Genomic DNA, 57,671 nt, shown 5'->3' on the forward strand with positions numbered 1-57,671 from the left:
ATGCGCTTGGCATCTCGTGGACACTCACGTACGAGATGCTCTTCTACTTCTTCGTCAGCAGCCTCTTCACGGTCGCCTGGCACCGGCGCACCACGCCGATCGCGGTCGGATCGGCGGGAGTCGCGCTCGTTCTGGGCGTCGCGATCCCGTCCTACAGCCTGACCCACACCCTTTCGGAGCTCAAGCACCTCGTGGCTGCCGCCGTGCTCATCGTGGTCATGGGCGTGCTCTGCATGATCAGCGGCAATGCGTCGCTGGCCCGCATCGGCGGTCTGCTGCTGGGCGGGTTCGGCCTGCTGCTGGTGTTCACCAACGGCCGGACGCCCGCGTACGAGACCTTCACCATCCTCGCGACGATGTTCGCGGGCACGGTGATCTACCGGGCGCAGCACGGGCAGATCCAGCGCATCGAGGCCTGGATGTCCGTCGGCTTCGTGGTGGCGGCGGGCGCCATGGTGGGGTGGATGTACAACCGGGACGAGATGGGGCGCGCGACCGCGACCTTCACCTGGGAGGCGTGGACCAACGCCTACCTGGCGGCGTGGGCGTCGTTCGGGCTCTTCCTCCTGCTGCGGAATCGGCGGCTGCCGCGCCTGCTGACCTGGCTGGGCGCGGTGAGCTTCTCGGTCTACCTGCTGCACTGGCCGGTGAAGAAGTTCCTGCTGTGGCAGCTCGGCTGGGACAGCAACCACTACTACAACAAGCTGGCCGCGATGCCGTTCGTCGAACGGTGGTCGTGGGTGGCTGGGTACGTCGCGGTGCTGCTGGTGGTCTGCTGGGTGGTGTACCGGCTGGTGGAGGTGCCGTTCCAGAAGCTGGGCCGCAAGCTGACCAGGGCAATGAACCGCCGCTGGCCGCCGCAGTCCCTGGAGCAGTCGGTGCAGGTCGCGACGGGCGCCGTCGCCCCGGCGCACGCCTCCGCGGCGGCGGAACCGGTTCTGGCGGGCACAGGCGCGGGCCCGGGCTCGGGTGGTCAGGGCAAAGCGGTCTGACTGAGCGGCGCCGGACGCCGGTAATTCACAGCGCCCACCAGCAAAACAACCGCTGACCGGAGGCCCGAGCGCGCTGATCTCGGGCATGGGGGCGGGGTTCTCGGTGGCGACGTCGAGGTCCTGGCTGAGGCGGTCGTCCAGGCCGTGGGCCTGGACGGCGTGCCCGCGGTAATGACCAGGGGGTAGGGGGTGCCGATGTCGATGACGGCGCTCAGGAGCCGACGGTGCAGGTCGGTGAGGTTCACGCGGCGGTGGATCCGGCAGCGGTGAGCTCGGGGAAGGCGTCCTCCCAGGCCTGCCGCAGGTGCCGGGGAACCAGCATGCGCAGGGTGGGCCACTGGGCGAGGAGGAGGTCACGGTTGAGGAGGTTCACGAGGTCCTCGTGCTGGCCTTCCGCCAGGACGGTCCGGTACATGCCCATCCGCAGACGCGCGCGGTCCAGGTCATAGGCACGCAGGCCGGACCAGGCAACGTGCAGCGGGAGGCGGACCACGCCGTGGGCGGGGCCTTCGAGCTTCTCGAGTGAAGCAGGCAGCCGGCTCGAGTACCTGGCATGCAGTACCTCAGCCGCGGAGGGCTCAGGGCCGGTGGAGGAGAGCGTGACCATGGACCTGATTATCCCGTGTCCCGTCCGTCTCGGGTAGCGCAGATGCGATACGCCACCATCCGGCTACGTCACCGTGGCCCTACGCCAGCGCCCGGTGCAGCCTGCCTACCACCGTGCTCCCTCCTGAGGAAGCCATCGCCCAGGCAAGTCACAGTGAGGCCGCAACAATCCGCTACCTCACTGCCCCGGCAAGGCTGGCGCACCGCCGTTGAACAGACCCAGCTCCTTCACCGAGGCCATCCCACGACCAGCGTCTGATCTTCGGTCCCTGCCAGCCGGGACAGCGACCGTGGTGACGTTGCAGCGCTCCTGTCAGTCACTGATGAGAAGCCCAGGTCAGAGCGATCCTTCCTACCGAAAAGCGACTGAAGTGACTCAACTTCAGATATACGAAGACATTGCTATGTGCGCGTGCGCGTCCTATCTGATGCGTCGACCTCGGCCTCGTTGGTGCTCCTGGTACTGACACTCCGGGCCGGACACAGTGGGCTGGACCGCTCTAGTCGTCTGTGTGTGCTGCTCCTGCTGATGCTCGTGTGCGGTGGAGGGACCTCTGTGCGTCGCTCTCTGCCAGGGACTGATGAGATCTGGTTTCTGGATGGCCCAGCGAGTGGGCTGGAGATGCTGTTGTGCCTACGGTCTTGAGTCCCTCACTTCTTCAGTCCCTGAGCAAAGGTGCAGGTCAGCTCTGTTTTCTCCTTCAGAGCAGGGACTGAAGGGACTCTTTTGGCTAGTTCCCGTCTTCGTGTGCGCGTATGTATGTGCGAGCGCGAGAGTGACCTTCTCCTTCCTCTGGTCATAACTGAGAAATTGGGTCCCTTCGGTCCCTGTTCACGCCCGGCAGAGGCCCTGACCAGCAGGTTTCTAAGTGACTGAAGGTAGAGGGGCCGAAAGGGGTGATCTGGCCGTTGGGACCCTGGTTCGGGTGGAGAGGGGAAGCGGGGAGAGGGAGGGTGGTGCGCCTCCTCCGTCGGCGCCCCGGCAGCTCGGTGGTCAGACCGGTGTCCGGTCCCTTTGGGTTCGGCGACACGCCCGGGATGTGAGGGCGGGGCAAATCGTGATCTTCTACGCAGAATGCCAACTGGTATGTCACCAGCAGGGACTCAAGGGACTGGGAAGCGCAAACAAGCTGAGGAACTTGCAGGGTTGGACACGCGCACTGCGCTAGGCTCACCGATAGCGAAACTTCAGTCCCTTTGGTCCCTGGCGAGAGGGTCTGAAGGGACTCCCAGTCAGAACCAACTCAAGCGACACCGCAGGAAACTGTCGAGGAAGATACGTGCCAGCCCACTCCGGCAACCAGGTCCACGCTGAGCAGCCCGTGGCAGCAGCGCGCTGGTTCGCGGCACAGGGATATCCCGTACACCCGCTGGCGCCTGGCATGAAGACCCCGCCCTCGAACTGCCCTAGGTGCCGAGTCGAGCCCCACGAACCGTCGACCTGCCCGTGCCCTGCACGTGGCCGCTGGTGTCACGGCTTCCACGCGGCCACCACCGACCTCACCGTCATCGAGCAGTGGTGGCGACAGGAACCAGAGTTCGGCACAGCCGTCGCCTGCGGTCCTGCTGGCCTCCTCGTAGTCGATATCGACACCCACCCGTCAGCCCTGCCCAACCGGCAGCGGCTGCTGCCCGGCATCCGCATCGATGACCGTGTGGACCTGGCCGGCCTCACCTCCGGCTTCGAGACCCTCGCGCTTCTCGCTGCTTACCGCTCGCAGCCGAACCCGGCGGACGACACCAAGACCCTGCGTGTGCGGACCCCGTCCGGAGGCCTGCACGTCTGGTACCGGGTCCCGTTCGGAGAGCCGCGCTACCGCTCCTCGAGCGGCTCCAGCCCCCGCGTCGCGCTGGCCTGGCAGGTCGACATCCGGGCCGTCGGCGGATACATCGTTGCGCCCGGCACCCGCACCAACACGGGGATCTACCAGGCGCTGCCCGGCGCCCGCATCCCCGCCCCCCTGCCCCTGTGGCTCAGCGCCGAACTCATCCGCACCGGGCACACGGGCATGCCGCCCACGCCAGCACAGACCCCCGCCCGGCCCGCACCTCGCGCCGCCCGGACGGGCGGACCGGACGCCCACCGGATTCTCCGCCCTCTTCTCAACGAGGTGAGCGACTGCGCAGCCACTCCCTCGGGCGCAGCGTTCACCGAGAAACTCAACCGTGCTGCCTTCACCGCCGGCGGTCTGGCCGCCGGCGGACACATCACGCCAGCCGAGTGCGCCAGCCTGCTGATCGAAGCCGCCGACGCCGCGCGGCCTCACCAGAGCCGCAGGAACAGCCTTGTCATCGACTCCGCACTCCGCGCCGGCAGCAATCGCCCGATCCATCCCAAGGGACGTTCATGAGCAGCGCAGGCAGCACCGGGTTCGACGCGCACGCTGCCGCCGAGCAGCTTGCCGTCTTCAACGCCGAACCCAGCTCCCCAGCGGCGGCGCAGCTGCCCGCCCAACAGGGGACCGCCGCAACCTTCCGTCCTGGTGACTTCGTCCAGTCAGGGCTCCTGGGCAACCTCACCGACCGGGGTAACGCCAAGCTCTTCGCTCACCTCCACCACCACCGCTTCCGGCACGTCGAGGGACTGGGCTGGTATGTCTGGGACGACTACCGCTGGAAGCGAACCGGGGGAGAGAAGGCGGCGATCTGGGCAGCCGGGGACATGGCCGAGGACATGCCCCTGCATGACCCCCGCGGCGTGTTCAGCGACCGGGAGCTGAACCAGCACCGCAAGCGGGCCATGTCCACTTCGGGAGTCAAAGCCATGCTCGCGCAGGCGAAGGCCTCACCCGAGCTGGCCCTAGACCCCGACACCCTCGACGGCGACAAGTACGCGCTGTGCACGCCCGCCGGCGTCGTCGACCTGCGTACCGGCGAGCTCCGCAAGCCCGACCCCCGCCGCGACCTGCACTCCCGTGCCACCTATGTGGCGCCCGAAGCCATGCCCACGCCCCGCTTCGAGCGGTTCCTGACCGAGACGTTCGGCGGCGACGACAAGGGCAGGGAGATGGTCAACTTCCTGCACCTTCTCCTCGGCTACTCCATCACGGGTGACGTCGGGGGGCAGGTCCTGCCGTTCCTCTACGGCATCGGAGCCAACGGCAAGTCCGCCCTCATGGACGTGGTCATCAAGATCCTCGGGGACTACGCCGACGTCGCCCCGCCGGGCTTCCTCATGGAGCGCGGAAAGTTCAACGAGCACTCCACCGAGCTGACCGAGCTCCACGGCCGCCGGCTGTTCGTCTGCAGCGAGCTGAAGCCCCATGACAAGTTCGACGAAGCCCGGGTGAAACTCCTCACCGGCGGCGACCGCCTCAAGGCCCGTCGGATGCGGCAGGACTTCTTCAGCTTCGAGCCCACCCACAAACTGTGGCTCCTGGGCAACCACCGGCCCGAGGTCGGCACCGGCGGCCACGCCTTCTGGCGGAGAATCCGCCTGATCCCCTTTGACCGAGTCGTCCCCGACCATCGCAAGATCGACAACCTGGCCGAGGAACTGGTCGCGGACGAAGGCCCCGGCATCCTCCAATGGATGATCCACGGCGCCATGGCGTATCTCGCCACGAAACCCTCCCTCGGCGGCCCGACCGTAGTCCGCACCGCCACCCAGGCCTACGCCACAACGGAAGACCACATCGGCCGCTTCCTCGCCGAGTGCTGCACCGGCGTCGCGGACCTCGACGAGCCCCGAGACCTCCGAGTCGAGCAGGGCGCCCTCTACCGCGCCTACAGCACCTGGTGCCAGGAAGGCGAAGGCCTACGCCCGGCCACCACCCGGGCCTTCGCCACCCGGATCCGCGCCGAGGTCGGCATCTCCTCGCCCAGCGAGATGCTCCGCTCCAACGGCCAGAAGTTCTACCCAGGCCTGGCTCTCCTTGCCGAGGAAAGCGCGCCGGGCGAGGCGAACGGAGCAGCCCGGGCGTGAACCGTTCCCGGCGTACTGTCCGCAGCAATCCCAGCCCCCTACGATGGGTGGAGGAAACGATGACCACAGCCCGGCACGCCATAGCCGATTCACGACTACCTACCGCGTACAGAACCGAATGCCCGACCGGGCACTCGCGCAACACCGAGGAGGGCCGAAGGCCATGAGCTCGCTACTCGAACCGAGCGATCTCGCCCACGAGGACAAAGTGGTGTGGCTGGAGGACCCCGAGGAACTCGACTACGTACGCCAGGCCCTCGACAAGACGCCCCGCCGCCGAGGCAGGCCCCGCTACTACAGGGACGGGCGCATGATCGGCTTCACCGAGCTCGGCGACACCGCAGAAGCGGACCCCGACAGCGGCCTGCAGAAGCGCCGGGTCTTCTACCTCCTCCCGCACGACCGGGACGCCGAACCCAACGGCCTCTACCGTGAAGGCGCACCCGGCGAGGCAGTGGATCCACGCACCATCGAGCCTCGCAGGGTCGGCCTCAAAACCCCTCGCTCACAGCGCGGTCTCGCAGCCACAGAGACAGTTTCCTGATTCAGTCCCTTCAGTCCCTGTCACATCACAGAGCTGCCCCTGACCTGCGCCTTCTTCAGGGACGGAACACGCCCAATGACTGAACCCAGGAGAACCTTGATCTCCTGAACACCCACGCCTCCACGGGCACACGCGAAACACCTGAACGTCCCGGACGCCGGATACCCACCGCACCCGCATCTCACAATCCTGCCCCCCAAGGCGGCATCAGAGCCGACGGACACTCCTCCATCGCACGATCGACGCGCTCAGTGTGGCGTCGCCGCAGCTCCTTGCCGCTCTCCCGGCATGGCTCGCCGCTGTCGGCCTCGCATGACGGGCAGTCCGTCGCCAAGACAGCCTCCTCCCGGGGTGAGGAGTTGAGCCACCACTGCCGCTTGGCCCGCTGGGCCCGCGCAGCCGCCTTGGCGGCCTCCCGCACGACCTGCTGCTCCGACTCCAGCTCAGTCCGGTCGACCAGCAGGTCGCCGAGTACTTGGCGGGGGTCGTCATAAAGGGAGGGTTCGCCCTTGTCCGGACGGTAATAGCTGCCGTTGAGCACGTACTCCTTCGGCCCGTCGAGATCGACGAGGTTACGGCGCGCGGCATGGATGGCGCGGACAGCAGCACCCTTGGGACCCCGGCACAGCTGCGCCGCAGGGGCCGCGCAATGCGGGCACGTGACCGAAAGGATCGCAATGAGGTTCTGCCGACGTTCGGCTACCTCCCTCTGGTGACGCTGTTGCCTCTCGAGCTCCGTCCTTGCCTTCCGCTCCTCCAGCAGCTTCTGCTCCTCAAGCTGCGCAGGAGTCAGGTGGTTCGGACAAGGGGACTCAGTCAGCCGCCAGCGGCAGGGTTGCCCATCCGAGCTTTTCGGGTGCCCACACAACCCGGCCGGCCACCACCCAACGGGTTTCCCGACCTGCCACGCGCCGTTGTAGGGGGAGGAGCATCCAGTGCATGACGGCAGTGCGCCTGCCTGCAGGGGGATCCCCGCGTACTTCACACCATCCACTTCGATGATCAGCTTCGGTGTCGCGCACGCGCACGAAGCAGACCCGCTCTCTCTCGTCACATGTCATCAACGAGCGAGGCCCAGAAACCGTCTCTTCGGCGCCTGCAGAAACCACTCGCTCAGCCCCTAGATGGAGCCACGCTGCGCCAGCGGCAGGACGCCTCCGCGACCAGGCTGGTCGCGGAGGCGCACGAACGAGCAGCCGGTCCTCAGGCTGTGGTGCGCCTGCGGTGCCGACCCGTCCCCGCGACCAGGGCGGCGCCCATGGCGAGGGTCAGGCCCGCACCGGCCAGCGCCCATGGCGCGGCGGGATCCGTGCCTGTGTCCGCGAGGCGGCCGCCCGCGGTTTGCGATTCTGGCGTCGGCGCGTGGTCACCGCTTGCCTGGACCGGCTGGGATCCGCCGCTGGGCAGGGGGTGGTTGGTTCCAGTGGCGGTGCTGATCTTCGCTTGGTACAGGGGGGAGTCGATGTCGAAATACTCGTTCGGCTTCGGATCGGCCGCCCTGATGAGACCGGCGGTGAAGAAGGCGAAGTCTCCGGGCGGCGTGTCAGCGGCGAAGCGGAGGCGGAACTGGACCTCGTACACCTCGTCTGCGGCCACGGCGCGGGTCCCGAGTCGGATGCCGAACAAGGTTTCCCCGCCGTCCCAGGTCTTCTCCGGCTTCCAGCTCCAGTTGCCGTCCGCGTCCTGGGTGCGGACCTCGAGCATCACCTGGGAGGGAGTCCACCTGGCTCCGTCGGGGCGGTAGGCTTCGAGGCCAAGTTCAACCCGGCTGAATGCCTGCTTGCCGGTGTTGTCGACGCGGGCGGTCAGGACCTGCCATTCTCCGCCGGCCTGGAAGCCGTTCTGAGGGATTCCGCCGATGGTGACCTTGGGCCCTGTGAGGTAGACGGGGTCAGCGTACGGAGCCGACGTGATCTTCGAGTCGTGTGTGACCGAAGGCGAATGAACGGTTCCGTTGCCCCAGCCGTTCTGCCCCGCGAGCCGCAGGGAGATCGCGTGACCGGCGGTTTCCGGGACGAACTTCATGCGGAGCTTCAGGTCGAAGCTCTCGTTCTGGACGATGTCGATGACGGCGAGTTCGTGGACCCAGGTGTCCTCGGAGCCGTCGGACACGACGCGGTGCCATCCCCAGGTACCCGAGGCATCGGGAGCGAAGACCTCCAGCATGATGTCGCCGTTGCCGAACGAGGCCCCAGGGGCCTGGAGGATCATGTCCAGCTGGAAGTCGTCGACCGCGTCGCGTCCGGAGTTGTCGACGTGCAGGGCGAACTCGCGCCAGTCGGTACCGGCCTGGAAGCCGTCCTGCGGAAGGCTCTGGAGGCCGAGCAGCGGTCCCTCGATCTCGACCGGGTTCTCGCTGCCGCCGCCTTCGTCGGCCTTGGTGACGCGAGAGGCGTGGTAGACGGGCTGTGAGACGACGGGGATGCTCGGGCCGCCCTGCGGGGGGCGGACCATCGCGGAGCCCCCGGCCTGGACCACGACCTCCCCCGCGGGGGTGTCGGCAGCGAAGCTGACGCGCAGATCGACGGTGTGGATCTGGTCCGCGGCGAGGTTGGCCGAGCCGAGGCTGAAGTAGGCAATATGGACATTGGGGTTGTTGACGGGGTCGGCCGTGAGCTGGCGCCATTCGCCCCCGCCGGGACCCGTCACCCACCTCTCGACCTTGACCTGCGAGGTCTTCAGATCCTTGGAGCCGGGCTTGACGGAGAAGGCGTAACTGTAGCCCGGCAGGGCTGCTTGGCCGCTGTTGTCGATCCGCAGCGTGACCTTCGTCGGCGAGCCGCCCGGTTTGAACCCGTTCTCCGGGATTCCGTCGACGCTGATTCGGGGGGCGGCGATAGCGTTTGCCTCTGCTGCTGCCTTCGTACCCGGCGCCCCCGCCGTCAGTGCTCCGCCGACGGCACCCTCATTCCCAGGTACCACGTCCGGGACGCTGACGGCCGCCCTGTCTTCTGCCATCGCGGGCGTGGCCGTCAGCACCGTCGGGCCGACCACCGCGGCGGCGGCCACCACGGCCATTCGTCTGAACTTCATGCGTTCCCCCTCATGTTCCCGGGCAACGTGGCCCGGCCCACCCCACACATCCTTTTGAACGTGATCAGCCTATGCGGATGGTGATCGAGTCCGTATGGGATACGGTCACGAGTTGACATCGCCTGTCGCGGTCCGGGGGCCGGAGAGCGATGACACTCGACGTCCGACGGGCAACGCACGGGTGCTGCCCGGGATCAGCCAGTAGTGCCGGTGGCTCAGCGCTTCAGTTCACCTGGCAGCACGTGATGGCGACACCGAGGTCCCGGCTGAAGCCGGGGGCCTGGACCGCGTACCCGCCGGTAATCACCAAGGAGGAGGTACCGATCTCGATGACGCGCTCAGGAGCCGACGGTTCATGTGGCGGCTCATCCCGCAGCAGTGAGCTCGGGGAACGCGTCCTCCCAGGCCTGCCGCAGGTGCCGGGAAGGTAACCCGCGCAGAGTGGGCCACCGGGCGAGTAGCAGGTCGCGGTTGAGGAAGTTCACGAGGTCCTTCTGCTGGCCTTCCGCCAGGGCAGTGCGGTACATGCCCATCCGCAGACGTGGGCGGTCCAGGTGACAGACGCGCAGACCGGACCGGGCAACGTGTAGTGGGAAGTGGACCACGCCGTGGGCGGGGCCGGCGAACTTCTCGAGTGAAACGGGCAGCCGACGCGAGTACCTGGCACGCAGTACCTCGGGACAGAAGGCGACAGGTGCCGCCCGTTCGGCAGCGCCCGCCGGGCCCCGGCCCTCGCCTGCCGGTCATGCTGGCGGAGCCACGCCCTAACGGACTGACTCGCGATTACCGAGGGGTTAGCGCATGACGCCGCTCGGAACTGACAGTGAGGGAGGGGGCTGCCCGGCACTGCTCCACGGCGTGGGGGAACCCTGTGGCGGATCTGGCACGGATCGCCGATGCTCTTGAGCATGTCCAGCAACGTTGATACACACCTTGACCACGGCCCACGAACCGAAGGCTCGGAGCGGACCGCCCGGCACTTTGGGTGGTCGAACATGTTCGTCGACCATGATGAGGACCCACGGACGGATGGGGGGTTCGAGGGTGAGCGGGCCGTCCTCACGGGGTACCTGCGCGACCAGCGACTGACGCTTGAATTGAAGTGCTCTGGTCTCGATGCCGCCGCACTGGCTCGTCGTTCGGTGGAGCCGTCCAATCTGTCGCTGCTGGGGCTCGTGCGTCACATGGCCGGGGTGGAACAGAAATGGTTCCGGCAGGTGATGGCCGGGCAGGACGTGCCGCGGCACTACCGCTCCGATGGCGACCCCGACGGAGACTTCAACGGTGCGGTGCCCGACCCGGAGGTCGTCGCGGAGGCTTGGGCTACCTGGCGGGCAGAGGCCGCGTTCGCCGAACGGTTCACGGCCGAGGCATTCGATCTCAGCGTCACCGGCATGAGCGGCCAGGAGCCGATGCAGCTTCGGGAGGTGCTGGTGCACATGATCGAGGAGTACGCGCGGCACAACGGTCACGCCGACTTCCTGCGTGAGCGGATCGACGGCCGAGTGGGGCAGTAGGCGTCGCAGCGGGACACCGTGCCGGCGGACTTCGCCCGTCCTCGCAACCGTGCAGGGCGCGTGACGCGGCGATGACCGCGGGGGTTCTTGTGGTGTGAACACCGAGCAGGCCCGCGCGGCCATGTCGCATCCTGCCTTCTGCGGCGTCTCACCTCAGCATCTTGGCGAGTTGACCGAAGAAATCGCTCCACGCTGGGAAGCGCGCTGCGAGTCCGGCCGCCATGAGCGGCGCCGGGGTGCTCGCCGACGGCAGGCCGGAGCCGGGCCGAAGTACGAACTGGTCTTTACCGACCGGCTGCTGGTAACCCTGGTCCACCTGCGGACCGGTCTCACGCACGAGGCCCTGGCCGTGATCTACGAGGTGGGCTCCTCCACCATCGGCCGCGCGATCAGCGAAATCCGCCTGCTACTGGCCGAGCGCGGGTTCGCTGTGCCCGACCGGCCCGGCCTACGGCTGCACACACTGGAGGACGTATTCGCCTACGCCGCAGCCGAGAAGGTGACGCTCAGGATCGACGGTACGGAGACCCAGGTCCGGCGCCCCAAGGCGCACCGCCCCGGTCGGCGAGCCTTCGTCTCCGGCAAGCGCAAGCAGAACACCATCAAGACCACCACGATCAGCGATGGCCAGGGCCGTACGCTCTGGTCCGGCGCCATGCGGCCCGGTCGGATGCACGATCAGACTGCGATCCGCACCGAGGGGATCGCCGAACAGTTCCGGCTGCACCCCACGGTCAGGGCCGAGGTCGACGAGGGCTACCGGGGCCTGGCCAACGAGTTCCCCAACCAGGTCAGCGCACCGCCGAGGAAACCGAAAGACATCGACAACGCACCGCTGACCGAGCGGTATGGATGGCGTGAGATGCGTCGCCGCCAGTCGTCCCGACGGATCTGCGTCGAGCACGCCAACGCCGAACACCGGCGATGGCAACCCCTACAGCGGTACACGGGTCGGCGCGAGGAGTACGGGGAGATTCACCAAGCCGTCGCCGGCCTGGTCTCCGACCGCGCCGCCAAGCGGGCCACCCGACACAAGCCCAGCACCGAACTCGTGCTCGTCCGCACGATGGCCTGCTGAATGACCCACCAGCCGGACGCCCACGTCAGCACGCCCCGACATCATTCGCGGGTCAGCCCGTAAGGGGCGGTGAAGGAGGGCACCCTGAATGCTTCTGTCCCCGTCCCTGCGAGCCGATGCTCGCCCAGGCCGCCGAGTCCGTTCCCAGCCCCGGTGTCCTGGCCAGCAGCCTGGCCGTCGAGCAGAACAAGGCAGCGCGGCGCCCGTTGCAGTGCCGTTTCCCCGGTGAACGTGCCGCCCCGGGCGGGTGAAATGGTCTTGGCAGGCCTGTCACTGACCAAGTGCCGCAGGTACAACCGGCCCATGATGATCACGATGCGGCCCGCGAGCCGAGTTCCGCGTCGACAACGCCCGCGCCACCGCCCTCCTGGGCTGGAGCCCGCAGCTGTCCCTCACCGACGGGATCCGCCACGCCATGCAGTGGCGGCCCGTCCGCAACCGGATGCTGGACCACACCGTCCTGGGAACCGGAACCCCGCGACAGCGGTATAAGACACCGACGGGACGCCCACTGACGGGCATCCCATCCGGAACGAACTGAAGTACGAAGACTCCAACGGACGAATGAGGAACGACCCTTGAAGGTACTGATCGCGGGCGGCGCCGGCTTCATCGGATCCACCATCGCCTCGGCATGCATCGACAGCGGCATCACCCCCGTCATCCTCGACAACCTCGCCACCGGACGACGCGAATTCACCCAGGGCCGCACCTTCTACGAGGGCGACATCTGCGACGGGGACCTCGTCGACCGCATCTTCACCGACCACCCCGACATCGACACGGCCATCGACTGCGCCGCTCTCATCGTCGTCCCCGACTCGGTCGCCAACCCCCTCGGCTACTACCGCGAGAACGTCTCCAAGGGCATCCAGTTCCTCGAACACCTCACCCGCAACAACTGCCGCAACCTCCTCTTCAGCAGCTCGGCCTCCATCTACCAGGCCGACCCCGAAGACTTCTCCGTAGACGAGAACTCTCCCCTCGAAACGCTCAGCCCCTATGCCCGCACCAAAGCCCTCTTCGAGACGATCCTGCGAGACGTCGCCGAGGCAGGAACCCTCAACGTCATCTCCCTGCGCTACTTCAACCCCATCGGCGCCGACACCCAGCTGCGCACCGGACTCCAGATCCGCACCCCCACCCACGCCCTCGGCAAGATGATCGACGTTCACCACGCGGGAGCGGTGTTCCCGCTGACCGGCACCGACTACCTCACCCGGGACGGATCCGGCATCCGCGACTACGTCCACGTCTGGGACCTCGCCGCGGCCCACATCAGGGCCGTGCAGAACTTCGCCGCCGTCACCCAGGACGGGCCGTACCGGGTCATCAACCTCGGTACAGGCCGCGGCACCACGGTCCGTGAACTCGTCACCGCCTTCGAGAACGTCACCGGCACCCCGCTCGCCACCACGGAGACCGAACGGCGCCCCGGCGACTCCGCCGGCGCCTACGCCCGCGTCGACCTCGCCCAGGACCTCCTCGGCTGGAAGGCCGAGCTATCCCTCGAAGACGGAATCCGCGACTCCCTGCGCTGGTACGCCAAGCGCGACACCGCCCTCGGCACCACCGACTGACCTCGCAGTGAGCGCAGCGACAGCGCGGCTACAGACCAAGGCGCTCTGACCAATGCGATAAGGGCACTCACACGATGCACGTCCCCGGTCGGCCTACGCCACTGGCTCGCTGCTATCGCGTGTGAGGCCGCAGCCTGGACCGCCAGCTGGGCTGGGGACTCATCGAATGACGGAAATGCTTGGCAGCGGTGAGGTCTCTTCACCTTCTGCAGTGAGGACTCCTCGCGCCAGCTGCCGGGCACGGCCCCATCCCACGTCGGTGGACAACGCCTCCCTTGTCCACCGACCCGTGTCTGTGTCCTGGTTCATCTCGCTGAAGACTTCATCGATCATCCGCAGCAGAGGCAGCACACCATGATGGAGCTTCCCCTCCTCGACCAGTTGCCCAGCGAGGCGGAAGGCATCATCGAAACCCAAGACGATTTCGTCCGGCGGCACGTCGTACTTCTCCAGCCAAGCCTCCTGAGCCGAAGCCGTTGCCGCGACCACGACCACCGCCTCGATCAGCATGCGACGACGCGCTGAAGGGCCAGGAATATCCACGAGGTCATCGTGCCACCATCTGCCTGAGGCGAGTGGGCAGCCTGTCATCCCACTGAAGCGACGCTTCAACCTGCGGGCCTACCAGTCCCGGAGGCCATGACGAGGGCCCCGGCTGACGGCCGCTGGCACGCCGGTCCTGCCCGGCTGTTGCCCCGACTGCTCAAGGGGCGTACGCGAGGCCCGGTGTTCGTCACCCACTGCAAGCCCGGCCCCGGCGAGGTCGTCAACCTGCGGGACATCTGCCCGGACACCGGGCTCGCGCGTCTCTCGTACATCGGCACCGTCAACGCTCCGGTCCGGCACCGCAAGCGGCTCGCCGTCAGTGTCCTCGATCAGGTGACCCGTCTTCGCGTCCATCAGGTGCCCTGCAGAGCGGGTGTCCACCTGATTCATGACACCCCCGTGTGAGGCGATGGGTCTCGGTCAAAGCTGCGGCGTTGGGTGGGGTGGATAGAGCGGTGGTCTATGGATGTTGCCTGTCCTGTGCGGGGGCAGGGCCGGGCGTGCATTTGAGTCATATTCGAACACCCTTCGCAGAATGAGGTGTTCCGCGGCTAGCGTTCGATTCGCCTCGGGGGGAGGCCTCACACAACGTCTCCTCCCTCCGTCATGCCCTCACTCAGGGCCAACGAGCAGGGGAAGGGGAAACCGATGAGTACCCGGCGTAAGAAAGCGGCCGGTCTGATGGCAGGTGTCGCGCTCCTCGGGATCGGCGGCATCACGCCGGCGAACGCGGGCGTCACCGCGGAAGGCCAGTTCGAGTCCCACATCTCGTGGTGGACGGCTCCGACGGAGTCCCGCCGCTGGTGGGACAACAACGACACCTGGGACTACACCGGCATCTACTTCCAGGGATGCAAGTCGGACGACGACCACCGGGGCTACGACTACGCCTCGCTGCGCCTGTGGAAGGACATCTCCAGCGCCCCGGACCGCAGTAAGGGCACCCGGAACAACTACTGCGGGTGGGTTGACTACGGCGATCCGAACGACGCGGGCAACTACTACTTCGCGCTGACGGACGTCGGTAACGGCGACTACATCAACATCGACTACGTCAAGGCCGCCTGGTAGTCGCAGGCCGGATGAGGGGTCGGATTTCCGACCCGCGAGGGTGCCGCCCGGTGGGGGCGGTGCCCGATACACAGAAGAGGGATCGAGTGAAGATCGGTTTGAAGTCGTAGGCCGGGGCTATGGCCGGTGCCGCTCTGCTGGGTGCGGTGTCGGTGATTCCGGCGCACGCCGGGGTGACGGCAGAGGGTCAGTTCGAGTCGTCCATCACCGGGTGGCGGGTGGGTAATGAGTCGCGCCGCTGGTGGGACAACAACGACACCTGGGACTACACGGGCATCTACTTCCAGGACGGCATCTCGGACGGCGGTAGCGGGTTCAACTCCGCCGGGCTGCGGCTGTGGAAGGACATCTCTTCCGCTCCGGACCGCTCCAAGGGGACCCGGTCGAACTACTGCGGGTGGGTGGACTACGGCGACCCGAACGACGCGGGTAACTACTACTTCGCGCTGACGGACGTGTACAGCGGCACGTTCCTCACCGTCAAATACGTGAAGGTCGCCTGGTAATACGGTTGTTGAACAATTAGTGCGAGGGTCCCGGTGGATTCAGCACCGGGACCCTCTCCCGTCCACGCTCCCACGACCAAAGCCATCCCGCTGGCGGTGGGGTGGCGGATTGTGCGTTCCTCCATGCCTCTGGTTTTTGATCACGTTTCGTTCCGGTACGGGCGGAAGGCACCCGTTTTCAATGAATTCAGTCTCCGGATTGATGCGCGGGCAACGGTCCTCCTCGGCCCGAACGGAGCCGGCAAGTCCACACTGATGGCCATCGCCGCCTCCCACCTGGCCCCCTCCTCAGGGTCGGTCACCTTCGAGGGAGGCACCGCAAAGGGCCGCCATCTGGCCGCCTACCGCAAACGTGTGGCGTGGATCCCCCAGCAGATCACCCCCATGCCCGGGCTGACCGTACGCGAACAGGTCGCCTACGCGGGATGGCTCAAGGGCATGCCGAAAGACTTGGCGTGGAAAGCGTCCGAGGACGCGCTGCGCCGCGTCGACCTCACCCGCCTCGCGGAGCGTAAAAGCCACCAGGTGTCCGGCGGGCAGCTCCGCCGCATGGGAATCGCGGGGGCACTGACCCACCGCAGTGATCTGATCTTGATGGATGAGCCGACCGCCGGCCTCGACCCCACGCAGCGCGTGGTGTTCCGGGAGCTCGTTGACGACCTCGCCGGCAGCGTGCAGGTGATCGTCTCCACGCACCAGACCGAAGACCTCGCCGACCTGTATACGCACGTGGCCGTCCTCGCCCACGGCAAGATCTGCTTCCAGGGCAGCCCCGCCGACTTCCACGCCCTGGCACCGGCCGCCACACGCGGACGCGAGCAGGCCGAAGCCGCCTACGTGATGCTCGTCGGACGGGAGATCTGACCGATGCGTATCGCCACTCTCCTGCGGTCCTCCTCCGCCGGAGTCATGCTCGTCTTCCTCGCCGGCTACGTCCTGCTGCTCCTGTCGGAGCCGATCACCATGGGCACCGTCCCCGGTTACGGGCCGTCCGTCCTCGGCAACGCCTCCTACACGATCCCGTTCGCCGCGGCAGCGTGCGCGGCGAGCGGAGCGTGGGAAAGCGCACGCCTGCGCCGGGGCAACGTCTTCGGGCAGACTCCTTCCCGCAGCCGGCTCGCCATCGCGCTGCCGCTGCTGGTCCCGGTGTGGGCGATGGGCGTGGTCGGGATGCTCATCGCGGTCGGTGTCGCGGTCTCGGCCGCGGGAACGCTTCCGCCCTTCTCCCACCTGGGCATGTTCGTGGTGTACGCGCTGCTGATGGCGGCTGCCACGCTGGCCGGATACCTCCTGGGCGGCCGTCTTCCGCACCTTGCGGCCGCACCGTTGGCGATGGTCGCCGGGTTCTGCCTGACCGCGTTCCCCGGCTCCTGGGACACCCCGTGGCCCCGCCACCTGGTCGCCGGCGCCTACGACAGCTGCTGCTCGGTCGGATCGGTCATCGACCCTGTGGCCGTGTGGGCGCCGCTCCTGTTCACCGGTGGGATCATCACCGCGTGCCTCCTCGCGATCGCCCGGGCAGACCGCTGGAAGCCTCTGGCCGCCCTAGTCGCCGCGTCCGCGGCCTCGGTGTTCCTGGTCGTGGACATGGGCTATGACCCGGTCGCCGACCGGAAGCCCGACGCTCTGGTCTGCGACACCGCCGGCGTCCCGGAGGTGTGCCTGTGGCCCGAGACTCCAGGACGTACCCGGATCGTGGCGACCACCCGCACCTACAGCGGCCGCCTGAAAGACGCCGGGCTGCCCGTGCTCTCCTCCCTCACCCAAAACCGTGACCTCAAGCCCGGACAGGCCGGCTTCGGAGGCAAGGGCCAGGTTCGCGAGCAGGGCATCGCCGCCAACCTCACCAACACCCTCCTGCCCCCCATCCCCGAATGCGCCCGAACCAGCCACAAGTACCCGGCGTTCCCCGCCCGGGGGCCGCTCACCGCATGGCTCACCGCCATAGCCACCCAAGTCCCCCCGGAGCCGGTCCAGGGCCGCGTCTCCCCCGACGACGCGAAACTCGCTCAGCAGGTCCTCACGCTGCCCTCCGACCGTCAGCACGCCTGGTACGAAACGAACCGGGCCGCGCTCACCGGCTGCGACCAGAAGCCGACCCTGAACCCTGAAGGAGCAGGCCGGTGAACTGGTGGGCCGCATCCCGTAACGTCCCCACCCTCGCCGCCGTCACCGCTGTGACGGCCGGCGCAGGCCTGGCATTCGGACAGAGCCGCATCCCCGTACCGGCGATGGTCGGCGGGGCCGGACACTTCCTTCTCGCCGCGCTGATCACCGTCATCCCCGCCGTGACATGGCTCGCCTTCACCGGTCGCGCCCGGGACGCCACTGAAACAGTCGCCGTGCGGGCCGTCCACCGCTTCGATACCTCCCTCGCCGCCGCCTGCGCGACCCTCGCCCTGAGCATGGCCGTCCTCGGACACTTCGGGGGCGCCGATGCCGTGGCCCTGGCGATCGGCCGGAACACCGCCTTCTACCTCGGCCTGGCGCTCATCCTCAGCCCCCTCACCGGCGCCCGGATCGCAGCCCCGGTCCTCACCGCCATACCCCTGGTCCTCGCCGTCGGAGGATGGAAGAGCGGCGGCCGCGGAGCGCAGCCGTGGGCTGTCGTCCTGCACCCCTCAACCAGCATGCCCGCCCTCCTGGCGGGCGTCGCGGTCCTGGTTGCCGGAGCGACGTTCAGCAGCCTCAAGCCGCCGCGCGGCGCCGTCTAAGCGACCGACCTCGACTGACCACACAACCAACAAGACGGGCCGCCCCACTCAACCTGGGGCGGCCCGTCCACTGATGGCCTGGCGGACGACACCTACTGGGGCAAGTACGCAGACGCCGTCCATGCGCAGTTCGGAGGTGACCGCATCCCTCAGCACCCCAGCGGACACGGCCCGCGCGGATGGCTCGACCTCCCCCTGGTCGAGGCCGGAGCGGTCGCCGAACGGCTCCAGACCTGGACCCGCGAAGGGCCGGCAACGGCCTGATGGTCGCGGTCGACGCCCACACCGACTTCCACCGATTCAACCGGGCCGGATGGAGCCACCCACTGCTCGCGGGCACCATCGAACTCGAAGGATGTTCAGTGCTCGGTCTCAGTTGGGACCCTGGGGACCACTCCATGCGCCACCGTGGAGAGCGGGCCCACGGACAGGTCTACCCCGCCAGCCTCGAAGCCCGCGCAGGCGCAGCGGTACTGCGCTGGACCATCCCGCCGTACGGCCCTGGCCGGTGAACTACAGCCCGGCTGGGGGGAGGCCAGAAGAACCCGCTTGAGCTGGACGGTTCAGCCAGGAACACTCGCCCAATGAGCCACAGAACGCAGCCGGGCCGCTGGGACGGGCCCTGGTACCGGGTTCGCACGGAGCACTTCGAAGCCGCCTTCCTGCCGAACGCAGGCGAGGATCTAGAGTCGGTGGACAACGTCGACGTCTTCGTGGACCTCAACGACGGATCCCGCTGGAGCGCGACCATCACCACCCTCGAACAAGTCGAGGTCATCATGGCGAGATGGGCCGAAAGCGGGGAAGCCCTGGGTGGCCGCTACTTCTGGTGCTCGGACGGTCTCATCGTCCGCGATCCCGGCATCAGCAACATGACCCAGGTACTCACGGGCCTGATCGAGTCCGACGTGTTCACGCAGATCCTTCACCGAGTCGACGTCTGACCCGGCACTGTCCGGGCCCGCGGCGGTTTCTCAGTTGAAGCCACCGAGCAGCCCCAGGGCCTCAGTTGTAGATCGGGAAGGATGCCTGGAACGCCAGGCGCTCGTCGGCCGTGTCGCCGATGCGAGCGAGAACCCCGTCGAGCGCGAGGACTCCTCCCATGCCGCCCGGCCAGTCGCTTGGGCCAGGCGTGCCACGACGAGATCTTCCAGGTCCTGGACGCGCTTGTTCTTCCAGCGTGGACATCGGCGGCTTCACCGCAAATGATCAACATTCCACAGCTGTCCTGGCGCCGGATCGACCACCTCTCCGACGTCGTCAGCGTCGGCCAGGAGATCACAGCCGAAGTCCTCGACGTCGACATGGTCCGGGAACGGGTACCGCTGTCGCTCCGAGCAGTGCAGGAAGACCCGTGGCCACAGGTGGTGCAGCGGACCGGGCAGGTGGTCACCGGACCGGTCACCAAGATCGTGCCGATCGGCGTCTTCGTCCGCATCGAAAACCGAGACGACGGCTTCGAAGGGCTCGTACACACCAGCGAGCTCGATGAATCGCCCGAGGACGTTATCGAGGTAGGCGACGTCCTGGAGGTGAAGATCATCGATGTCGATCTTGTGCACCGTCGCATTGCCCTGTCGCAGGTCCAGGCATCTGCCGCCAGCACACAGGACAGGCCGCATGCCTGACGATGAGACGACTCAGAGGCGGGTCGAGGCAGATGAGGCGCTCGCGCAGCGCAACACGATCCGGGGGAGAAACCGGTTGATAGTCGGAGGCGAAGCGGCGGGGAGCGATCTCCTCGCCGACGACGAGATCAGACTCATTCAGCGGGCACTCGCTGAATGGGGCGGACCAGCACGCTGCAGTGATCACCTCGCCGTGGGCATTGGGTTCACCGACCGGCGCGACCTACTCGACCAGTGCAACAGGCTACGGAACGCGCTCGCCTGCGACGTGCCGCTCACACAGACCGACTGGGCGCGTGTCCTACTGGCGACCGAGATCGTCTTCGTCAGCGACCTCATGGGGTCCGGGGTCGAATGGTCCACCACCACGGGCCTCAGCGACGAGTCGACCATCCGGGCACTCCGGAAGATCCAGCGGAAGTTGGGCAGGACCATCGGGCCCTATTACGGCAAAACCCCAGGTGAATGATGCACTGACTTCAAGCGTCCCTGGCGGCAGTGCTGATCAGTCAGTTTCATCAGTGCCTCAGGATCAGCACCTGGCTCGGCTGCAGCTGGCGCCGGTCAGGTTCGCCTAAACGGGCGAGGCGCGATGCGCCCCGGTTACAGAGGGCTACTTGTCACTTCGCGGCAGCTTCGGGAGTACAGGGCCCAGGCGGCGTAGGCGTCGGCGTCGCCCGCGCACAGGTGGACCGCGGGGTGGTCGGGCAGGTCGCGCCAGCACGGTCCGACCGGGCCGGCGGGGTACCGCCAGGACGCGCCTTCGGTCTCCTCCCAGAACCGCTCCCCGTAGACGAGGCCGAAGCCGCGTTCCTCGGCGTGGGTGGTGAAGCCGGTCGCGTCGGTGAACGCCGCGTACTGGGTGTTGGTGACCAGGGTCCGGCCTATACGGCTGGAAGCAGAGATCGCGATACCCATGCTCCTCGAAGAGTTCTCCGATATTCAGGTCGGAAGCGTCGAGGAGATGGAATTTTACGAGCTGGGCATCTTCGGCCCCAAGTCACTTCCCATACAAGTGAAGCGGTGAACGGAATTGGAAAAAGAGGGGGAACAGGCCGTAGATCCGGCAGAAGCTCCAAGAAACCGCTCATCGAGCGAGCTCCATGTCGCGGAAGTGATGGCACTTTCCAGCCTTTCCACCCCCATGGCCATCCGCGTCGCAGCGACTCTCAAGATCCCTGATCTCATCGCCCAGGGGGAGTGCCACCCGGACAGGCTTGCGTCTGACAGCGGCGTCGATCCAGGATCGCTGCTGCGTCTCATGCGTCATCTCGCCACTGCGGGCATCCTGACGGAACGTCCCTCGGGCGGATTCGAGCTGACGGACCGGGGAGAGACCCTCCGGTCCGACCACCCCGCCGGCCTGCGCCCCTGGCCCGACACGACCGGCGCCCTCGGAAGATCGGACCTTGCGTTCTTCGGTCTCCTGGAGACGGTGCGCACAGGCCAGCCGGCGTACGAGGGCGTATTCGGGAGGCCGTTCTGGGACGACCTCAGTGAGACCCCCGAACTGGGTGATTCCTTCGACACCCTGATGGCCTCTGAGCGGGGGAGGGCAGCCGATGAGATTGCCGAGGCCCTGGCCTGGACCTCAGTCTCGACCGTTGTGGACGTCGGCGGAGGCACAGGCAGCCAATTGGCTCGGATCGTCAAGGGGAACCCGCACCTGCGGGGAGTTCTCGTTGACCTCCCTGCCACTGCAGCGGCGGCTGGACGCCATTTCGTGGAGGAGGACGTCGCGAGCCAGTGCTCCACAGCGGCAGGCAGCTTCTTCGAGCCTCTTCCGCCGGATGCCGACCTCTACCTCCTCTCTTTCATCCTTCATGACTGGTCCGACACCGCAGCCGCAAGGATCCTGCGCCGATGCGCTGACGCAGTTGCCCGCAATGGTCGAGTCGTGATCGTCGAACACGTCCTCGACGATTCTCAGACCGGTCGACGCATCACCGGGATGGATATGCGGATGATGACCACATTCGGCGGCCGCGAAAGGGCGCTGAGCGAGTACGCCGCTCTCGCCGAAACCACGGGACTGAAGGTGGTACAGGCTCAACGGATCCCGTCGGGAGCTTCGGTCATCGAGTGTGCGCCAGCCACCTGACAGCAGGACTGTGCATCTGAGCGAAGCAGCCAGACGAAGGGCGGGCGGGCCGGGCAATGTGCCGGCCCGCCCGCCCTCGTGAAGGCTTCAAACTCAGCCAAGCACATTCAACGCCTCGCGTGCCTTCCCCGCGGGGTCGATGAATCCTGAGGTCCCCCAGCCTCGGACTCGGCGGCGGCCTGCTTGGCCTCCTTACGGGCCTTGAGCACCTCGAAGACCACTGGGACGACCGAGATCAGCACGATGCATACAAGAATGGATTCGACGTGCTCCTTGATGAAGTCGATCTGGCCGAGCCAGTATCCGGCGAGTGTTACGCCCGCGCCCCAGCCGATGCCACCAATGATGTTGTAGGTCAGGAAGGTGCGGTACTTCATCGAGCCGGCGCCGGCGACCATCGGGGCGAAGGTGCGGATGATCGGCACGAAACGGGCGAGCACGATGGCCTTCGGACCGTGCCGGTCCATGAACTCGTGGGCCTTGTCGAGGTTCTCCCGCTTGAAGAGCTTGGACTTCGGGCGGTTGAAGATCTTCGGTCCGAAGAACTTGCCGATCATGTAGCCGACCTGGTCGCCGATGATCGCGGCGGCCACGATCAGCGTGCAGACCAGCCACAGCGGCTGCTTGATGTACTGGCCGTCTGCGACCAGCAGACCTGCCGTGAACAGCAGCGAGTCTCCGGGAAGGAAGGCGAAGAGGCCTGATTCCGCGAAGACGATGACCAGGATGCCGATCAGTCCGAAGTTCGAAATCAGATAGTCAGGGGACAGCCACTCAGGACCGATTGCAAGCGTGTAAAGGGGTTCCACGAGGTCCGGGCTCCTGAATCGACAGAGTGAAAGAACAAACACTGATCGTCCCTAGTATCAGTTACCTGGTACTGAAGATTGATGTCAGATGGTCGTATTCAGGCCAGCAGTGTCGAAGGTCGACCTCGATCCGTCAGCGGTGATCGCTGCTCGGCGAGGTGATCGGTCCGCCCTGGTTTGTTCCGTCTGGTGTCGGAATAGCCCTTCGCGTGTCGTTCAGGCTGCGCCGGGGTTCCCCGTCTCCTGGGGTGGTACTGATCGTTCCTTCATGGCCGTCGTCGGGTCGTCCGTTGTGGGAGGAGGCGCTGGCCGAACAGGGCATAACCGTGCTGTTCAAAGCAGATGCTGAGCGGATGGCGGAGAGGCGGAGGCCCTGGACGTTCGTGGCCAGTGGCGCCCCGTTGCGTGACGACATCCTCGTGCGTACCGATGCTGCGTCGGTGGAGCAATGCCTCGAAGCCTGCCTGCCCCGCCTGCGCGAACTGGGCTTCACTTTTCCCGAGTGACGAGGTATGCCAGCGGGAGTGGAGCGACAACTCACCGCGTGTGGTCACCGGGGGCGTATCGGCTCCAGGTTCCGCCGACCCCGTCTCGGCTCCAGGTGCAGCGGCTTCGACTCCGGGCAGCCAGTCCTTGGCCAGCGGGCGGGAATCGGCAAGCTGGGGCCCGCCGACCGACTGTCTGTCAGGGGGTGGGGGGCCGGAACATGATGGTTCCGAACCCTGTCCGCCCGGGCTCGGTGAGAGTGAGGTTGCCCGCGTGGTAGTCGATGATCTGGTCGGACAGGAACAGATCGACGTCGGGTTTCTTCACGGTGCTGATCTGGGTCCGGGTGCCGTCCTTTGCCGCGTAGGCGTATACGGACATGTCCTGGGGGCCCTTTCCTCCCAGGACATAGACGGCGTCCTGGTCGGCTCCGAGGAACCGGGGGGTGATGAGGGGCTCGAACGGCTGGGTCCAGGTGGTGGCGCCGGTCTCAAGGTTGAGGGCGATGATCTGGGTGGGGGTCTTGCTGCTGTAGGGGTCGCCCGCGATGAGGTAGGCCGTGGGTCCGCTGAAGGCGATGTCGAAGCGCGTGGCGCGGCCGAGGCGCGGGCTTGTGCGGAGCTGGACCTTGCCCGCGCTGGAGGGGAGCGGAACACGGCGGGCCACGGTGCCGTCCCGGGTGAAGGTCACGAGTTCCGGGGATATGGCTTCTTCGAAGGCTCTGGGGGTGACGATCGCGGTCATGGGGGCAGCCCCGACCAGACTGACATGGCCCCCGGGGGGAACGGGCATGCGGACGGGCGCGCCGACCTGCTGGCCTGAGGCATCGATGGTGGCCACCCAGTACATCCACGTCTCGGGGCCGCCCTCCGTACCGACCATGACCATGAGCCGGTCACCGTGGGCGGTCATGTCATCGTTGAGGAAGTACGTGTCGGAGCGGACGCCGATATTGGCCCAAGTCCACGCTTCGGTGCCGTCGGGGCGCAGGCCGACGACCGTGTTCGGGGTCATGACGGCAAGGACATCACCGGTGAGGAAGGCGAGCCGGGTGGTGTCGTTGGTGAGCGGCTTGCCATTCAGCGGTGCGCCGTTGATCTGCTTGGTCCATACGATCTTGCTGCCGCTGCGGGTGTCGACGAGCGAGACGCGGTCGCAGCTGGCCTTGTAGTGGAGCGGGTCCCCCTTGATCCACGCGATGGCCCCCAGGCCGTCGGCGGTCAGACCCTCGGTCATCCCGCAGGGGTGCATATCCGGTTCGGGCGGGACGACGGTACCCAGCTGCTTGCCGGTCGCAGGGTCCAGGATCTCCACGCCGATCCCTCGGCCTACGTAGTAGGCGGAGTTCGTGCGCCAGGTGGCCATGAACGCTGTGCGCAGCGGGTCGCCCTCGGCAGGCGGCGTCTTCCATGCCTGGGCGAGCTGGGCCGGGACGAACGGCTCCTTCGGTACGGCGCTGCTGCTCTTGGCGGCCGGACTCGCGGCAGGATCGCCGCTGCAGGCGGTCGCGCCGGCGAGGAGAAGGGCGGCAGCGGCAGTGGCGACGAGGATCCGGCGGCCATGGTCCCGCAGGCGTCTGCTGTCCTTCGGTAGAGGTATGAGGCCGGAGTCCTCGGCAGGGGACGACTGCGGATGGTGCGCCATGCGGTGACGTTCCTCTTCGTTTCGATGGGTGGTGTGGCTGCGCTCGTCCCCCCGGCCGCCACGGGGGACGGCCCGGGGCGTGACTACGTACGCCGGTAGGAATCGTGTCACAGCCGCACGTGACAGTGATCTTGCGAAGGCGTCACACACAGGAGTGGGGGCCGCTGGGAAAGAACTGCAGGGGCGACTTCGGTGCCAGTGCCGCCCTTCCGGTCGTCGCCGCCTGCTGCGATGCGGTGGGGGGCGCGCCCGAATCGCTCGGCCTCCAAAGAGGGGTTGCGCTGGTACGTGCGGGCCAGGCGGCCAGGTGACGCCAGGCGGTGAGATCCTGAGCGGTGACAGGCGGCGGAGATGGCCGTGACGACCAGCTCGGCAGCGCCTCGGTGCCAAGCAGTGAGGCCCCCGGAGGCCTCACTGGACGGGCGTGCACGGTCGGGTTACTGAGGTTCTCGGGTTGGCGTCGACGGTTCATGATCCCAACGGCATACCGCAGGGATCATGAACCGTCACTACCCGACGCCAACCCGAAAAGCTCAGTAGGTGCGGCAGCAGCGTCGTGTCAGAATCCAGCGCATGTCTGTTCGATATCCATCCCCCCTGCGTCCCGGTGACCGCGTCGGCATCACTTCTCCTTCGAGCGGAGTCACGAAAGAGCTGCGTGCGCGCCTCGACGTGGCCATTGGCGACGTGGAGGCCCGGGGATACGAGGTAGTTGTCGGCCACTGCATGGACGGTGCCGGCCATGTCAGTGCCCCTGCGGCCGACCGCGCCAGCGAATTGATGTCTATGCTGACGGATCCCGACATCAGAGCGGTGGCGCCGCCCTGGGGTGGGGAGACGGCGATCGACCTGCTACCCCTGCTCGACTGGGACCGGCTGCGTGACGCCGAGCCGACCTGGCTAGTCGGGTTCTCCGACATGTCGACCATCATCACGCCGCTCACCCTCCTCACAGGAACAGCGACCGTGCACGGCAACAACCTGATGGACACGCCCTACCGGGTCCCCGAGGGACTCTTGTCATGGCTCGACATTGCCGCTGCTCCGCAGGCGCACCGATTTACCCAGACCCCGCCCAACCGCTACCGAGCCACGGGCTGGGACGACTACCGCGCCCAACCTGAGGTACGCGAATACATGCTCGACACGCCCGGCAGGTGGACCAGGCTGGACGCCGACGGAGACGTGGAGGTCGAAGGACGCCTGATCGGGGGCTGTATCGAGACCCTTTGCAACCTCACGGGAACGCCTTACCTCGACGTTTCAGCCTTCGCACGCGCCGAGTCCCCGGAAGGGCTCCTCGTCTATGTCGAAGCGGCTGGCGACGAGGCCTTCACCATCTGCAGAAACCTGCACGGGATGCGGTTGGCCGGCTTCTTCGACACGGCGAACGCGATCCTCGTCGGCCGGACATCGGCACCTGACGCCAACTCACTCACACAGCACCAAGCCGTTCTCGACGCACTTGGCTCCTTGAACGTTCCGATCATTGCCGATGTCGAGTGCGGGCATGTTCCGCCGTACCTGCCCGTCGTCAATGGAGCACACGGCCGAGTGGTGCACACCTCAACGCGCAGCGAACTGATCCAGACACTGGACTGACGCCCCGAGCCAGATGTCGTGCCCCCCAATCACGAAAGCCAGCCTCCGGCTGCTCCGATGGTCCTAAAAGCCAGATCTGGGCGACGCCGTCTTCACCGTGGCTCCGATGATGTCCCGCCCGGAGCCGCAGTGATCACGCCGTGGGTTGGGATGCCTCCACGCGAGTGCGCGGGCCGGGCACCGTCGCCCGGATGGACAGGTCCAGATCGAGACGACTGTTCATGTCCAGCTCAAACCGGCCGTACGGATTCACATGGGTCCAGAACATCGGGGAGAGCGCCCGCCGGTCGGCGTCGGTGAGCATGTCGGCCCACTTCGGATCGGCGAGGACCTGCTGCATTAGCAGCGTGTTGACGTGCACGAGAGCGGACTGGAGCAGGTGCAGGGCGAGCATGGACACCTCCTGGGACTCCTTGTCCGCACCGGCCAGGTCGCCGTCCTTGCCGTAGAAACGAGGGCGCACTCCACCTCGCAGCCATCTTGATCTGGACGCGCCTTTGGAAGACTGAGGACGTGCGCTCGCCAGGGAAGCCCTAACTCAGGGCTCGGACGAGGCGTGGACTGCCCTCATCCTCCCGCGCACATGTCCTCGTTCGGCCTCCTCCACAGGATCTTCAGGCAGTACGCCAGACCCAGGCGAGGGCGGCTCCCGGAGTGACGCAGGACAGGAAGGCGGCCGGACCGGCCGATTCCCATCCCAGGGCCGTCGGCAGCAGCAGGAGCAGTCCGAGGACGAGGATCCCGAGAGCTGGGAGGTGGACGACGGGTCTGAACCGCCGTACCCGGGGCGTCATGTCCCAGTCGAGGGCGCCCTTCAGGAGCGCCGTCGGCGGAACGATCAGGAGGAGTCCGAGGATGAGGTTGAAATTGAGGTTGGCCAGGCCCGGCCGTTGGCGACGGCCGTCGGTCAGCACCGGCGAATCTGGGCGAGGGTCGCCCGGCGCGTAGTACAGCTGGATCGTTGTGCCCGCCTTCGGAGCGTGCTGGGTGGTCATCGCGCGCTTGGTCACCTCGCGGGGCCCGTTGTCGTAGGGGATCCGCAGGACGAGATCGGTCTGGTAGTACACCGGCCCGTCGGGGTCGTCCTGCCCGCGGACCGGATCCCCGGCGAGCCGGACCACGGTCGCCGGATGCTCCCCCCATCCGGCTGCGTCCAGCCGAGCGGTCTCCCGTCCGTACTCCGGAGAGACCATGAGCCCCATGGCGAAGCAGGCCAGGGTGGCCAGCGGCACCAGCAAGGCGACGAACCACACCAGTGTGTGGCCGCCGTACTCGCCGTCGGCGACCGAGGTGTAGCGGAAGGGCCTGGTACTCGCGGGGCCACGCCGCGGCCAGTACGACTTCCGCCGAGGGGCCCGGAGCGAAGAGACGATCCAGGCGGCGGCGAAGAGCAAGGACAGTGCGGCCATCGCTGTCTCGGCGTACAGCGGCGGATACGGTCCGACGCCCCACAGCACGCACCCGATTGCCCCGGCGGCGCTGAGCACCATGCCCCAGCCGGTGAGCGTGGTCCACACGCTCCGCCCGTACTGGTACTTGCGTCTCCCTACCGACCGCTTCATCCCGCCCCCTGTTCGCGTGATTGCGCGTGGCAGGATAGATCAACTCGGCCGGAACAGGTGCTGTTCAAGGAGACAGAACCTAGGGCCTGTGTGATGTCGTGATCATTCGGTGGTCTTGATCAGGTCGTCGATCCAGATCATTGCGGCACGCAGGTGGAGGCCGGCGAGGTAGCTTTCGGGTGTCTTGTCGTAGCGGGTGGCGATGTCTCGCCAGGCCTTCAGCTTGTTGATCAGGCGTTCGACCGTGTTCCGTTCCTTGTAGAGGTCGGCGTCGTGGCTGAAGGGCCGGCCGCCTCGCGCGCCCTTCTTCTTGCGGTTGGCGGCCTGGTCCCGCTTTTCCGGGATGACAGCCTTGATACCGCGTCTGCGCAGGTAGGCCTTTGGTCGACACCCGTGCCCTCTTCCCCGCACGCCCGCGTCACGGACACATCAGCGGGACGGGCTGCGGCGGTGGCCCGGGACACTGAACGCCGCCGCCGACGGCACCCGGGATCGGCATGGGCGCCGACCTTGCCTGTAGGCCCGGGGTGTTGTGTGTCACCTCATGGCAAAGTGATCATGTTGGACCGACGGGTGGGGGAGACACGTGAAGCGGTATCTCAAGTTGGCGGCAGCGGCCATGGTCACGGCGGCAATGGCTGGCTGCGGCGGCAGCGGAGGAAGCGTGAGCTCTCCGATGAACGGGCCAGGGCAGGCCCCGGTTCCTGCAGGCCCCTACCGCCTGGAGATGCCCAAGGAGGTACTCAAGGGCACTTACAAGGAGTCCGACCATTCGGCGCCTGATCAGAACATCCCGGTGATGCTCTCAGGCCAGATCGAGCACGGTGTCTCCGCCTTCGCCGCCTACCAGCCGACTGGCAGCACCTCGGACACGGGGCCCGTACTCGCGGTGACCGGGGTGTACGGAACCGTGCTCAACCCGGTTACGGCCCGCGACGAGTTCCTGAAGATTCTTGACCGCCGGACCAGCGTCCCTGACAGGCGCTCCACCGTGATCACCGGCCCTCGCGCGATCATCCCCCAGGGCTCCTCGGAGCCCGTCTCCTGCAGGGTCGTCCGAAGGGCCGATCAGTTCGGCACCGTCTGGGAACCCGACTGCGCCTGGGCTGACGGATCGGCCGTAGTGCACGTGTCCCATACCGTGTACTTCGAGAAGCCGTCGGCCGATTTCGACCTTGAGGCCTTGGCCGCGAAGACGGCGATCATCCGCAACGAGGTCCGCGTGGCCGTCGCGCCGTAGACGCTCGGGATGACGGCCTCCCGTTGCACCGCAGCGCTCCACACCAGCTCACGCGCGCTCAGTTCACTGGTCGGCGGATAGGGTCACCGTCGAAGGGGTTGCTTAGGGTCCCAGCCTTGGCTCCCGCACCAAGCCTTCCGTCTTCCATCGCCTGGCCAGCCCGCGTCCAGGGCGCCGCAACAGGAACCAGAGCCGATTGGGCTGCTGCGACAGACCGGTACTTGCTGGGCGGGCTTCGTGTCAGACAGCGGCGGGCAGGTGATGATGTTCGCAGGTCGTGCTCAGAAGGCGCCTCGTGATTACCAAGGCCGGCAATGGCACGTCTGCAGCCGAGGTATGAACACCCGACTTCTGCGGCCAAGAGTGCCGGCTGGTAGGCCGAGAACACCCAGAACAGTGGAGGCCGCTGACCGTCGCAGGACGGCTACGACTGGCTCGCGACGCCCGGTTCGAGGTCAGCAGCGGACGAGCCACGAGCCGTATTCGGGGAGGCGATCTCCGCAGCACCTGGGAGGAGGATCTTGCGCGAGAGCAGGAAGGTGAACGGGATGGCCACGACCGCCGCGACGAGCGGGGCGATGCGGGTGTCCATCCCGGCCCAGGTGACCAGGGCGTAGAGGCCGGCGGACTGGATGACGTAGTTGGTGACGTTCGTCAGCGGGAAGAGGAAGAACTTCTTCCATGTCGGCCGGGTCCGGTAGGTGAAGTAGGTGTTCATGAAGAACGAGCCGACCATGGCCAGGACGAAGGCGAGGGAGTAGGCGGCGAAGTACGGCATCCACGGGTGCAGGAGCAGGTAGATGCCGAAGAAGGTGGCGGTGTTCACCCCGCCCACCAGGGCGAAGCGGAAGACCTGGCCGAGCTGGTCCCTGCGGCTCATCCGGCGGTCCGGTCCGAACCGGCTCCCATGACGACGCCCGGGGAGACCCCGGCGCTAGCGCCTACGACGCGAGCCTTCCCTGCCAAGGAGTCCGGGCGATGCTCAGCCGTGTCCAAGCCCTTGGGGACCTTCCTGCCGAACCTGTCAACAGCGGCAAGTTCGTGGTAGCGAGGCACAACTACGGACAGCTTCGTCATGGACGCTTCCTGCTAGAGGTAACGGGCGGGTGGCAAGCGGACCGGCGACTCACCCTCCGTAGAAGTATGCCTGTCCGGATGCGGGCGACCCATGCCACCTCTCCCCGGCCGGTGGTGGTACCGGGGTCGGAGAAGGTGGCGGCCACGTTTTTTAAGGGGCGGGGCTGGCGGAATGCATCGAGGACCGGGCCTCGCCCCCTGGTCCAGGCACCCCTACCCTTGCCTCTCGCGAGGCGATGCCCGTAGCCGTCGATCATGCCGCCGCCGTGAGCCAGGACACTTTGGTGCTGGCGGCGGACCGCAGAGTACACCCCGCTGTCGGCGTCCAGACCGAGGTACCCAATCAGGTGTGCGGCTGCATGCTCACGCCGCAGACCTGGAGCCAGGTTCCGGCCGCGGGCACCGGTGGCAGTCGGCTCCCTTCTCTGACGCGGGAGGGCAACCGCAACCTCTGAAGGATGATGCCGGCCCGGGGCGACCCCTCACGGCACTCTCGGGCAAGCAGCTCCACGGCACGGTGTACCGGCGGCTCTTGCACGCGCAGGGGCGCTGGCCGCCGGCCGGCAGGCAGCGGTCGCCAGTGAAGAGGGGAGAGGCCTGTGAGGCCAGGCCGGCCAGGACCCGGGCCGACGGAGCGACTGCCGGCACGAGGAGATGGCAATTCCGTCACGATCTCTTCACTTACCATGACATCCCACTCATCAAAATTTTTTAAGGGTAAGCATGGGAACGCGGACGACGGGTGCGTCGGAGCATAGAACGTGGTTGCACCGACGGGCATCGCTTCCCGCGCTAGGTGCGGCGATCGCCTTGTTGTGTATCACCGTCTACAACGCCCGACACGGTGAGGGCAACATGCTGGACAACAACTTCGTCCTGCGTGCCGCACATACGTTCGCCGACGGCGGCTCGCCCTACGCGGACAAACGTTTCCTCTACTTTCCCAGCTCCGTCCTGATTGCCCTGCCGCAGATCTACATACCCGTGCGCCTGCTGCCCTGGCTCGTGCCGGCCATGACAGCGGCCATGGTCATGGGCGGCTGGTTCTTCGCGCTGCGGCTGTTCCGTGTGTCGGCGCTGAGCAGGCTGGCCGTGCTCGGTGTCGTGCTGATGTGCTTCCTCGGCCCATTCCGGAACCTGGTGCTACTCGGGAACTGGACCTCCTACTCCGCCCTTGCGCTGCCGCTGGCGCTGCTGCTGGCCCACCGGTCGCGGTGGGTCTGGGCCGGCGTGGTGGTCGGACTTGCCATTGCCACCAAGCCCATGCTGGTCCCGTTCGCGCTGCTGTTCCTGATCGCCCGCCGACCGAAAGCCTTCCTGGCCGCCGCGGCGGTACCGCTCGCCTTCGCCGTGGGCGCCGCCGCCCTCATGGCGCAGCCCACCCTCTTCTTCACCAAGACGCTCCCCTTCCTCTTCCAGGGCCAGGACGATTTCGCCCGCCCCTACGATGCTTCCCTGGGAACTCTGCTGCCTCGGCTCGGCGTACCCGAGGGCGCGGCGGCAGCACTCGGTGCGGCGCTCGCACTGGCGCTGCTGGTCGGAGCATGGCGCCGCTGGAACCAGGGGGGCGATCAGGCGCTGCGTCTCGTCGAGAGCGGCACCATGCTCATGCTTGCCCCATTGATCGCAAGCAAGCCCTCCTTCGACCACTATCTCTTCATCGTGCTGCCGGTCCTGCTGGCCTCGGTATCGCGGGCGGGTGCTGCGGCCTGTTCGGTCTGGATGGGTCTCGTGCTCGTACCGCGCCTCGCCGGCTTTTCGTTCTGGAAGTTGGACGCGACCCAGAACTGGGCGTACTCCGTGGCAGCGGTCAACGTGGTCTTCTCTCTCGTGCTCCTGCACCGAGCCTTCATCCGCCGCAAGGAGGGGGCGCAAGAGGTGCATCCGGAGTCAGAGGCCCCGGCCGCGGAGGAACTGGTGCGGGTCTGACGGAGCATGCCCCTGATCATGCTGGGCCGGGCCCAGAGGTGTATCGGGACAGCGGACGCCAGCTGAGCTTGGGCGGGGGAGACGGGGAAACCCCGGCTGGGCAGCGGGGGCGTGCACGCCAATGTCACGTGTACGTCCAAAGGCGAGGTCCGGCGGCGCACGATCGGCCACAGCTGCGTGCAGTAGGGACGGTCGGGATCGGCCTCGTGGTGCAGTGCTGCCAGTGTGGCGTCCGAGCATGAGGCTGCAGACCTTCCGCTCCAGGTCCCGTGGGTGCTCGATCGCAGAATGGGCTTCCGCCCCGTTGGAGGCGCGGCTCCTCTCGGGCACGCCGGCACCCCGTGCGGCCGCCGACGAGGTGGGGCAGTGATCCATGGCGCACGCCTTCTGGAACCACCAGAAGCCCCGAAGCGTGCCAAATAGTGATTGTCTTCAAATGATATTGTTGCCGCTCGACCGGGTTACTTGCTTCTGGCCTGCGCGCCGAGGGGCGCCTGGAGCCGGTGCGTCTCCTTTCGTCCCGGCGGCACGTTCCGATCGGCCGCGCTCGGCCGGTCAAGATCGCCGGCGCGTCGCCGACGATCTTTCGCCCTCGCAGATTGAGACAAGCGGACAGCATGCACAGTGCAGTAACCCCGGCACGCGACGAAATCACCCCGCCGGTTCCCGTGTTGTCGGTCGTGATCCCGATCTACAACGAGCAGGAGGCGCTGCCGCTGACGGTCGCCCGCCTGCGTCCGATCCTGGACGGGATGGGTGTCAGCTACGAGGTTGTCGGTATCGACGACGGCAGCACCGATGCCACCCCGGTAATCATGCAGAAGGTCCGCCAGGAGTGGTCCGAATTTCGCATTGTCCGCTTTGCTCGTAATTCTGGCCATCAGGCCGCTCTGACCGCAGGCATCCACCGGGCTCACGGCGACTACGTGGTCAGCATCGACGCAGACCTTCAGGACCCGCCGGAGAAGATCGCGGAGATGTTCGCGCTCGCTCGCGAGAAGGACCTGGACATCGTCTACGGCGTGCGCGGCGACCGCGGCACCGACACCTTCTTCAAGCGGCGTACGGCCGGGGCCTACTACTGGCTGATGCGCAAGCTCGTCGGCAAGAACATGCCCAACCAGGCAGGCGACTTCCGCCTCCTCAGCCGGGCCGCCGTCGACGCCCTGAAGTCCCTGCCCGAGCACCAGCCCGTCTACCGGCTGCTCGTACCCTGGCTCGGCTTCAGCAGTGGCGAAGTCGTCTACGTCCGCGAGGAGCGGGTCGCCGGAAGCACCCACTACCCACTGTCCAAAATGGTCCGCCTGGCCCTCGACAGCATCACCAACTTCTCCGCCAGCCCGCTGCGGCTCGCCACCTGGCTCGGCCTGATGAGCTTCCTGGTCTGCTTCGCCCTGACGATCTACACCACCCTCCAGTACGCGTTCGGGTCGCCCGTGCCCGGCTGGTCCTCCCTGTTCATGGCCATGCTCTTCATCGGCGGAGTCCAGCTCATCTGCGTAGGCCTCCTCGGCGAGTACATAGGACGGATCTACTCAGCCGTCCAGGCACGACCGGCCTACTTCGTCGGCTACGACTCCGCCGAAGAGAGCACTCCCGCGCGCAGCGACCAGACCTCCGAGTACGCAGCCTGACCCCGCCCTCCCCGCCTCGGGGAGGACGACGTACGGCCGGTAGGGAAGACACAGGACGTATGGCTACAACTGACAGCGACGCGACCGACCAGGCGGTCTCCCAGGGGCGTCGGCCCGAAAGGCCCGCCCCGTCGGGCGAGGGCGGGCCGGCCCCGTCGCATCCCTTCCGGGGATTCCTGCCCGCGATCGCCGCGTACCTGCTCCTGGTCTCCCTGCTGCTGGCCGCTGACACCACCGTCAGCGACGTCGCCCGATACACCTTCTATGTGCTCTGGGGCGTCCTGCTCCCCGGCACGCTGGTGTTCCGGGCGCTTCGCCGCCGACCGCACACCCTGGTCGAAGATCTCGCGTTCGGCGCTGTCACCGGCCTCGTCCTGGAACTGGCCGCCTGGGCGGTCTTCGTCGGCGCCGGCGCTCAGCCGATCGCCATCGCCTGGCCCCTCGCCGTGGTGATCCCCTTCGCGGCGGTGCCGCGGCTGCGCCGCCACTGGCGGCCGCGCGGCTACCGCAGCCCCTCCCTGGGCTGGTCCTGGTCTGTCGCCGGGACCGTCATGCTCAGCAGTGCCTACTTCCACCAGGTCTTCCTGTCCCGGTACCCGGTACTGGCGAACGAGGAGACCAGCCGGATCTTCGGCGACATGCCCTACATGCTGTCGCTCGCCGCCAACGCGAAACACCACGTCCCGCTGACCCTTCCGCAGGCCGCCGGTGAACCGCTGCACTACCACTGGTTCACCTTCGCCCACATGGCCATGACCGACATGGTCGGGCACCTGGACCTGGCCGTGATCCAGTCCAGGCTCATGGTTCCGGCACTGGCCGCACTCGCCATGGTGATCACCGCCGTAGTGGCCCAGCGGCTCACCGGCCGGGCCTGGGCCGGCCCGCTCGCCGCACTGCTGGTCTTCGCAGCCGGCGAGTTCACCGCGAACTACCCCAACGGCGTCGACAGCTGGACCTTCGGCGCGCCCGCCGTCCGCCTCGTCTACTGGGCGAGCCTCTCCCTGACCTACAGCCAGCCGCTGCTGATCGCACTCCTCGGCGTCGTCGGCGAGGCACTGCGAAGGAGCCGCCAGGACAAGACCGGCACCCCGAGCGCCGAACCCGCGCCGCCCTTCGGCCGTGGGGTCTTCATCCTGGTCGCTCTCTTCGCCGTCGCCTCCAGCGCGGCCAAGGCGAGCACTCTGCCCGTCACCCTCGCCGGACTCGCCCTCGCAGGCCTGATGATGCTCATCAGCACCCGACGCATCCCGTGGACCGTGGTCGGCCTGGGAGCGATCATCGCCGGCGCCCAGCTCTTCGCCACAGCGGTCATCTTCAACTTCGAGAGCTACGGTCTCCAGATCATCCCGTTCGGCAACGTCCAGCAGTACTGGGCCCAGTGGGGACAGCCACGACCGGCAGCCCTCCAGGCCCTCGTGGTCGCAGCCACCCTCGTCGCCTTCGTACTGAACCACCAGCTGAAACTGCTCGGCGCGTTCCCGCTGCTCTGGCACCGCCGATTCAAGCTGGAACCGCTCCAATGGTTCCTGCTCGGCGCCGCGATCGCAGGACCCGCCGCCTACCTGGCCGTCAACGGCTACAACTCCAGTTACTTCACGATCGCCGCCCTCCCCTTCGGAGTCATCCTCTCCGCCTGGGGATACTGCGAGTCGTTCGAGCGCGCCGCACTGCCCAACCGAGCCAAGACAGCACTGGCCATCGGCGCCCTCGCATTCACCGCGCTGCTCACCTTCGCGATCTACCGCTACTCCGACGACTGGGCCAGGTTCGTCCTGCGTTCCGTCGGAGACCATGTCGCAGACAAGTCCTACTCCCGGCTGCTCCCGGCCCTCGCCGCTGCCGCCGTACTGGCCCTGATCGCCCTCGTGTGCGGCCTCCTGTGGTGGGCCTTCGGCCGAGTACGGCCGACACTCCGCGGCCGCGGCGGCATCGTGCTGCTGACCGCTGCCCTCACCGCGAGCACCCCCGGTCTCTTCCACGACGCCCTCCAGGCCCGGGAATCCCTGTGGACCTACTCGTGGGTGATGCCCGGCACCCAGGTGCAGGCCGCACGCTGGATCCGCGCGCACAGCGACCCCTCCGACGTCCTGGCCACCAACAGCCACTGCTGGCAGTTCGAGGACTACGCCGGCGAACCCGGCTGCAACAACGTCCGCTCCCAGTGGCTCAGCGCCTACTCGGAGCGGTCGGTACTGGTCGAGGGCTGGGCGTATGCCCCCCGGATGATGGCTCGTGCCGGAGGCGCGGCAGCCTACGGTGGTCCCTTCTGGGACCAGGAACTGTTCAAGCTCAACGAGGACGCCGTCTACCGACCCACGACCGAGATACTGCGCCGCCTCCACGACCAGTACCAAGTCCGTTACGTGGTGGTGCACCGTCCATCGGGCGCCGAATCGCCTCTCCTCCGCGACCTCGCGAAGCAGGTCTTCGACAACGGCCGGATGGCGGTCTACGAGCTCTCCTGATCCGCGAGCACGCCGGAGGGGGCGCGAGGCCACCGGCCATCCCGACCCCGCGCAGTGGGGCCGTCGTCCTCCGCGGGAAGGGCGACTTTCTGTCGGTGTACAAGTGAACGTAGAGGAGTGCGCCGACACTTTCCTCGGTGTGAAGTCCACCGTGTTGGTCGGGACAGGGCTGGCCGAGGCCGTGCCCACAGGGCGGCCCGGCCTACGCTCGCTGCACCCGCTGACCCTCGGCGTTGCTCCCGTTGGCGAACTGCCGCAGGGACTCGCGCCGCTCCGGCAACCGGGCCGGTACTGCGAGGTGACGCGGTGGTGGCCCTGGACACCATCGAGGGTTCAGTACCGAAGTTACGCTACGTCATGCCTCAAACTGGTTGTGCCGCTGAGGCAAAGAGTGAGGAATCCCATGTGGTCATGCTTGCGGGAGGAGCTTACCTGACGGTTAGTCATAACATGCCCCAGTTCATACATCGGGTTGGTGACTATCGGCAAGTGCCGACTTCGGACTGATGTTGTGTGTTTGCTGTGTGAGTGGATATGACAGCCCCACTGATCATCTATGTGGGGGATATCCGTGCGCACAGCGCGACCACTAGTGTTCCTAGTGGCATTCATCTTGGCCGTTCTGGCAGGTACAGAACAGGCAGCACTCGCGGTGAACCGATGGGTCACCGCGAAGACCGGCTTCGGAGCCGGTGAGAAACCCGAGCAGGGTTGGGGATCGGCGCGCGGGCGAGGCCACAGCGCCTCGGGCGACGCCACCGATGCGGAGGCGGGAGGCGGTCGCAGCGGCGCGCTGAAGGCGCCGGGCGAACTCCCGCCGGACGGCGGCGCCGCACCGCTGAAGCTGGGAGGCACGCCCAAACCCCCGTCAACGATTCCGTTCGGGAAAGTCCCGGCGCCCGCGGTAGCGCCGCCAAAGGGCTTCGACCCGAAGTCCAGCACCGAAGTACCGGGCGAGCGCACCGAGCGCGCCCGCACCTTCGCCAACCCGGACAGCACCTTCACCACACGCTACTACGACGAGCCCGTGAACTTCCGTTCCTCTGACGGTACATGGAAGGGCATCGACACCGGCTTGGCCCACGCGTCTCAAGTTGGGATGCGCAGTATGAACGGTTCCGGCGCTGGCTGGGAGCCGCGCTCCACCGAAAAGCAGCTGCGGTTCGCCGAGTACGCCGACGCGCAGACGCTGGTCCGTCTCGGGGTGAGCGAATCCGCCGCCATCGGCTGGGGGATCGAGGGCGCCGCGCACACGCAGGGCAAGGTGAACGGCAGCGTCATCACCTACCCGGAGGTCCGTCCCGCCGCGGACGTGGAGCTGATAGCGGGCAGCGCCTCCGTCAAGGAGACGCTGATCCTCAAGAGCGCCGGCGCACCCACCCAGTGGAGGTTCCCGCTGGCTCTGGAAGGGCTGACGGCAAAGCTCGACGGAAACGGCGGCATCGCCTTCGTCGACGGTGCGGGCCGCCAGCAGGGCTGGATGCCGGCCGGCTGGATGGAGGACTCCAATAAGGCGCCGAACTCCAACGAGGGTGTGATCTCCTCCGGAGTCACCTACGACATCGTGCAGGAGGGGCCCCGCCAGGTGCTGGTCGTCGCCCTCGACAAGAAGTGGCTTTCGGCACCCGAGCGAGTCTTCCCCGTCAAGGTCGACCCTTCCGCCACACGTGTCGGCGCCTCGTCCGGCACCTACGTGCAGGCCCCGTACAACCAGAACTTCTCCTCGGACACGGTGCTCAAGGTGGGCACGTCCAACGGTGGCGGGAACCGATCCGCCTCCTTCCTGCGGTTCGACGGCGTCAACGGCTCACTGAACAACGCGTGGGTGCTGGGCGCCAAGCTCAACCTCTTCAACACCTGGTCCTACTCATGTACCGCGCGTCCGGTGACGGTGCATCCCATCACCTCGAACTGGTCGGAAAACACGACCTCCTCGTGGCCGGGTCCCGCCACCGGTGACGCCCTGGGCTCGAAGAGCTTCACTCACGGATGGAGCCAGGACGGAAGCACGTACCCGTGCGGCGGACCCGCCTGGGAGGGAATCGACCTGGGTGAGGGCGGACGCCAGCTCGTCGACGACTGGACCCACGGGCGCAAGCCGAACTACGGCTTGGCGCTCCGGGCCTCCACGACGGACTCCCACGCATGGAAGCAGTTCGGCTCTGACAACTACCCGAACGGGGCCCCGAGCCTCGACGTCACATGGTCCAAGTACGGCGCCACCTACGAGCTGGGCCAGTGGGTGCAGCCGATGACGGCGACGACCGAAGGCACCTTCAAGGTCACGGTCACCAACCGCGGTAGGGAGACCTGGGGCACAACCAGCAACTACAAGCTGCGCTACGACCTGTACGACGCGAACGGCAACCTTGTGGGCGGTGACTACTGGAGTAAGATCCGGTGGACGCCGATGCCCTACGACGTCGCGCCCGGCGGTTCCGCCACCGTCGATGCCAAGATTGCCCCGCTCGCGCCCGGACGCTACACGCTGGTGTGGACGATGGACGAGTTCGGCGTCTCCAGTTTCGCGGCCGACGGCGTCCCCGGCGTAGCCATCACCTTCGACGCGGTCAACACCCCGCCCAACCTCACGGGCGCGGCACCGCCGAACGGAACCCTCGCCGACACGCTGACCCCGACCCTGTGGGTCTCGGCCACCGACATGGACAAGTCGCCCAGCCCCCTCACCTACCAGTTCGAGGTGTGTGAGGTCGAGGGCCAGGACACCCGGAAGAACTGCCGGGCCAACACATACGCGTCCTCGCAGAGCTGGACCGTGCCGGACGGCTGGCTGAGCTGGGCGAAGACCTACGCCTGGTACGCGTACGCCAACGACGGCAAGGACCAGTCCGCCCGGACCGATCCCTCACTCCTGACCACTCAGGTCCCCCAGCCCGTCATCACCTCCCACCTGGGCGGCGCGGCTCCGGGCCGCCGCTTCGACGAACGGTCCGGCAACTACGCCACCGCCGCCACGGACGCCGCTGTCCCCACCGTCGGCCCCGAGCTCGCGGTCACCCGGACGTACAACTCGCAGGACCCGCGCAAGAGCAACGCCTTCGGCGCCGGCTGGGCCACCCGCTGGGACATGCGGGCCGCCGCCGAACCCGACGGCAGCGTCCTGATCACACTGGCAAACGGCGCCCAGATCCGCTTCGGCAAGAACAGCGACAACACCTATAGCGCCCCGTCCGGCTCGATGGGCGTGCTGACCTCGCTCTCCGGCGGGGGCTGGACACTGCGCGACGCGTCCAGCGCGCTGCACACCTTCGATGCGACCGGCCTGCTGACCAGCGTCAAGGATGGCCACGGACGCGAGCAGCAGCTCACCTACACGGGCGGCAAGCTCACCAAGGCAACCGACGCACTGTCCAAGCGGGCGCTGACCTTCAGCTGGAGCGGCGCACACGTAGAGTCCGTGTCCACCGACGCGGTCGGCCCGGGCGCTCCCGCCCTCACCTGGTCCTACACCTACACCGGCGACCAGCTGACCAAGATCTGCCCGCCGACGTCGACGACCGCCTGCACGGTGTACGAGTACACGGGCGGCTCCCAGTACCGCAGCATGGTCCAGGACGCCGGCCCCGTCGCCTACTGGCGCCTCGGCGAGACGGAGGGTGAGGCCGCACAGAGCGAGGCGGCCTCCCGTACCGGCATGAACGCCGGGCATTTCCGCGACGTCACCCTCGGCGAAGCCGGGGCCCTGACGGGCACCGGCAACAAGGCCGCATCCTTCAACGGCACGAACTCCTACGTGGAGCTCCCGGAGTCGACCCTGGCCTCCTCCACCGTGCTGTCGGTGGAACTGTGGTTCAAGACGGACAAGCCGAACGGCGTTCTCGTCGGCTTCCAGGACGACCCGCTGGGACCGACATCCCCCAAGGTCTACAACCCGGTCCTGGCCATCGACTCGACGGGCAAGCTGCGCGGTGCCTTCGAGAAGGCAGACGGGGGTCTGACCCCGATGACCTCGACGACCACCGTCACCGACAACACGTGGCACCACGCCGCGATCACCAGCACCGGAACCGGCCAGACCCTCTACCTCGACGGCCAGCCCGTCGGTACCCTCACCGGCCCCGTCAACCACTCCGTCAAGACCTTCACCTACCTCGGCGGCGGCTTCACCGACCACACCTGGGACGGCACCGGCACGCCCGGCACCCGCCACTACAAGGGCCTCCTGGACGAGGTCGCGGTATACCACCGCGCACTCGACGCCGGCTCGGTCCGCGCGCACTACGAAGCTCGCACCGGAGCCTCCAAGCTTTCCAAGGTGACCCTGCCCTCGGGCCGGGCCGGCGGCAACGCCGAATACGACGGCGACACCGAGCGCGCCACCAAGGTCACCGACGAGAACGGAGGCATCTGGCAGATCGCCACGCCCCGCTACGCGTCCGGCTCCCAGGCCTACGCCGATGGCGTCCGCGCCGCGGCCCCGGTCAACTACTGGCGCCTGGGCGACAGCAGCGGGGCAGCGGCCCTGGACGAAATATCGACCGGTGGCAACGGTTCCTACCGCGACGGCGTCGCCCTCGGCGGCGTCGGCGCGTTTCTCGACGGAGACGACGGCGCGGTGACCCTCGACGGGTCCAAGGGCGCGATCTCCGTACCGGCAGAGTCCCTGGCCGGCGCCACGTCCCTGTCAGTGGAGCTGTGGTTCCGTACCGACAAGCCCAGCGGCGTCCTCCTCGGTCTTCAGAGCGGCCGGGTCGAAGACGGCCACCCCAACGCGTTCAACCCCAGCCTGCTGATCGATGGCGAGGGCAAGCTCCGCGGCCATCTGTGGGACGGCACTCGCGACTGGCCCGTCATGGGCGGCAACAGCGTCACCGACAACAAGTGGCACCACGTCGTGATCACCGGCGGGACCGCGGGCCAGTCGCTGTACCTCGACGGCGTGAAGGTCGGGACCCGCACCGGCGCAGTCGCTCCCGAAACCCTGGCATACGCCTACCTCGGCAGCGGCTACGCCTACGAGGCCTGGGACGGTCAGCCCAGTGGCACCCGCTACTTCAACGGCCAGCTCGACGAGGCCGCCTTCTACACCAAGGAGCTGAACGCCCAGACCGTCGCAGATCACTACAAGGCGCGCACCCGACTGGTCACCGGTACTGGCGCCCAGTATCAGGGCATCATCATGGCCGACGCGCCCTCCAGCTACTGGCAGCTCGACGAGACCAGCGGCACCGGTGTCTTGAACAAAGTCGCCGTCACCGGCGGCAACGGCACCTACACCAAGGCGACCCTCGGTAACCCCGGCGCGTTCGGCACCGGCGACCGACCCGCAGCGCAGTTCGCAGGCGACGGCTACGCCGAACTCCCCGGCGCGCGAATACCCAACACCGACCTGTCGGCGGAACTCTGGTTCAAGACCACCAAGCCCGGTGTGCTCCTCAGCGACCAGGAACTCCGCATCCCCGACCACGCCACCTACACGCCCGTGCTGTACGTCGGCACGGACGGCAAGCTCCACGGCCAGTACTTCACCCAGGGTGTAGGCGCCACCAACGTCTCCCCGAACACGGTGACGGACAACGAGTGGCACCACGCCGTGATCACGGCACAGGGCGGAACCCAGACCCTGTACCTGGACGGCACCCAGGTTGCCCAAGCCACCAACGTCCCGGTCGACCACCAGGCCAACAAATACACCTACATCGGGGCAGGACACACCCACTCCTGGCCGGCCTCACCCGGCAGCGACGTCAACTACTTCACCGGCCAGATCGACGAAGTGGCCATCTACCCGCGTACCCTCACCGGTCAGCAGGTTGCCAACCACTACGACGCCCGAACCCGTGCCTACGTCTCCTCGCTATCCTCAACGGTGACGGTCACCGACCCTGCGGGAGCGAAGACCAGCAGCACCTTCGATGCGGTCCGCGGCCAGCGCCGCGTCGCCTCGACGGACGCGGACGGCGGCGTTACCACCTTCGCCTACGACACCGGTGGCTTCCTGCACACAGTCACAGACCCCAACGGGCATGCGATCACGACGGGTCACGACGAGCGCGGCAACACCGTCTCGACGACGACCTGCCGGGATGCGAACTCGTGCTGGACCTCGTTCGCCGAGTACCACCACAACGCGTCCGACCCGCTGGACCCGCGTAACGGAAAGCCCACGGCGGTCCGCGACGCACGCTCCACCGGCACAACCGACAACCGCTACCGTACGACGACGTCCTACACCGCCCTCGGGCTGACCGACACGGTCACCCTTGCCGACGGCCGCACGACGTCGACCACCTACACCGCAGGTACCGAACCCGCCATCGGCGGCGGCACGACTCCGCCCGGCCTGATCGCCACGACTAAGACCACCGGCGGCATCAAAGTCTCGTACGCGTACTTCGCGAGCGGCGACCTGGCAAAGTCGACCACGCCCGCCGGCCTCGTGACCGCGTACACCTACGACGGCATCGGCCGGAAGCTGACCGAGACGCAGATCTCCGACGCCACCCCCGACGGAGTCACGACCACGTACGCCTACAACGCCATGTCCCGGATCTCCTCGGAGACCGGCCCCGGCGTCAAGAACGAGATCACCGGTGTCACCCACACCGCGAAGATCTCCCGGACCTACGACGCGGACGGGCAACTGCTCACCGAGTCCACGGAGGACACCACCGGCGGCGACGCCACCCGCACCACCACCTACCGCTACAACGCCCTCGGCCTGAACGACAGCCTGACAGACGCGGGCGGCAACGAATCGACCTTCGGCCACGACGCGCTGGGCCGGGTGATCCGCGAAACGGATCCCGCGGGCAACGTCGTCACGCACGCCTTCACCAAACGCGGGCAGCTGGCCGAGTCGGTCCTGAAGGACTGGACAGGCGACCCGTCCGGCCAGCCCCGCGACCTGATCCTGGTCTCCCACGCTTACGACCCGGCGGGCCGGCGGGCCTCGACGACGGACGCGATGGGCGCCACCACCGCCTTCACCTACTACGACGACGGCCTCACGGCCACGACCACGGCAAAGCAGGTCACCCAGGCGAACGGTTCGAAGAAGGACATCGTCCTGGAGTCGAACTCCTACGACGCTGCCGGCAACCTCGCCACGCAGACAGCGAGCGGCAACCGCACCACAGTCAACACGGTTGACGTCACCGGCCGGGTCACCCGCTCGGTGTTCGACCCGAACGGCCTCAACCGCGTCACGACCGCCGCCTACGACGCCGAGGACCGCCTCACCGAGCAGACACAGTCGATCGACGGCTCCGGCAAGAAGCTCACCTCGACAACCGAGTACGACGCGGTGGGCAACCCGAAGAAAGCGACCGTCACCGACGGCACCGGCACACGGACCACCTCGGGCACCTTCGACCAGCGGGGCCTCCCGCTGACTCAGGTCACCCCGCGGGGCAACACCTCAACCAGCCGCTACGACGCGCTCGGCCGCCTGGTCGAGACCACGGCGCCACAGGTACAGGCGGAGGAGAACGGCGGTGCGGCCGCGGCCGTCACCCCCAAGACCCTCACCGGCTACAACACCTTCGGCGAGGCCACCGACGCCCGTGACACACGCGGCCTGATATCCCGCATGGAGACCGACAAGCTGGGCCGCCCCACCGCAGTCACGCTTCCCGACTACACGCCGCCGGGCGCCACCACGCCGATCACGGCCGTAACGCGCACGACGTACGACACGCTCGGCAATACGGTCTCCACCACCGATCCGCTGGGCCGTGCCCGCTACTTCCAGTACGACCAGATGGGCAACTTGGTCCGCTCGACGGACCCGGCCCCGGTCGGCGCGCAGGGTCTCAAGGCCCCGGGTGCCCCGACCTTCAACGGCACTTCTACGGCCCTGTCCGGCGGCGGCGTCTCCACCTACACCTGGACCCCGACCGGTCTGCCCCTCTCCGCGACCGACCCGACAGGAGCACGCACCGAGTCCACATACGACGAACTGGGCCGCAAGCTCACCGCCACAACAGTCGAGCGCAAGCCCACCCTCCAAAACCTCGTCTCCCGGTACACCTGGGACGACGCGGACAACCAGACCGAGTCCACCACCCCCAGTGGCCGCCGCACCGCGGCCACATACAACACCGCCGGCGAAGCCCTGACCGTCACCGACCCTCTCGGCGGCACCAGCTGGTCCACCTATGACGGTCTCGGCCGGCAGACCGAGTCGAAGGACGCCACCGGCCGCAAGACGGCCACCGCGTACGACGTCATGGGCAATCCGGTATCGATTTCCGACTACGGGACCGGGACAACGGTCCTGCGCACGGTGTCCTCGGAGTACGACAACGACGGAAACGTCACAGCATCTGTCTCCGCCACCGGCGCCCGGCGCACCTACACCTACGACGCCCTCGGCCGCCTGACCCAGCAAGTCGAACCGGTCACCAGCACCGACTCCATCACCACGACCTTCGGCTACGACTCTGCGGGCAACCGCACCCGCCTGACCGACGGCCGCGGAAAGGCCACCCACTACACCTACAACAGCTGGGGCCTACAAGAATCGACCACCGAGCCCAGCACCACGCTCCACCCGGCCCTGACCAACCGCACGTTCACCAACGTCTACGACGCGGCCGGCCAGCTCACCACCGAACTGCTGCCCGGCAACGTCAAGCGTCAGAAGACGTACGACGCACTGGGCCGCCTCACCGGCGAAACCGGTTCCGGCACCGCAGTGACCACCCGGCCACGCACCCTGTCGTACGACCTCGCCGGCCGCCTGACCGGCGTGGGCGGTGACGGAGTCCTAGCGGGCAACACCTACACCTACAACGACCGCGGCCAGCTCCTGAAAGCCGAGGGTCCCTCAGGTAACTCCGCCTACACATATGATGCGGACGGCCAGATGACCGCCCGCACGGACGCGGCTGGCGCAACGGCCTTCACCTACGACCAGGCCGGCCGCCTCGACACCACCACCGACCCGCTCACCGGCACCCAAGTACGCAGCGACTACGACGCGGCCGGGCGACCGACCGTCGCGGAGTACGCCCGCCCAGCGGCCGGCGGCACATGGACGACCGGCGCCAAGCGCAGCTACACATACGACGCGCTGGGCCGCGTCGCGGACGACAGCGTCAAGAACACCGGAACCGGTGCCGGGGTCCAGGGCTCGTCCTACGAGTACGACCTCGACAACCGCCTCGTGAAGAAGACCACCACCGGCACGGCCGGAGCGGGCGCGGAAACCTACGCCTACGACCTCGCCGGCCGCATGACCTCGGAGACCAGCGGGGGCACCACCACCGCCTCAGAGTGGGACAAGGCCGGCAACCTCACCAAGAAGGGAGAACTCACCGCCACCTACGACGCCCGCAACCGCGTCCAGACCTGGGGCACCCAGACCTTCGACTACTCCGCCCGCGGCTCCATCAAGTCCGTCACCGACAGCGGCACCACGCGGACCATCACCACCGACGCCTTCGAACGCACAGTCGACAATGGAGCCAGCACCTTCACCTACGACTCACTCGACCGGGTCCTGACCAACGGCTCCAACGCCTTCCAGTACGACGGAGGCTCCAACAACCTCGTCAAGGACGCCACCTCCACCTACAGCCGCAGCCCCGGCGGCACGCTGCTCGCCAGCGCCACCACCGAGACCCCCGGCTCGGGCCGTCTGTCCGTCACCGACGGCCACACCGACGTCGTCGCCAGCCTCTCGGCCGACGGCACCACCGTCGCCTCGTCCCGTGCGTACGACGCCTTCGGCAACGTGACCGCGTCGACGGGCAGCAACCCGGCCCTGGGCTACCAGTCGGGCTGGACGGACAGCAACACCGGCGAGGTCAACATGGCCTCCCGCTGGTATCAGCCGGGCACCGGCAGCTTCACCAGCCGCGATACCTGGCAACTCCAACCGAACCCATCCGTCCAGGCCAACCGCTACACCTACGCCAACGCAAGCCCGCTCAACGGAATCGATCCGACCGGCCACCTCGTCCAGGACTGCTTCAAGCCCGGGCGGTCGAAGCTCAACTTGTTCGGCAAGCTAACCGCGAGCCCGTTCTGCGTCTTCGGAGAGGTTTTCAACGCGGGCAGTAACAGCATCGGCAGCGGTAACCGCTGCGGCGATATGCGCTTTCACCAGAGATATTGCCCCGGCTGGGTCGAACCCACGCCACCGTCCGGGAGGCTCATCTCCTTCCAAACCAATCAGCGTGCAGGGGGATACACGCCGCCAGCGCGCCGCTCCTCGGGAGGAGGCGGCAGCACCAGTCGTGGCGGGGGCCGCAGTGGCACCAAGACCTTGGTACGTCCCACCAAGACATTGGTACGTCCCACCAAGCCAACGAAGCCTCCGAAGCCGCCGGTTGACGTCAACAAATACAACGGCCGCAACCCGATTCCCGCTCCGAACCTGCCGCCCGTAGCGCCAGTCTGGGCAGCAGGATCGACAGCCACCCTGTCCGCCACCCAAACGATCACCGCGACCTTCACCTCCCAGGCGATCCTCAACGCACTCGCCATTGCCATCGTCGCTCCCCAGCAGGCGCCGGCTCCCCTGGACGTTCGCCCTGGGCCGGGAACGGAGGACGACGAACCGCAGGACTGCCGACGGGGAGGGAAAGGCTGGATTGACCCCGGTGTGGTGGATAGCGCAAACGGCAACCGGGCCATACGGAAGGAAGGCTGCCTGGACCAGGTGGTCGTCGAAGGCGGATCGGGAGTCCCGAAGGAGATCAAGCCGCCGGGCTACAAGTGGGCGCAACTCACTGCCCGATGGTTGGGCCTGACCCCCAAGACGAGCATCAACGCCTGCCACCTGATCGGGGACAACCTTGGTGGGTCCGGAACCGAACTCGCCAACCTCGCGACCTGCTCTCGCCAAGCCAACGCGCAAGTCAAGGGTCCAGGACACATGCAGGACCACATGCGCAGCTACGAGTCGAAGGTCCGCGCGGCGGTCGATGAGGGGCAAATCGTGCGATACACCGTTGAAGCCCAATACGCCGGGAACCGCACGGTACCCACGGCGTTCATCATCACAGCTTCCGGATGGCATCAGGACGGTAGGCCCGGAATACAGATAAACGGCGCCATCGTACCGAACATGATTTACAGTCCTAGGTTCAAAGACTGGCGTAATCTGGGGCTCTTCAACGAAACAGGAACGACCAACCCCATCCCAACTGGAGGCACGCCATGAGTACTGATGCCCCTGATCCGGGGAGCGGGCATCCCGCCCTCGCAGCGCTCCGCCGAGTCATGCCCTCAAATCGTGGTCAGGACGAGCAGGTGGACTGGCTGGCGATGGCAGACTCATGGGGGACCACTTTTCCCTCCGACTACATCGAATTCATGGTGGAGTACGGCTCGGGTGGCATTAGTGAGTCCTTCGAGGTACTCCTGCCCAACACGCCGGTTCTGGACGGAACAAGCGGCATGGGACAAGAGACCGCCAACGCCCTCGCAGACTGGCCGGCCGCCAACACTCCGACCGAGACGCGCCAACTCAAGCCACCCGTCATCGCTTGGGGTGTCAACATCGTGGGAGACATCGCCTGCTGGCGCACTGGCGAAGCAAACCCCGACCGGTGGACGGTAGTAATTCTGAGGAACAGACGGCGGGATCCCTGGACGGAATATGATTGTAGTATGACGGAATTCCTGCGTCGAACCTTTATGGGTGAGTGGGATAAGAATCCATTTGGAGAGGACGCACTCTGGAACCTCGTCCCGCAGGAATTCATTCATCGGAGCGAGGAATTCGCTGATTTCGACGACGAAAACCCTTGGGCCAGCCTATAGCTGCGTCTCCGTATAGATGACTATGTGTCCCGCGCTGAAGCCGCCAGCGCGGGACATGTTGTTTCCTGGCGATCCGTGACGTCCACGATGTGGTCTCGGTTCATCCCGATACCGTCGAGAAGATCGCGCCGGAAGTCGACCTATCGCTGGGTTCCATCCGCGCAGTATGAACTGCCGCACCGACAGCGTCTGCACGTGTCCGGTGGGCGCACGTACGATCGAATCAGGCGTGGGTCTGCTGGGAGTGATCAGAGGTGTCCGTGCCGCCGAGCACCGAGCCAACATTGTGGGAGTTGCACCGCGCGGTGTCTCAGCTCCGGGAAGACCTTCGGGGCGACCCCGCGCATCTTGCCGCCCGACTCGATCAGGTGGTCACGCAGGATGTGTATCGGACGGATCAGCGTGCGATCGAGCAGCGCATCGGTCAGGTTGAGGCCGCGCTCGCCGGTTTGCGCGGGGAGCATGATCAGATCACCGAGCGCACTGACCAGCAGCGCCGGGAGGATCTATCGCCTACTCGGAGCGGTCGGTACTGGTCGAGGGCTGGGCGTATGCCCCCCGGACGATGGCTCGTGCCGGAGGCGCGGCAGCCGACGGCGGTCCCTTCTGGGACCAGGACTGGTCCGAGGCGACGGCGATCCACAGCGGCACTCAGCACCGACGCATGGGCCCAGCAGACCGACGCTTCGGCGCGGCCGACCGCTCGCCGTGTTGCCGACCCATCGTCCGTGCCCTGCAGCCACGCCTACGCGAATGCGAGTTGTGCTCTGGGCGGTCGCACCCAAAGGTGGGCTTCCGGGCCCAGGCCATGGCCATGGCAGGCGACAACAGAAGGTGCATTCCTCTGCTGTCGCCTGCAAGCGGCCATACGGTGGGTCAGACGGCTGCCTGCAGCCACGGGCTGCAGGCAGCCGGGGTGTCAGGAGCCCAGTCCGCCGGGAATCTCCACCCAGTTTGTGCCCCACTGGCCGGTGTTGAAGTTGGCGTCGAGGTTGTAGGCGCGACCATCAGTGCCGCTGCCGTAGAGGTGCAGGACGTTGCTGATCACCGTGCTGGAGAGGGAGGCGAGCTTCCGGTTGTCGCCGGGGTGGACCCAGGAGCCCCACTGGCCGGCGTCGTAGTTCGCGTACGAGGCGTACAGCAGGTTGTCCGTCCCGGTGATGTTGAGGTGAACGGTGTTGCCGTTGGCGGCGGCGGTCACGCTCTTCGCACCAGCGGCTCCACCGGGAACCTCGGCCCAGTTGGACCAGTTGCCGGTGTTGTAGTTGGCGTCCTTGTTGAAGACCTTGCCGTCGGCCCCGATGGCGTAGATGTGCACGACGTTGTTGGCCGTGGCACTCGTAAGAGCGGTCAGCCCGCTACCGTCCAGCCGCGTCCACAGGGTCCGCTGACCCGTGTCGTAATTGGCGTCCGCGTTGTACAGGGTGCCGTCGGTGCCGATGATGTTCAGGCGGACCGTATTACCGGTGGCAGTCGCGGTCACGCCCTTCGCACCGGCGGCCCCGCCGGGAATCTCACTCCAGCCGGTCCACTGGCCGCTTGTGGGATCGAAGTCCTTACCGAAGACCTTGCCCTCGGCACCGATACCGAAGACCCGCACCACGTTCTTGATCGTGACACTGGTCAGCGAGGTCATGCCTTCACCATCGCCGCGGGTCCACCGCTGGGTCCACTGACCAGCGCCGTAGTTCGCGGCGGTGTTGTACAGGGCGCCATGGGTGCCGATGAGGCTGATGTGCGAGGTGGAGCCGACCGCCGAGGTCGCGATCTGCTGCCCGCCGGCCACACTCGCTGCGGCCTTCGTGGTCTGGCTGATCCAGCTGCCGAGGTCGTCGACGCGTGCGGAGATGGCTCCCGTGCGGGTCTCGGTGGAGACGGTGCCGAGGCAGCCGCCCTGCCAGGACCGGGAACTCACCGCCACGAGCTCCCCGGCCGCGTTCAACATTGGGCCACCGGTGTCGCCCTTGCAGATGACGTCCGTACCCTTGCCGGTGACGGCCAGCGTGGTGGCGTCCGCGGAGTTCACGATGAACGTACCGGTGTGCAGCTTGCCCGGCACCCACGCGGTCTTGGTACGGCCGAAGCCAGCCGCCTTCAGCTCCGTACCGGCAGCGGGTGAGACACTCGCACGCTTGACCGCCGCGATGCCGGTGCCGGGGGTGGTCAGGCGAGCCAGGACTATGTCGCGGTCGGTGCGCGGAACAAGCTCGGCGACCTCGACAACCTTGCCATCGCTGAGGGTCGCGGTCGACTTCAGGGCAGGTCTACCGGCAGGGACTGCGGTGCCGGGGGCGGAGGCGAAACAGCTCGCGGCGGACAGCAACCAGAAGCCGTCGACCAGTGTGCCGGTGCAGGCTCGGCTGTTGGTCCCGTCACCCACGCTCAGCTTGACGGCGTAGGAGTGCTGACCATCAGCTCCGGGGACGCCGATAAGGGCGGAGGCGGGCCCAATGGACAGCAGGCCAGCCGCGGTTGCGGTGGCGAGGGTGGTGGTGATCCACGCGGAGCGCGGACGGAGAGCGGACATGCGTCTTCCTTCAGAAAAATGTGGGCGCCACGCCCGGACAGTCGTGGCCAACTTCGATCTGTCTGCCGGCGTCAGCCGGTGACCCGGAGCTCGAGCAGGACGCTGCGGGAGCCGCCGATAACGCCTTCGCCGACGCTCACGAAGCCGTCTTTGGCAACGGTGACCGTCTTGGTGACGCCATCCGCGGAGAGACTGGCGCTCAGGGGGTGGTCATTGGCATCGATCATGAACACTCGTTCGAGTTCCAGGGCCAGCTGACCGGTGTTGCCGTGAGTGGCGAAGCAGTAGACGCCCTTACGCTTCTCGCCGGGCTCTTCCTTGCTGTAGACGCGGATCTGCGCGGCGTTGGTGTCGCAGTCGGCGAGCGTGATCCCCCCATCGCCCCGGATGAGCTTGATGTCTTGCTCGGCTTGAATCTGAGCCGAGTTGGGGTAGATGAAGTCCTCGATCGCGAGGGGCATCTGCTCAGCGGCCGTCGCCGCCGGCGTGTTGGCAGAAGCTGTGGCGGTGTAGGTGCCGAATACACCGATCGCGATCATGCCTATGGCTGCGAGGGTGAGTTGGCGGACGCGGGAAAGCACTGGGGCAGGGTCCTTCCGGGTAGGTACAGCAGGGGGTGACGCGGCGTAACTATGGCGGGACCAACCTGACCAGACAGACTTGCGGCAAGAATGCAGCAGCAAAAAATGCCCTGATCTTGCGCTCTGTCGATGCAGTCGGAGTGAGATGGATCACCCTCCCGCCAGGACGGCTGCAAGACCCCCAAGATCTCACCCGATTCTTATCACCACAGCTCAGGTCCACATAGTGGTACCCCGCCTGAAAAGCAATCAGGAGGTGTGGCAAGATCCCCCGCGCTGGGGGGCACCCACTTCTGCACACGCACGTTTCGGAATCAATCATTCCCGATCGCTAGTGCGCCACGTCCGTACGACAGTCTCTGCCCCTCGGCACCCCACTGCCCACCTGTGCCGAGCGCCAGATGACTGAGACGAGCTGACGTTGAACCGACGACCTCCACATTCCAGACCACCCGGAAGGGCCAGCAGACTCCTCCGAGCTGTGAGCTGTGCAGCCCTCCCGATCGCCTTGGTGGCTGGTCTCCTGAGTGCCACCCCCGCAGCCGTCGCAGCTGAGACGACGCCCCCTCAGGTCCCCGGATACGTCATTCCCCCGACAGAGCGGGGCCGGGTCGTCGAACTGTGGAAGTCCGGCGGGCCCGGTGTCCGGGCGGCGGCTGAAGTCGCCCTCACTGGCACGGACGAGGAGGTGAAAAAGTTCCTGGACCAGGCCGACAGCCTACGCTTCCAGGACGAACGCGTCTCCGTCGCGCAGATCGCCAGCATCGGTGGCAGCGGTGTCCAAGATGCCGCCCGCAAGGCACTCGCAGGGCCGCCCGCCGAACTGAAGACCTTCGTGGAGACCGGCTGGAAACCCCTCTACGAGCAGGACCTGCGGGTACGAGTGGCACAAGTGATCGCCACGGCCGGCCCCAACGTCGCGGACAAGGGACGCGCCGCCCTCCAGAGCGGCAAGCCGGAGGACATCCAGGCGTTTCTCAACGAGGGCCGCTACTTCGAGCAGGAGCAGGACGAACGGATCCAGCTCGCCCAGATCCTCAGCATCTCAGGAGAGAACGTACGGGCGGCTGGCCGACTGGCCCTGCGAGGCACCGCGGATGACGTCCGAGACTTCCTGAACGTCGGGCAGCACGTTGCCCGGGCCAAGGACGAGGAGCACGCGACCATTGCGGAACTCCTTGAGCAGACCCGCGAGGCCGGACGCCTGGCCAGCTCGGAAACCGCGGCCGCCAAAGATCTCTCCGCCCGGGCCGTCACGTCCGCCAAGCTGGCGAGGGAATCTGCGGAGAAGGCTGCGGCCGAGACCGAAGCGGCACGGCAAGACAGCCTGAAGGCAGCAGGAGCCGCTGGTCGGGCGGCGGAATCCGCACGCCAGGCCGCTGCCGCAGCACAGCAGGCCATCGCTTCCGCGCGCGCCGCCACCAATGCCGCCCGCATCGCAGCCCACGCCGCGGCCCAAGCTGCTTCCGCCGCCGCGGCCGCCTCAAAGGCCGCCACCCGCGCTACTAACGCCGCAGCGGACGCCGCGACTGATGGGAGCAAGGCCAGCGCTGCCCGCGAAGCCGCCGAGGCAGCCCGCGCCGCGCAACGAGGCGTCAGTGAAATGGCCATCGTCACCCAACAGGCCGAGAACGCGGCCAACGCCGCCGCCGACGCGGCCCAGGCAGCCCTAGGTGTCGGCGAGAACGCCCTTAAGGCAGCCGACGCAGCCATCGCCTCGAGCGGCTACGCCGATCAGGCCGGCGTGAACTCCGCTCAGGCCCGAGCCGCCGCGGACGAGGCACGCCGCCACGCCAACGAGTCCAACCGGGCCGCCAACGCCGCAGCCGCCCTCGCCCGCAAGGCCGCCGGCGCGGCGAAAGAAGCCCGGGAAGCGGCCACCTCCGCAGCCGACCACGCTGGGAAAGCTGCCCAAGCAGCCGACGACGCGGCAAACCACGCCGGCGACGCGGCCACCGCGGCAACGCAGTCCACGATTCACGCCAACGCTGCTACAGCCGCAGCCAACAGCGCGACAAGCTCCGTGGAGAAGGCCAAGACCGTCTACTCCCTTGCGCGCGAGATCGAGGCCGAAGAACTCCTGGGCCGCACCAACGCCGGGATACACAAGGCTAGAGACCTCAAAAGGGAGGAAGACGAGCGCAAAGCCGACACTGCCCGAAACGACCAGCAGTCGAAGGACCTCAGGACCGAAGCGGCGCAGCTCGCAGCCGACGCGGGCAAGGCCGACGCTGACCCCACGGCGATCGCCTCGCGGGCACGTAAGACCGCCCTTCAGACAGCGAAGATCGGCGGCGGGTGGCACCAGGTCGCTGCCGAGATCGCCCTCGCCGGAAACGACGGGGACGTCACTGCCTACATCCGCACAGGATGGATGACCGCCGACCAACAGGATCAACGAGCCAAGATCGCTTATATAGCCGAGGAAAGCCCGATAGAAGCCGTCCGCGCGGCGGCCGAGCAAGCACTCAAGGGCAACACCGAAGCGGTCAACACCTTCCTCACCACCGGCCTCTACGAAGCCGGAAAGGAAGAATTTCGCGTTCAGATAGCCCAGCTGATCGCCGACGCCGGACCCAACACCTCCGAAGCGGGACGAGCCGCCCTCAGCTCCGGCAGCCTCGACAAGTACGTCGCATTCCTAAAAACCGGCTACGCGGCGAACCGGACCCAAGACGAACGCATACGCGCAGCCCAACTTGCCGACAGCGGCGGCCCCGAACTGAAGTCAGCCGCCCGGATCGCGCTCGACGGCCCTGACGAACAGCTCCACACTTTCATCGAAGCCGGTCAGCATACAGCCCACCAGGCAGACCTGCTCTCACTGACCCACCAGCAACGAGTCCAGGAGCTCATTGCCGAAGGCGCCCGCATCGCCGCCAACGCCCACGTTGAGGCAGCCGGAGCCCAGCGAGTCGCGGCTCTCGCCCGCAATGAAGCGGCCAAAGCCAACGACTACGCCAACCAGGCCGCAGCCTCCGCAGCCGATGCCAACCGGTACAAGGAACAGGCCGCCAAGTCAGCCAAGGACGCCGAAGGCTCGGCCGCCCGAGCGGCTGAATCCGCCAGAACCGCCCGCGCAGCGGCCAGCCAGGCCAACGAGGCCGCCAACGATGCGGCCCTGTCCGCCAGCGACGCTGCCATCTCATCACAGTCGGCCCGCACCTCAGCTGAGACTGCATGGGCCGCCGCTGCCAAGGCCCGCGAGTCCTTCCTGGCCGCCTACGGAGACGCCGAGGGCGCGGCAAGAGAAGCCGAGGCTGCTAGCGCCCAGACCATTCGGAACCAAGAAGAACTCGCCGAAGCCGCCCGTAAACGCGCGCCCGGTGAAGCAGCAAAAAAGCTGTACCGCTGCGGGATATTCGACCCTAAGTGCGAAAAGCGCGAGAACCACCCGAGGTGGTGTCAGCACAACGCAGTACGGTGCGAGCTGGAAGCTGTCGCAGGTCAGACAGCAGACGCACTAGAACCCGCCGTAGAGAAGTCGAAATGGGTCGCCAAGGAATTGGTCGGCCTGAGTAACTTCTACAACTGTTTCGAAAAGAATGATTACCTAGGAGCATGCACGGATCTCGGCAAGGACATGGTCATTGCCTCTAAGATGCGTCTTCTCCGGTATGTGGCTGCGCGACTAGTGAGGTTGCTCCAGGGGTGCAATGAGTGCTTCCTGGCCGGCACTAAAGTGCTCATGGGAGATGGTTCCGCCAGGAACATCGAAGATGTCAGGGTGGGCGACAAGGTCCTGGCGTCGGACCCTGTTAGTGGTGAGACGAAAGCAAAACCCGTCGTTGCCCAGATCGTCACCGATAGTGATAAGAATTTCAATGAACTGGCAATAGAGACCCCCGATGGCCTGAAGAGTCTCACAGCCACAAACGAACACCCGTTCTGGAGTCCGTCGGAACGCCGTTGGGTCCGAGCGGGTGATTTGAGGTCAGGAAATACCCTCCTGACCAGTGAAAATACCTCCGTTCGGGTGCAGAGCAACCAGGCTTCCGAGCGCCATGCGCGGACCTTCAACCTCACGGTCGAGGGGATCCACACATTCTATGTGATCGCAGGCAGCCGTACCCCGATCCTGGTCCATAATTCCGGATGCAGGAAGGTGATGGTTCTGGGCATCGGCCCCCACTCGGAGGAGCTGGCTAGACAGCTTGATGGCGGCTATACCTTTAACGACCCAGCTCTTAGGGAAGTAGTCGGGCAGATAAATGGGAAGCCGTTCGCGATCTGGCAGTCTGAAGTTTCCCATGTCCTTCAGACTAACGGGAAGGTTGCAATTTCACTCAGAGGTTTCGACGGAGACACCCCAGCCGAACAGTTCGCGCTTGCGTATAAAATGGGACGTGGGGACGATTGGGGGGCCACTCAGTGGGAAATGGGGCGAGTCGGAATCAATGTGCAAAGTGAAAACCTGGATTGGGGGAATATCACATTCTATGACGCGAATGGCAAGGAAATCCCCAAGGATCAAATGCCGGAGCCTGACTGGGATCTGCTTGACGGAAGGAAGTAATAGCGGTGGATGAACTGTATCGGTCGGACCGATTCTTCAAGGTCTGGCAGTACACTGTGAGTCATCAGAGGCTGCTCTTGCGCAGCTCCCGGGACATGCCTCCTAGTACGCGAATCGATATCCATTTTGGAGGAGTGAGTATTATGCTGCTCCGGCCGTACTATGACGGCCTGCTGATTCGCCGTGCGAGCCTGGCCGAATGTGAGAGCGTTGCTCGTGAATATGGAGTCCAGGTGAAACCAGGCCAACTCTTCGCACTAGGCTCGGACCTCTCAAGCTTCGTCGTATCCGGACCAGTGCAATGGCACGAAGACGAAGGCAGAATGGACGATCCCTCATGGTTCGGCCACATGATGGGGACGAAATAATAGGGGCCCCGTTCGATGGGTCACTCAACCTGAGCATCGAGTGATCTATCACCAGGCCTCAGAGCATGGTCTAGGGCCGCAGGATTGCGGCCCTAGACCATGCTCTGCCAGTTGGTCGCGCGGGCGTGCCGCTGGACGGTGTGCCCGCCCCAGCCGAGGTGCCGGCCGACCTCCCGCAGTCCCAGGCCCTGAGCGAGGAGGTCGTGGACGAGAGCGTGGTGAGCCCGTGCTCGGTTGGCTGACTCGGCCACCATTCGTTGCTTCATCGGCCAGCGTTTCCAACTCGGGTTCCGGCTCGGGAGGCGTGGGAGAGGAGGTCACGCAAACACCTGCGGTGGGCACCGAGCGTCGTCTCGGTTCCCTGCGTGAGGTTCTGCACAGGTCGAACCGGTCAGTGACCTGCATGGCCTGCGCTGCAGCGGCGCTGACGGCGTCAGGATAGGGACCGGAACGGTCACGGCAGACGATCTCGACCGGGTGCCGGGCGAGCTGCGGTGCCCGCGTTGCGGTGTGCCGCTCGGGCAGCAGGGCCTGGTGCGTCTCGGCGTCGATTACGACGTTTCCGTAGGCGTAGCCTCGACGCAGGGCGACGTTGTCGACGCCGACCGTTTGTGGTGGGTGGGGCTGTTCCATGACCCGGCGCAGCAGTGTGGTGCGGATGGCCGTGATGCCCATCTGGTTTGCGAGCCGGGCTCCGGCGCGGGCTGCCAGCGTCAGCCCGATGGCGGCCCAGTGCTGAGCGGAGCCGCTCGCTCGCGCGACCATGGCTACGGGTCAGACGCCCTCGCCGCCCGCGCCCAGCGATGACCGCGGTGGCCGGCCGAACCGGACGCCGCCCTGGCGCCGTGTCCGCGCCGTACGCGGCTGACCTCCGGCAAGCGCGCGTACAACATCGTGCAGCTCCGGCCCCACCACGCCCTCAGCAAGTGCCTGGACGTGGCGGGCAAGTCGATCGCCGACGCCGCCAACGTCTTCCAGTGGACGTGCCTGCCCGATCCCGCGGACAACCAGCGCTGGTACTTCACCGACGGGACGGTGACGACCGAAGGCGTCTACTACTACAACATCAGGGCCAAGCACAGCGGCAAGTGTCTGGATGTAGAAGACAAGGGGACCAAGGACGCCACCAACGTCTTCCAGTGGACGTGCCTCGGCATGACCGCCCAGAACCAGCGCTGGTCCATCTGGGTCTTCGTCTGAGCAGCAACCGCCAGCACGGCGAAGCTGTCCCCGCGACAGCGACAACACGCTGACCCCCACACCCTGCGGCGCCCCTCGCCCTGACGCCGCAGCCACCCCGGGCGGGCCCCACAACGGCCCGCCCGGACCGCCGTACGACACCCGGCGGGCATAACTCAGGCACAAACCCCGCTCGGGGCCGCGCCCCTCCCGTGTGGCGCCCGTCCGCAGGTCAGCGCGCCGAGGTGGGGAATCAAGGTGAGCAGGTCTGGGGAACCCCCGAGCACAGGGTGGGGAATTTCAAGGCTGTGGCGGATATTTCGTGACGGTTACCGGTCGCGTGCCGCCAGTCGCAGCTCTCCCCAGGGCATGAAGTCGAGCACAACCGCGTCGAGGGCGCTGCCGAGGGGTGGGAAGTCCTCGGGCAGGGGGTGCTCTGGGCTGCTGGTGAGGTTCACGAAGTCGATGAAGG

Annotated in this window: 40 protein-coding genes and 5 pseudogenes (1 of these 45 running past the window's edge); 27 read left to right on the plus strand and 18 right to left on the minus strand. The window is 66.8% G+C overall.

Annotated features, from left to right (window positions below; genetic code table 11):
• Positions 1–992, plus strand: a 992-nt coding sequence (locus AB0D94_RS25730; RefSeq protein WP_362056010.1) for an acyltransferase family protein, incomplete at its 5' end; no start/stop codon positions are given.
• A gap of 241 nt (positions 993–1,233) precedes the next feature.
• Here the strand turns inward: AB0D94_RS25730 and AB0D94_RS25735 are convergent.
• Entirely contained in the window at positions 1,234–1,599 is a 366-nt protein-coding gene (locus AB0D94_RS25735) for a hypothetical protein (protein ID WP_362056012.1), read from the minus strand.
• A 1,321-nt stretch (positions 1,600–2,920) separates the two neighbouring features.
• On the opposite strand from AB0D94_RS25735, the gene AB0D94_RS25740 reads away from it, so the two are divergent.
• The 3 genes from AB0D94_RS25740 to AB0D94_RS25750 all read left to right on the plus strand — a co-directional run bounded on the left by AB0D94_RS25740 (position 2,921) and on the right by AB0D94_RS25750 (position 6,067).
• A complete protein-coding gene (locus AB0D94_RS25740; RefSeq protein ID WP_362056102.1) occupies positions 2,921–3,949 on the plus strand; it encodes a bifunctional DNA primase/polymerase in 1,029 nt (342 codons plus the stop codon).
• On the plus strand, positions 3,946–5,523 hold the full coding sequence (locus AB0D94_RS25745) for a phage/plasmid primase, P4 family (protein ID WP_362056014.1): 1,578 nt from the start codon (positions 3,946–3,948) through the stop codon (positions 5,521–5,523). Before AB0D94_RS25740 ends, AB0D94_RS25745 begins: the two co-directional genes overlap by 4 nt.
• A gap of 163 nt (positions 5,524–5,686) precedes the next feature.
• Positions 5,687–6,067 (plus strand): DUF6009 family protein, encoded by a 381-nt coding sequence (locus AB0D94_RS25750; protein WP_362056016.1) that lies wholly within the window; start codon positions 5,687–5,689, stop codon positions 6,065–6,067.
• A 181-nt stretch (positions 6,068–6,248) separates the two neighbouring features.
• Here AB0D94_RS25750 and AB0D94_RS25755 read toward each other — a convergent pair whose 3' ends face one another.
• The 3 genes from AB0D94_RS25755 to AB0D94_RS25765 all read right to left on the minus strand — a co-directional run bounded on the left by AB0D94_RS25755 (position 6,249) and on the right by AB0D94_RS25765 (position 9,627).
• Positions 6,249–6,608, minus strand: a complete 360-nt coding sequence (locus AB0D94_RS25755; protein ID WP_362056018.1) for a hypothetical protein — start codon at positions 6,606–6,608, stop codon at positions 6,249–6,251.
• Between the two features lie 662 nt (positions 6,609–7,270).
• On the minus strand, positions 7,271–9,100 hold the full coding sequence (locus tag AB0D94_RS25760; protein ID WP_362056020.1) for a hypothetical protein: 1,830 nt from the start codon (positions 9,098–9,100) through the stop codon (positions 7,271–7,273).
• 365 nt (positions 9,101–9,465) lie between these two features.
• Positions 9,466–9,627 (minus strand): hypothetical protein, encoded by a 162-nt coding sequence (locus AB0D94_RS25765; RefSeq protein WP_362056022.1) that lies wholly within the window; start codon positions 9,625–9,627, stop codon positions 9,466–9,468.
• 468 nt (positions 9,628–10,095) lie between these two features.
• On the opposite strand from AB0D94_RS25765, the gene AB0D94_RS25770 reads away from it, so the two are divergent.
• From AB0D94_RS25770 to galE, 3 genes are all read left to right on the plus strand, one after another.
• Positions 10,096–10,617, plus strand: a complete 522-nt coding sequence (locus AB0D94_RS25770) for a DinB family protein (protein ID WP_362056104.1) — start codon at positions 10,096–10,098, stop codon at positions 10,615–10,617.
• Between the two features lie 121 nt (positions 10,618–10,738).
• Positions 10,739–11,695 carry a transposase family protein gene (locus AB0D94_RS25775; RefSeq protein WP_362056106.1) on the plus strand — a complete coding sequence of 319 codons (957 nt, stop codon included), beginning with the start codon at positions 10,739–10,741 and terminating at the stop codon, positions 11,693–11,695.
• A gap of 578 nt (positions 11,696–12,273) precedes the next feature.
• Positions 12,274–13,275: a UDP-glucose 4-epimerase GalE gene (gene galE / locus AB0D94_RS25780; RefSeq protein WP_362056024.1), complete on the plus strand. Its 1,002-nt coding sequence runs from the start codon at positions 12,274–12,276 to the stop codon at positions 13,273–13,275.
• A gap of 159 nt (positions 13,276–13,434) precedes the next feature.
• On the opposite strand, the gene AB0D94_RS25785 is transcribed toward galE, so the two are convergent.
• Positions 13,435–13,785 (minus strand): hypothetical protein, encoded by a 351-nt coding sequence (locus AB0D94_RS25785; protein ID WP_362056026.1) that lies wholly within the window; start codon positions 13,783–13,785, stop codon positions 13,435–13,437.
• Positions 13,786–13,947: 162 nt separating this feature from the next.
• Here AB0D94_RS25785 and AB0D94_RS25790 point away from each other — a divergent pair.
• The 9 genes and pseudogenes from AB0D94_RS25790 to AB0D94_RS25830 all read left to right on the plus strand — a co-directional run.
• Positions 13,948–14,091 (plus strand): annotated as a pseudogene (locus AB0D94_RS25790) (site-specific integrase); the annotation flags it as partial.
• A gap of 378 nt (positions 14,092–14,469) precedes the next feature.
• Positions 14,470–14,892: a hypothetical protein gene (locus tag AB0D94_RS25795; RefSeq protein WP_362056028.1), complete on the plus strand. Its 423-nt coding sequence runs from the start codon at positions 14,470–14,472 to the stop codon at positions 14,890–14,892.
• Between the two features lie 119 nt (positions 14,893–15,011).
• Positions 15,012–15,398: a hypothetical protein gene (locus tag AB0D94_RS25800; protein WP_362056030.1), complete on the plus strand. Its 387-nt coding sequence runs from the start codon at positions 15,012–15,014 to the stop codon at positions 15,396–15,398.
• Positions 15,399–15,509: 111 nt separating this feature from the next.
• Entirely contained in the window at positions 15,510–16,262 is a 753-nt protein-coding gene (locus AB0D94_RS25805) for an ATP-binding cassette domain-containing protein (protein WP_362056032.1), read from the plus strand.
• A 3-nt stretch (positions 16,263–16,265) separates the two neighbouring features.
• A complete protein-coding gene (locus AB0D94_RS25810; RefSeq protein WP_362056034.1) occupies positions 16,266–17,525 on the plus strand; it encodes a hypothetical protein in 1,260 nt (419 codons plus the stop codon).
• Positions 17,522–18,112, plus strand: a complete 591-nt coding sequence (locus AB0D94_RS25815; protein ID WP_362056036.1) for a hypothetical protein — start codon at positions 17,522–17,524, stop codon at positions 18,110–18,112. The genes AB0D94_RS25810 and AB0D94_RS25815 overlap by 4 nt, the downstream gene beginning before the upstream one ends.
• A 584-nt stretch (positions 18,113–18,696) precedes the next feature.
• Positions 18,697–19,056, plus strand: coding sequence for a hypothetical protein (locus AB0D94_RS25820; RefSeq protein WP_362056038.1), 360 nt, complete (start codon positions 18,697–18,699; stop codon positions 19,054–19,056).
• Between the two features lie 261 nt (positions 19,057–19,317).
• A pseudogene (locus tag AB0D94_RS25825) lies at positions 19,318–19,740 on the plus strand (S1 RNA-binding domain-containing protein); the annotation flags it as partial.
• The gene (locus AB0D94_RS25830) at positions 19,733–20,209 is read left to right on the plus strand and encodes a hypothetical protein (RefSeq protein WP_362056040.1); all 477 of its coding nucleotides are present in this window, start codon (positions 19,733–19,735) and stop codon (positions 20,207–20,209) included. The pseudogene AB0D94_RS25825 and the gene AB0D94_RS25830, both read left to right, overlap by 8 nt.
• A gap of 134 nt (positions 20,210–20,343) precedes the next feature.
• Here AB0D94_RS25830 and AB0D94_RS25835 read toward each other — a convergent pair whose 3' ends face one another.
• Positions 20,344–20,658 carry an SUMF1/EgtB/PvdO family nonheme iron enzyme gene (locus AB0D94_RS25835; protein ID WP_362056042.1) on the minus strand — a complete coding sequence of 105 codons (315 nt, stop codon included), beginning with the start codon at positions 20,656–20,658 and terminating at the stop codon, positions 20,344–20,346.
• Between the two features lie 226 nt (positions 20,659–20,884).
• Between AB0D94_RS25835 and AB0D94_RS25840 the strand changes: the two genes are divergently transcribed.
• Complete coding sequence (locus tag AB0D94_RS25840; protein ID WP_362056044.1) at positions 20,885–21,841, plus strand: methyltransferase; 957 nt, start codon at positions 20,885–20,887, stop codon at positions 21,839–21,841.
• A gap of 164 nt (positions 21,842–22,005) precedes the next feature.
• On the opposite strand, the pseudogene AB0D94_RS25845 reads toward AB0D94_RS25840, so the two are convergent.
• Positions 22,006–22,650, minus strand: a pseudogene (locus AB0D94_RS25845) (VTT domain-containing protein); the annotation flags it as partial.
• Positions 22,651–22,898: 248 nt separating this feature from the next.
• Between AB0D94_RS25845 and AB0D94_RS25850 the strand changes: the two are divergent.
• Positions 22,899–23,156, plus strand: coding sequence for a hypothetical protein (locus tag AB0D94_RS25850; RefSeq protein ID WP_362056046.1), 258 nt, complete (start codon positions 22,899–22,901; stop codon positions 23,154–23,156).
• Positions 23,157–23,334: 178 nt separating this feature from the next.
• Here AB0D94_RS25850 and AB0D94_RS25855 read toward each other — a convergent pair whose 3' ends face one another.
• Positions 23,335–24,780 carry a hypothetical protein gene (locus AB0D94_RS25855; RefSeq protein WP_362056048.1) on the minus strand — a complete coding sequence of 482 codons (1,446 nt, stop codon included), beginning with the start codon at positions 24,778–24,780 and terminating at the stop codon, positions 23,335–23,337.
• 573 nt (positions 24,781–25,353) lie between these two features.
• On the opposite strand from AB0D94_RS25855, the gene AB0D94_RS25860 reads away from it, so the two are divergent.
• The gene (locus AB0D94_RS25860) at positions 25,354–26,382 is read left to right on the plus strand and encodes a S66 peptidase family protein (RefSeq protein WP_362056050.1); all 1,029 of its coding nucleotides are present in this window, start codon (positions 25,354–25,356) and stop codon (positions 26,380–26,382) included.
• Positions 26,383–26,515: 133 nt separating this feature from the next.
• Here AB0D94_RS25860 and AB0D94_RS25865 read toward each other — a convergent pair whose 3' ends face one another.
• From AB0D94_RS25865 to AB0D94_RS25875, 3 genes and pseudogenes are all read right to left on the minus strand, one after another.
• The gene (locus AB0D94_RS25865; protein WP_362056052.1) at positions 26,516–26,845 is read right to left on the minus strand and encodes a Tn3 family transposase; all 330 of its coding nucleotides are present in this window, start codon (positions 26,843–26,845) and stop codon (positions 26,516–26,518) included.
• Between the two features lie 151 nt (positions 26,846–26,996).
• Positions 26,997–27,944, minus strand: coding sequence for a DUF3592 domain-containing protein (locus tag AB0D94_RS25870; protein ID WP_362056054.1), 948 nt, complete (start codon positions 27,942–27,944; stop codon positions 26,997–26,999).
• Between the two features lie 102 nt (positions 27,945–28,046).
• A pseudogene (locus tag AB0D94_RS25875) lies at positions 28,047–28,325 on the minus strand (transposase); the annotation flags it as partial.
• Positions 28,326–28,530: 205 nt separating this feature from the next.
• Here AB0D94_RS25875 and AB0D94_RS25880 point away from each other — a divergent pair.
• Positions 28,531–29,184 (plus strand): hypothetical protein, encoded by a 654-nt coding sequence (locus tag AB0D94_RS25880; RefSeq protein WP_362056056.1) that lies wholly within the window; start codon positions 28,531–28,533, stop codon positions 29,182–29,184.
• 424 nt (positions 29,185–29,608) lie between these two features.
• Here the strand turns inward: AB0D94_RS25880 and AB0D94_RS25885 are convergent, their stop codons facing one another.
• Positions 29,609–30,064: a GtrA family protein gene (locus AB0D94_RS25885; protein WP_362056058.1), complete on the minus strand. Its 456-nt coding sequence runs from the start codon at positions 30,062–30,064 to the stop codon at positions 29,609–29,611.
• Between the two features lie 1,052 nt (positions 30,065–31,116).
• Between AB0D94_RS25885 and AB0D94_RS25890 the strand changes: the two genes are divergently transcribed.
• The 5 genes from AB0D94_RS25890 (at position 31,117) to AB0D94_RS25910 (ending at position 48,028) form a co-directional block, all read left to right on the plus strand.
• The gene (locus AB0D94_RS25890) at positions 31,117–32,190 is read left to right on the plus strand and encodes a glycosyltransferase 87 family protein (RefSeq protein ID WP_362056060.1); all 1,074 of its coding nucleotides are present in this window, start codon (positions 31,117–31,119) and stop codon (positions 32,188–32,190) included.
• A gap of 617 nt (positions 32,191–32,807) precedes the next feature.
• Entirely contained in the window at positions 32,808–33,824 is a 1,017-nt protein-coding gene (locus tag AB0D94_RS25895; protein ID WP_362056062.1) for a glycosyltransferase, read from the plus strand.
• Between the two features lie 59 nt (positions 33,825–33,883).
• Positions 33,884–36,292 carry a hypothetical protein gene (locus AB0D94_RS25900; RefSeq protein ID WP_362056064.1) on the plus strand — a complete coding sequence of 803 codons (2,409 nt, stop codon included), beginning with the start codon at positions 33,884–33,886 and terminating at the stop codon, positions 36,290–36,292.
• A 1,108-nt stretch (positions 36,293–37,400) separates the two neighbouring features.
• On the plus strand, positions 37,401–47,426 hold the full coding sequence (locus tag AB0D94_RS25905; RefSeq protein ID WP_362056066.1) for a LamG-like jellyroll fold domain-containing protein: 10,026 nt from the start codon (positions 37,401–37,403) through the stop codon (positions 47,424–47,426).
• A gap of 89 nt (positions 47,427–47,515) precedes the next feature.
• Positions 47,516–48,028: a hypothetical protein gene (locus tag AB0D94_RS25910; protein ID WP_362056068.1), complete on the plus strand. Its 513-nt coding sequence runs from the start codon at positions 47,516–47,518 to the stop codon at positions 48,026–48,028.
• A 248-nt stretch (positions 48,029–48,276) separates the two neighbouring features.
• Here the strand turns inward: AB0D94_RS25910 and AB0D94_RS25915 are convergent, their stop codons facing one another.
• From AB0D94_RS25915 to AB0D94_RS25925, 3 genes are all read right to left on the minus strand, one after another.
• Complete coding sequence (locus AB0D94_RS25915) at positions 48,277–48,492, minus strand: hypothetical protein (protein WP_362056070.1); 216 nt, start codon at positions 48,490–48,492, stop codon at positions 48,277–48,279.
• A gap of 455 nt (positions 48,493–48,947) precedes the next feature.
• The gene (locus AB0D94_RS25920; protein ID WP_362056072.1) at positions 48,948–50,555 is read right to left on the minus strand and encodes a trypsin-like serine protease; all 1,608 of its coding nucleotides are present in this window, start codon (positions 50,553–50,555) and stop codon (positions 48,948–48,950) included.
• Positions 50,556–50,626: 71 nt separating this feature from the next.
• A complete protein-coding gene (locus AB0D94_RS25925; protein WP_362056074.1) occupies positions 50,627–51,094 on the minus strand; it encodes a hypothetical protein in 468 nt (155 codons plus the stop codon).
• A 553-nt stretch (positions 51,095–51,647) separates the two neighbouring features.
• Between AB0D94_RS25925 and AB0D94_RS25930 the strand changes: the two genes are divergently transcribed.
• Complete coding sequence (locus tag AB0D94_RS25930; RefSeq protein ID WP_362056076.1) at positions 51,648–55,652, plus strand: polymorphic toxin-type HINT domain-containing protein; 4,005 nt, start codon at positions 51,648–51,650, stop codon at positions 55,650–55,652.
• A gap of 460 nt (positions 55,653–56,112) precedes the next feature.
• On the opposite strand, the gene AB0D94_RS25935 is transcribed toward AB0D94_RS25930, so the two are convergent.
• Both AB0D94_RS25935 and AB0D94_RS25940 read right to left on the minus strand, forming a co-directional pair.
• Positions 56,113–56,274 carry a hypothetical protein gene (locus AB0D94_RS25935; RefSeq protein ID WP_362056110.1) on the minus strand — a complete coding sequence of 54 codons (162 nt, stop codon included), beginning with the start codon at positions 56,272–56,274 and terminating at the stop codon, positions 56,113–56,115.
• Between the two features lie 130 nt (positions 56,275–56,404).
• A pseudogene (locus tag AB0D94_RS25940) lies at positions 56,405–56,785 on the minus strand (transposase); the annotation flags it as partial.
• A gap of 129 nt (positions 56,786–56,914) precedes the next feature.
• Between AB0D94_RS25940 and AB0D94_RS25945 the strand changes: the two are divergent.
• Complete coding sequence (locus AB0D94_RS25945) at positions 56,915–57,220, plus strand: RICIN domain-containing protein (RefSeq protein WP_362056078.1); 306 nt, start codon at positions 56,915–56,917, stop codon at positions 57,218–57,220.
• 308 nt (positions 57,221–57,528) lie between these two features.
• Here the strand turns inward: AB0D94_RS25945 and AB0D94_RS25950 are convergent, their stop codons facing one another.
• Positions 57,529–57,671, minus strand: partial view of a hypothetical protein gene (locus AB0D94_RS25950; RefSeq protein ID WP_362056080.1) — the 3' portion only. 67 nt of this gene lie beyond the right edge of the window; only the last 143 of its 210 coding nucleotides appear in the window; the start codon falls outside the window, past its right edge — the gene reads right to left on this strand; its stop codon occupies positions 57,529–57,531.

Source organism: Streptomyces sp. NPDC048255, assembly GCF_040652415.1.
Classification (GTDB): Bacteria; Actinomycetota; Actinomycetes; order Streptomycetales; family Streptomycetaceae; genus Streptomyces.

What these genes read in the sequence shown, in the direction of transcription:
- AB0D94_RS25735 (WP_362056012.1), bottom strand. Translation starts at nt 1,599, where the DNA reads ATGGTCACGCTCTCCTCCACCGGCCCTGAGCCCTCCGCGGCTGAGGTA.
- AB0D94_RS25745 (WP_362056014.1), top strand. Translation starts at nt 3,946, where the DNA reads ATGAGCAGCGCAGGCAGCACCGGGTTCGACGCGCACGCTGCCGCCGAG.
- AB0D94_RS25750 (WP_362056016.1), top strand. Translation starts at nt 5,687, where the DNA reads ATGAGCTCGCTACTCGAACCGAGCGATCTCGCCCACGAGGACAAAGTG.
- AB0D94_RS25760 (WP_362056020.1), bottom strand. Translation starts at nt 9,100, where the DNA reads ATGAAGTTCAGACGAATGGCCGTGGTGGCCGCCGCCGCGGTGGTCGGC.
- AB0D94_RS25765 (WP_362056022.1), bottom strand. Translation starts at nt 9,627, where the DNA reads ATGTACCGCACTGCCCTGGCGGAAGGCCAGCAGAAGGACCTCGTGAAC.
- AB0D94_RS25770 (WP_362056104.1), top strand. Translation starts at nt 10,096, where the DNA reads ATGTTCGTCGACCATGATGAGGACCCACGGACGGATGGGGGGTTCGAG.
- AB0D94_RS25775 (WP_362056106.1), top strand. Translation starts at nt 10,739, where the DNA reads ATGTCGCATCCTGCCTTCTGCGGCGTCTCACCTCAGCATCTTGGCGAG.
- AB0D94_RS25785 (WP_362056026.1), bottom strand. Translation starts at nt 13,785, where the DNA reads ATGCTGATCGAGGCGGTGGTCGTGGTCGCGGCAACGGCTTCGGCTCAG.
- AB0D94_RS25795 (WP_362056028.1), top strand. Translation starts at nt 14,470, where the DNA reads ATGAGTACCCGGCGTAAGAAAGCGGCCGGTCTGATGGCAGGTGTCGCG.
- AB0D94_RS25800 (WP_362056030.1), top strand. Translation starts at nt 15,012, where the DNA reads ATGGCCGGTGCCGCTCTGCTGGGTGCGGTGTCGGTGATTCCGGCGCAC.
- AB0D94_RS25810 (WP_362056034.1), top strand. Translation starts at nt 16,266, where the DNA reads ATGCGTATCGCCACTCTCCTGCGGTCCTCCTCCGCCGGAGTCATGCTC.
- AB0D94_RS25820 (WP_362056038.1), top strand. Translation starts at nt 18,697, where the DNA reads ATGAGCCACAGAACGCAGCCGGGCCGCTGGGACGGGCCCTGGTACCGG.
- AB0D94_RS25830 (WP_362056040.1), top strand. Translation starts at nt 19,733, where the DNA reads ATGCCTGACGATGAGACGACTCAGAGGCGGGTCGAGGCAGATGAGGCG.
- AB0D94_RS25835 (WP_362056042.1), bottom strand. Translation starts at nt 20,658, where the DNA reads ATGGGTATCGCGATCTCTGCTTCCAGCCGTATAGGCCGGACCCTGGTC.
- AB0D94_RS25840 (WP_362056044.1), top strand. Translation starts at nt 20,885, where the DNA reads ATGGCCATCCGCGTCGCAGCGACTCTCAAGATCCCTGATCTCATCGCC.
- AB0D94_RS25855 (WP_362056048.1), bottom strand. Translation starts at nt 24,780, where the DNA reads ATGGCGCACCATCCGCAGTCGTCCCCTGCCGAGGACTCCGGCCTCATA.
- AB0D94_RS25860 (WP_362056050.1), top strand. Translation starts at nt 25,354, where the DNA reads ATGTCTGTTCGATATCCATCCCCCCTGCGTCCCGGTGACCGCGTCGGC.
- AB0D94_RS25870 (WP_362056054.1), bottom strand. Translation starts at nt 27,944, where the DNA reads ATGAAGCGGTCGGTAGGGAGACGCAAGTACCAGTACGGGCGGAGCGTG.
- AB0D94_RS25885 (WP_362056058.1), bottom strand. Translation starts at nt 30,064, where the DNA reads ATGAGCCGCAGGGACCAGCTCGGCCAGGTCTTCCGCTTCGCCCTGGTG.
- AB0D94_RS25890 (WP_362056060.1), top strand. Translation starts at nt 31,117, where the DNA reads ATGCTGGACAACAACTTCGTCCTGCGTGCCGCACATACGTTCGCCGAC.
- AB0D94_RS25895 (WP_362056062.1), top strand. Translation starts at nt 32,808, where the DNA reads ATGCACAGTGCAGTAACCCCGGCACGCGACGAAATCACCCCGCCGGTT.
- AB0D94_RS25900 (WP_362056064.1), top strand. Translation starts at nt 33,884, where the DNA reads ATGGCTACAACTGACAGCGACGCGACCGACCAGGCGGTCTCCCAGGGG.
- AB0D94_RS25905 (WP_362056066.1), top strand. Translation starts at nt 37,401, where the DNA reads ATGAACGGTTCCGGCGCTGGCTGGGAGCCGCGCTCCACCGAAAAGCAG.
- AB0D94_RS25915 (WP_362056070.1), bottom strand. Translation starts at nt 48,492, where the DNA reads ATGCTCCCCGCGCAAACCGGCGAGCGCGGCCTCAACCTGACCGATGCG.
- AB0D94_RS25920 (WP_362056072.1), bottom strand. Translation starts at nt 50,555, where the DNA reads ATGTCCGCTCTCCGTCCGCGCTCCGCGTGGATCACCACCACCCTCGCC.
- AB0D94_RS25925 (WP_362056074.1), bottom strand. Translation starts at nt 51,094, where the DNA reads ATGATCGCGATCGGTGTATTCGGCACCTACACCGCCACAGCTTCTGCC.
- AB0D94_RS25935 (WP_362056110.1), bottom strand. Translation starts at nt 56,274, where the DNA reads ATGGTGGCCGAGTCAGCCAACCGAGCACGGGCTCACCACGCTCTCGTC.